This is a genomic window from Janibacter sp. DB-40 (genome assembly GCF_029510815.1).
Classification (GTDB): Bacteria; Actinomycetota; Actinomycetes; order Actinomycetales; family Dermatophilaceae; genus Janibacter.
This window is the reverse complement of record NZ_CP120360.1, coordinates 2778643-2836313: the sequence shown is the minus strand read 5'-3', so window position 1 is coordinate 2836313 and position 57671 is coordinate 2778643. Positions and strand designations below refer to the sequence as shown.

The following is a 57671-nucleotide window of genomic DNA, read 5'->3' as shown; positions in this document are numbered from 1 at the left end:
GAGCGAGCGGCCGCGGGCCTGGCGGGCAACACTGTCGCGCAACGCCTCGTGCGCGGTGCGCAACCACCCGGTGGCGGTGTCGGTGCCCCCGATGGAGCGCAGCTCGTCGGCGTGGTCGGTGGTCAGCTGGGCGACCCGGGCGACCTCGGCGCGGGCTGCGAGGACGTGCTCCTGGGCGCGTGACTCGAGGCGGTCGGCGAGGACGGCCACGCCGGCTGCGGCCAGGAGCATCGCCGCGAGCGTGAGCCCGACCCGGGCGTCGACGAGCGCGGTGAGCGCCGCCGCCCCGACCCCCGCGAGCAGGGCGGACAGCGCCGGGACCGTCACCCGCACGGACGCCTCGATGACGTCGGTCAGGTCGTCGACCACGCCGGTGAGGACGTCGGCGCGGCCGCGGGAGCCGAGCCGGGCAGGGGTGAGCGGGACGAGGTCGGCGTAGGTGCGGGTGCGTGCCTCGGCGAGATCGGCGAGGGCGGCGTCGTGGCTGCGTAGCCGCTCCCAGTACCGGAAGACCGGCCGCGCCAGGCCGAAGGTGCGCACCGCGACGATCGCCGTGAGCAGCAGCATGATCTGCGGGCCCTGGTCAGCGCGCACGATGAGCCACCCGGAGGTGGTCGTCAACGCGATGCCGGAGGCGGTCGCGACCCCGCCGAGGAGGCCGGCGACGAGCAGCCCGGGCGTGAGGCGAAGGGGGCGAGTCACCGGGACACCACCGCCTCGCCGGGCGCGTGGCTCGCCACCGCACCGAGGTCGATGCGCTGGTCCGCGCGGGCGACCAGCTCGGGCTGGTGGCTGACGGCGATGACCGTGCGGGTACGGGCCAGCTCGGTGATCACCTCGCCGATCACGGCGGTGGAGTCGGGGTCGACGTGGGCGGTGGGTTCGTCGAGCAGCACGACGGGCGCGGTCGACAGCAGCGCACGGGCGAGGACGAGCCGGGAGCGTTGCCCTGCCGACAGGCCGAAGCCGTCGTCGCCGATGGTGGTGTCGAGCCCCTCCGGCAGGGCGGCGACGGCGCCGTCCAGACCGACCGTGCGCAGGGCCTGCCAGAGGGCCTGGTCGGGCTGCGGGCCACCGATGCTGAGGTTCGCGCGGATCGACCCCGCGCCGAGGAAGGGTCGCTGGGTCACCAGGTGAACCCGTGACACGACGACGGTGCCGCGGTCCGGGGCGCGCGTGCCGGCGATGACCTCGAGCAGGGTGGTCTTGCCGCACCCGGACGGGCCGGTGACCACGGTCAGTCCGGGTCCGGTGGCGGCGAGGTCGACGTCGGCGAGGACCCGACGCTCCGCGCCGGGGTGGGCGTAGCCGACCCCGGCCAACCGCACCCCGCTGGCCTCGTGCGCACCGGGCCGCGCCTCACCATCCCGCATCTCCTTAGGGAGGTGCGACCTCCCTTCGCCCGTCCCGAGCTCGGCGAGGATCGTCGACAGCGCCGCCGACCCGTCGGCGGCGGAGTGGAACTCGGTGCCCACCCGCCGGATCGGCCAGTACGCCTCCGGCGCGAGGAGGATCGCGGTCAGCGCGACGAGCAGCTCCATCGAGCCGGTCGTCAGGCGCAGTCCGACGACGACGGCGACGATCGCGACCGAGATCGTCGCGAGCAGCTCCAGCGCGGCGGCGGAGAGGAAGGCCAGCCGCAGCGTGCGCATCGTCGCCCGCCGGTGGCGCTGGCTGACGGCGCTGATCGTCGTGACCTGACGCGTCGCCCGGCCGTAGCTGACGAGGGTGGGCAGGCCGCGCATCACGTCGAGGAAGTGCCCGGACAGGTCGCTCAGCGCGTGCCACCTGCGGTCGGTGTCCTCCTGCGTCGTCGTCCCGATGAGCGCGGCGAAGAGCGGCAGCAGCGGCACGGTGAGGACGACCACCACCGCGCTCGGCCAGTCGACGAGCAGCAGGCAGCCGATGGCGAGCACCGGCACGACGGCAGCCGCGACGAGTGCCGGCAGGTACTTCGCGATGTAGGGCTCGACGGCGCTCGTGCCCTGCGTCGCCAGGGTCAGCGCCCGATCACGCGGTGGACGCTCGTCGACCGTGCGACAAGACCACGCGTCCAGCAGCTGGGCGCGCAGCTGTGTGGCGACGAGTGCTCCTGCGGCGGCGGCGATCCGCTCCGACAACGCCCCGAGCAGCGCCCGGATAGCGAAGAGCGCCCCGGTCCACCCGGCCGGCCCCGCGAGCGGCTCGCCACGGACGACCGCCACGACCAGGTGCGCGAGGGCGAACGCCGTGGCGATCGTCGCCACGCCCTGGGCCACGCCGATGGCACCCAGCGCTGCGATCGGTGCGCGGGTCGCCGGCGCCACGCGGAGGACCCGGGGGTCGAAGGGCCTCACCCCACCATCTCCTCCGTGCGGGTGTCCGTGCGGGACATGTGGTCGACCGACAACCGCCGGCGGAAGATCCAGTAGCTCCAGACGGTGTACCCGAGCATGATCGGCGTGAAGACCACCGCCGCCCAGGTCATGATCGTCAGCGTCAACGACGAGCTCGCCGCCGCCTCGAGCGTGAGGGCCGGGCCGCCGTCGCGACCGTTGATGGCATTGGGCGAGAGCATGAGGAAGTAGCCGACGACGACCATCGCGATCGTCGTGGAGGTGCCGGCGAAGGCGAGGCGCTCGGCCCCCTTCGTGTTGGCCGCGATCGACACGACGAGCGCGACGACGGCGACGCCCGCGGCGACCCACGAGGCCACGGTGCCGCGGTCGGCGCCGAGGGCGAGGAGCAGCACGAGCGAGAGCGCGGCCGCCACGGCCCCCGCGACCCTGGCGAGGGTGCGCGACTCCTGCCGCAGCGGGCCGCGCGTCTTCAGCGCGACGAAGTGGGCGCCGTGGGTCAGGCAGAGCGCGGTCAGGGCGAGGCCCCCGAGCAGCGTGACCGGGGTGAAGAGGTCGAGGACCGACCCGGAGAACTCGGTGTACGCCGTCTCACCGGAGAAGTGCTCGCTCATCGGCATGCCGACGACGAGGTTGGTCAGGGCCACGCCGACGACGAAGGGGGCGATGACCGACCCACCGACGATTGCCACGTCCCACCGGCGCACCCACGTGGCATCGGTGCGCTTGTGCCGGTACTCCAGCCCCATGTTGCGCAGGATGAGCGTCACGAGCAGGAGCAGCAGCGGCAGGTACATCCCCGAGAACATCGTCGCGTACCAGTGCGGGAAGGCGGCGAAGGTCGCCCCGCCCGCGGTGAGCAGCCAGACCTCGTTGCCGTCCCAGTGGGGGCCGATCGTGGTCAGCAGGGTGCGGCGGCGGTCCTCGGTGCTCGTGGACCGCTGGCCGGGGACCGCGGGTGCGGACCCGGGGCCCCGGTCACGTCCGAGGAGGGGCAGGAGCATGCCGACACCGAAGTCGAAACCCTCGAGCACGAGGTAGCCGGTCCACAGGACGGCGATGAGGACGAACCAGATGAGGACGAGGTCCATGACGAGACTCCTGGATCAGTAGGTGAAGGCGAGCGGCTCGTCGTCCGTGACGAGGCGGGGTTCCTCGAAGGGCTCGGCGCCGCGGCGGATGTACTCGAGCAGGAGGCGGACCTCGACGACGGCCAGTGCCCCGTAGAGCAGGGTGAAGACCCCCATCGAGATCCACACGTCGGTGGACCCGACGGACGGGGAGACCGCGGTGTGGGTGGCCATCTCCCCGAAGACGACCCACGGCTGGCGCCCGATCTCGGTGAAGATCCAGCCGAAGCTGTGGCCGAGGATGGTCGCAATCGGCGCGAGGACCATGAGCGGCCCCACCCAGCGCTGCATCGGGACCCGGTCCTTGCGGGTGGCCCACAGCACCCACGCGCCGACGGCCATGGCGAAGAAGCCGGCGCCCATCATCAGGCGGAAGTTCCAGTAGGTCATCGCGATCGGGGGGATGTAGGTGTCGGCCCGGGTCAGCTCGCCGTCGCCGAAGGAGGCGCGGTACTCGTTCTCCAGCTCGACCATGCCCTGCACCTGGCCGTCCCAGCTGCCGGTGCCGAGGTAGGACAGCAGGCAGGGGATCTCGATGACGTGGGTCGGGTCCTCACCGCCGAGGCCGGCGACGGTCAGCACGGAGAAGGGGGCGCACTCACCCTCCGGAGGGGTCTCGTACAGGGCCTCGGCGGCCGCCATCTTCATCGGCTGCACCTCGGTCATGACCTTGCCCTGCACGTCACCGCTGATGACGACGCCGAGACCGGCGACGAGGGTGACGACCGCGCCGAGCCGGGCCGCGTGGCGGTACATCCTGCGATCGGCGAGTGCGCCGCCCTTCGCATCTGCTCCCACGGTACGGAGCTTGTGCACCCCGACGGCCATGACGAAGGCGCCGCCGACCATGTAGCAGGCGGTGATCACGTGGGGGAAGGCGGCGAGCTGCACGGGGCTGGTCAGCATCGCGAGGAAGTCGGCCATCTCGGCGCGGCCGGTCTCGGGGTTGATGCGGTAGCCGACGGGGTTCTGCATGAAGGAGTTCGCCGCGAGGATGAAGTAGGCCGACAGGACCGTGCCGATGTGCACGATCCACATCGTCGCCGCGTGCAGTCGCTCGGGGATGCGGCCCCAGCCGAAGATCCACAGGCCGAGGAAGGTCGACTCGAGGAAGAAGGCGAGCAGCGCCTCCAGGGCGAGCGGGGCGCCGAAGATGTCGCCGACGAACCGGCTGTAGGTCGACCAGTTCATGCCGAACTGGAACTCCTGGACGATGCCGGTGACCAGTCCCAGGGCGAAGTTGATCGTGAAGAGTTTGCCGAGGAACTTCGCCATCCGCAGGTGCTCCTCGTTGCGGGTGCGGATCCACCGTGAGTGGTACCAGGCGACGATCGCGGACAGTCCGATGGTGACCGGCACGAAGAAGAAGTGGTAGACGGTGGTGATCGCGAACTGCCACCGAGCAAGCTCGAGCACGTCCATCGGCATCTCCTACGGCTCTTAGTACGACAAGGCGTAAGAGATACTACGTGGGTGGTCGGGGGCCACGCCACGGTGGGGCCGCTCACCGCCCGCGAACCGCGCTCAACGACCACGAACCCCGCTGCGTGCGCAGCGGGGTTCGTGGTCGGTGGGGCCTCGTCGGTGCTGGTCAGCCGCCGAGGAAGTCGCTCAGGCCGGAGCCCCTGCTCCCCGAGGACTGCTGGTGCCCGCCGTCGGCCACCGACTCCGCCGGCTGGACGAGGACGTAGCCCTCGCCGCCGAAGGCCATCTGCAGCATCTCCCCGGTGCCGCCGCGGATCATCGACTTCAGGCCGCCCGTGTCGACCTTGATGTCCATCCGCACGTTGGCCGTCCACATCACGACCGCCTGCGCGTCGGCGAAGGTCGGGGCGCCGGAGACGTCGAGGGCGACCGGGTCCCCCTTCGTCGTGATCGCCACGTAGCCGGTGCCCCGCAGGGTGACGTTGTACAGACCGCCGGTCATCGCCGCACCGCGGGCCTGGATGCGGTGGATGTCCCAGTCGATCGACGCGGAGAAGGCCATGATGTTGTTGCCGTTGACCGAGATCATGTCGTTCTCGAGGTACATCACCTGGATCTCGCTGGCGGAGTCGGCGAGGAAGAGCTCGCCCTGCCCCGAGCAGGTCATCATGTCGACGCCCTCGCCGGTGACGGCCTTCTTGATGAACTTGTCCAGGCCGCCGGAGCCCTTGTTCGCAAAGCGGACGTCCCCCTGGTAGGCGACCATCGAGCCGGACTTGGCCATGACGGGGCCGTGCCCCATCTGGACCTTGAGCATCTTCTTGTTCTGCAGCGAGAACTGGTCGGAGGTCGACTCCTCCTTGAACTCCTGGAACAGCGTGCCGTGAATGGGCATGGTGGATCCTCTCTGGTCATGACATCCCCCCGTGGGTGCCTGCCGATCACTGTATGACCGGCGCCCCCGAACGGGCCATGGTCAGTTGTGCTCAGCGGTCACCCGGCCACGAGCACCGACAGCACCGGCGGGGTGGCCGGCGCGGCGACGCAGAAGAGGTAGAGAGCGAGGGTCTGCCACGGCGCCGGCTCGTCGCCCAAGAGCAGCCGGATCCTCGTCGCCGCCGCGCCGGCCCCGGCGGAGATGCCCGTGGGGACCTCCTCTCCCGCAGCCTCGGCGAGGGAGAGGATCGCGCGCGCGAGGGAGACCTCGCCGACCTCCCGCCATGCGGCCCGGTCGGCGATGATCTCGATGAGCAGGGCCACCTCCGTCAGCGCGGCGTCCGTGCGCAGGAACCGCGGCGTCGCGGTGTGCAGCACCGTGAAGAACTCGAGGACCAGATCGTGCCGCTCGCGCAGGTGCGCCTCCTCGTGGGCGACGACCGCGGCCAGCTGGTCAGCGGGCAGGGCGGTGAGCGCGTCGGTGATGACCAGCCGCGAGCGGGCTCCCGGGACGCAGTAGGCGGCCACCTGCTCGGACCGCAGGACGCGGGTGTGCTCCCCCTCGTGGCGCCCGACGAGGTCGACGAGCTGCCGGTGCTCCTCGCGCGCTCTCCGGATCCGGGAGTCGACGTCGTGGGCGCGCACGAGCAGGTGGATGAGCACGCCGAGCGAGGCGATGGTGGCCAGAGCGGTCACGACGCCGCCCGGGAGCGGGGGCAGTGGTCGCGGCCGCAGCCACGCGATCGGCCCCGCACCGAGCAGGCAGAGCACCGCGGACAACGAGAGCGCCTGCCACAGGATGAGCGCCGCGCGCGGGCTGCGGCGCAGCCGCTCGGTCCGCACGAGCACGTGCGGGACGGCGATGAGTGCCGCTGCGCAGAGCAGCAACAGGGTGGCGATCACCCCATCGAGTTTGCCGCATCCGCCTCAGCGACGGCGGCGCGGGCGATCCCCCTTCGCCTCCACCTCGGCCATCGCGACCCGCACGGCGTCCAGGTCGTCGGCGCTCGCCTCGGAGAGGAAGTGCAGGATCGCGGCCTGCCGGTCCTCGCCGCTCAGGTCGTCCAGCGGGCCGCGCATGGCCTGCGCGGTCATCGACTCGCGGGTGGCCGCCGCGCGGTAGCGCCAGGCGCGACCATCGCGCTCGCGGGTCGTCACGCCCTTGGTCTCGAGGCGGGAGAGGACGGTCATGACGGTCGTGTACGCGAGGTCGCGGGCCGTGAGGCGGTCGAGGACCTCCCGCACGGTCAGCGCCCCGCCGTCGGTCCACAGCACGTCCATGATCGCCTGCTCGAGGTCACCCAGTATCGCGTTCTTGGGCATGTCCGGCTCCTTCCCGATCGTCGGGTCGCATCCACGTGGTCTGTCCGCGGCAGGGTGTACGACACGATGTAGTTGATGATACGCGTGCTTCCTGAGTTTTCACCCGGCGGGTCCTCATCCCGCACGCGGGACCCGGTAGCGCACGAAGGCCGGCACCGCCGCCGACGCCGCCAGGGTGAGGACGATGACGAGCGCGCCGCCGAGGATCGTCGTCGCAGCCGCGCCGAGGCTGCTCGCGACGAGCCCGTGGAGGACGTCGGCCAGTCGCGGGCCGCCGGCCACGACCACGATGAAGACGCCCTGCAGCCGCCCGCGCATCGTATCCGTCGCCGATCTCTGCAGCATCGTCGAGCGGAAGGCCGCGGACGCGACGTCGGCCGCACCGCCGGCCGCGAAGAGCACGACGGCCAGGGCCAGCCAGCCGCCGGCGCGACCGTCAGCGAGGGCCACCGCCACGCCGAACCCGACCATCGCCCCACCCCAGACGAGGACGGCGACGACGACCGCCAGCCCGTGCCGTTCCACCCGCGAGACCCACCCCGAGAGGACTCCGCCGAGGAAGGCCCCGGCCGGCATCGCGGCGAAGAGGACCGCGAAGGCGAGCCCGCCCTCGGCCGGCCCACCGAAGTCGATGTCGGCCATCTCCGGGATGAGCGCACGCGGCATGCCGAAGACCATCGCGATGAGGTCGATGACGAAGGACATGAGCAGCACCGGCTGGGTCGCGAGGTAGCGGAAGCCGTCGATGACCGAGCGCAGGCCGGGGGAGGAGCCGGCCACCACCTCGACCGGGAGCGAAGGGAGGGAGATCACCGCCCAGAGGGTGGCGAAGAGGAAGAGGGTGTCGACGAGGTAGAGCCACGAGAAGCCGAGGACCGGGATGAGCGCTCCGCCCACGAGGGGTCCGGCGATGGCGCCGCCGGTGAAGACGGTCATGTTCAGGGCATTGGCCGCCGGGAGCATCTCGTGCGGGACGATCCGCGGCAGCACGGCCGAGCGCGTGGGTTGGTTGATGCCGAAGCAGGCCTGCTGGATCGAGAAGATCGTCAGCAGCAGCCAGACGTTGGTGTTGCCCAGGGCGGCCTGGAGGAAGAAGACGAACGAGGTGACGATCAGGCCCCACGTGGTGAAGGTGAGCAGCCGCCGCCGGTCGACGTGGTCGGCGAGCGAGCCGCCGTAGAGGCCGAAGATCACGAGGGGCACGAGGCCGAAGACGCCCGTCAGGCCGACGTAGGCGCTCGACCCGGTCATCGAGTAGATCTGCGCCGGCACTGTGACGACCGTCAGCTGGGCGCCGATCACGGTGACGATCTGCGCGGTGAAGAGCCTGCGGTACGCCGGGACCCGCAGGGGGCGGGTGTCGGCCAGCAGGGCCCTCAGGCGACGCACCGCGTCACCCTAGCCGCCCCCCTTCGCGTCCTGACCACACTGGTGGTTGAGGTGTGAGTTCGCGCAGCGAGCGAGCCTTGAACCCCCTTCGACCGCTCCCTCGCGCCCCCGGTGGTTGAGGTGTGAGTTCGCGCAGCGAGGGAGCCTCGAAACCACGGTGCGGTGGTCTCGTGTCCGTCGTCGCACCACGATCAGCGAGGGTCAGCCCGAGCCGCGGGCGAGCAGCGCCTCGACGAAGACCCGCTCGATGTCCTCCGGGGTCTCTGCGATGTAGGAGGTGCCGCCGGTCTCGTCCGCGATCTTCTGCAGCGCGGACGCGTCGGCCTCACCCATGCCGATCGTGATGACCCGGACCGGGCGCTGCGCGTCGTAGGAGTCGTCGAGCTTGGTCAGCAGCTGGGTCAGGGAGAGCCCACCGTTGGGGTCGTCGTTCTCCCCGTCGGTGAAGACGACGAGCGAGTTGACGAACTCGGGGTCGTAGTCCTCGACCATCCTCTGGTGGGCCGCCCAGATCGAGTCGTAGAGCCCGGTGTCGCCACCGAGGTACCTGTCGCCGTCCTCGACGATGGAGCGCAGGTGATCGCGGTGGGTGCCGCCCCCCTTCGCCTCGTTGAGGGCGACCACGTCGGCGACCGGCTCGTAGTCGTGGCCACCCTTGCGGTCGGAGCTGAAGACCCACGCCCCGACCTCGCTGCCGGCGGGAAGCATGTCGACACCCGTGAGCAGCGAGCCCTGGGTGACGTCCCAGCGGCTCATGCCCGGCGTCGTGCTGGACCACTCCATGGATCCGGAGGCATCGATGACGGCGAGCATCCGCATGTCCGTGCGCATGATGTCCCACTGCTCGACGAGCGCGACCCGCTCGTTGCGATCCGGTGCATCGAGCTCCTCGACCGGAGCGGCCTCCTGCCCTGCGATCGTCGGGCCGTCCTGGCCGTTGGCGTCACGGAACCCGGCCTTCGTCAGGGACTCGCGCACGTCGATGGTCCCGAGCTCGGTGCGTGCCTTGTCGGCGGCCTCGAGGGCCTCACCCGTCAGCTCCGGGTTGGTGATCCACGGGTAGTCGAGCGAGAGCGTGCCCTTCTCGGGCAGCACTGCGCGCAGGGGCGGGAGGTCGTCGTGCTCCTGGTTGAAGGTGGCGATCTCCTGCTCGGACGCGGGGAAGGGGGTGTTCTTCTCCGGGTCGTTCGCGTAGTCCTCGAAGAGCTTGTTGACCGAGGGAGCGGCGAAGCGCGACAGGAAGATCAGTCGCTCACCGGTCTCTAGGCCGATCCGCCCGGGCTGGCCGACGCGGCTGGCGTGGAAGGCGAGGCGGCTGGCCGTGTCGATGTCGGGGTTGGCCATCAGCAGGTCGCCCTCGTCGTCGATGACCCGCGTCCACGTCGCCGCCTCGCTCGGCGCGCCCTCGGCCTCGGACCCGGCGGCCAGCACGATCGGGGAGGAGGCGATGGACTGGCCCTCGAGCCACTGGCCGGGGGTGGCCTCCTGGTCGATCGCGTCGATCCACGTCGAGCTGTCCGGGACCCACACGTCGGGGGCCATGCCCTCGTTGATGTTCTCGGTGGCCGTGGAGGCGGAGACGGCGCTGACGCGGTAGTCGGTGCACTCACCCTCGACCTTGTCCAGGGCCTCCTCGAGGGGCTCGGCGATCTCGGGCGCCGCGGAGACGGCCAGCGGGGCGCCACACGAGGAGGAGGCGGACCCGTCGCCGCGCAGGAAGGACCACGCGCCGCCCAGGCACAGCAGCGCGACGAGGACGAGCACGAGCAGCACCACCCACCAGGGGAGGCGGCGACGCCGCCCGCGGTGGAGGCTGCGGCGGCTGGGGGCCGCGGGTGTGCTTCCGTCGTGCGACGGCCGCCCGGACGTGGTTGGCTCGGGGGCAGCCGGACTCGACGAGGTGAGGTCCTCGTCGTCGTCCCAGAGGTCGCGTCGCCGACCGGGTCGGTCCTCGGCACTCATGTGTGGCACTCCTTCGTCACCGGCGACGGGTCGTCACCAGCCGCGCGCAAGTATGGCGCACCGGACTGCTCGTGTGGGCCCGTAGTGACCTATGGGTAACGGACCTCACCCCCGACCGTCACCTGCCATGCTGTCCGTATGACCAATTTCCTCATCCGAACGGCTGTCAACGCGGTGGCCCTGTGGGTCGCGGCGTGGCTCATCGACGGCATCGTCCTCGCCGAGAGCGAGGCGACCTTCGCCTCGAAGTTCGCCACCATCGTCCTCGTGGCGCTGATCTTCGGCGTGGTCAATGCGGTCGTCAAGCCCATCGCCAAGCTGCTCGCGTTCCCGCTGATCGTCCTGACGCTCGGGCTGTTCACCTTCGTGGTCAACGCCTTCCTGCTGCAGCTGACGGAGTGGATCTCCGAGCCGCTGGGCCTGAGCTTCGTCATCGAGGAGTTCTGGTGGGACGCCGTCCTCGGTGCCCTCATCGTCACGATCGTCGCGATGGTGCTCAGCTGGATCCTGCCCGAGCCCGACGACGACTGACCGGAGCCCGAACCGACGACCCGACCCACCCCCGAACCTCCCCCTTCGCAGGAGCCTAAGCAGTTGCACCCGGGTGCGGCCCGGAACTCGCAGGAGCCTAAGCAGTTGCACCCGGGTGCGGCCCGGAACTCGCAGGAGCCTAAGCAGTTGCGTCGGGAGGGTCGCAGGAGCCTAAGCAGCTGCCGCCCACGAGTGGTTATGGTGCGCTCCATGGACTCCCCCCGGTTGCGCTCCGCCCTCGACCAGGTCCCGGCCTACGTCGCCGGCAAACCTCCGACGCCGCGTGAGGGGTTGACGGTCTACAAGGTCTCCTCGAACGAGAACCCGTACCCGCCGCTGCCCTCGGTGCTCGAGGTCGTGCGCGAGCGCGCCGCCGAGATCAACCGTTACCCCGACATGGGTGTCGGCGCCCTCACCGACGCCCTCGCCGCGCACCTCGACGTGCCCCGCGAGCAGGTCGCGACCGGCACCGGGTCGGTCGGCGTGCTCGGCCAGATCATCCAGGCGATGTGCGACGCCGGGGACGAGGTGGTCTTCGCGTGGCGTTCCTTCGAGGCGTACCCGATCGTCACGCGGATCGCCGGGGCGACCCCGGTCATGGTGCCGCTGACCGACGAGCACCGCCACGACCTCGACGCCATGGCCGCCGCGATCACCGACCGCACCAAGGTCGTGCTCGTGTGCACCCCCAACAACCCGACCGGCCCCTCGGTGACCCACACCGAGCTGGTCGACTTCATCGCGAAGGTGCCCTCGCACGTGCTCGTCGTCGTCGACGAGGCCTACCTGGAGTTCGTCGACGGTGAGGACGCCGTCGACGGGCTGGCGCTGCGGCGCGAGCACCGCAACGTCGTTCTCCTGCGCACCTTCTCCAAGGCGTACGGGTTGGCCGGCCTGCGCGTCGGGTACGCGGTGGCGGACGCGCCGGTGGCCGAGGCACTGCGCAAGACCGCGACCCCCTTCGGCGTCAACCACCTCGCGCAGGTGGCCGCCGTCGCGTCGTTGGAGGCGAAGGGGGAGTTGGACGAGCGCGTGCAGCGGCTCGTGGCCGAGCGGGCCCGGGTGGTCGACGGACTGCGCGCGGCCGGGTGGGACGTCCCGGTGACGCAGGCGAACTTCGTGTGGTTCCCGCTCGGGGAGCGCACCCCTGACTTCGTGGCGGCGTGCGACGAGGCCGGCCTGTCCGTGCGGCCCTACGGCACCGATGGGGTGCGTGTGACCATCGGCGAGCCCGAGGCGAACGACCGCCTCATCGAGGTCGCCGAGTCCTTCGCAGCTGCTTAGGCTCTTGCAAGGTCCGGGCCCGCCCCCTTCACAACTGCTTAGGCTCTTGCAAGGTCCGGGTCCGCCCCCTTCGCAACTGCTTAGGCTCCTGCAAGGTCCGGGCCCGCCCCCTTCGCAACTGCTTAGGCTCCTGCAAGGTTGCTTAGGCTCCTGCAAGGTCCGGGCCCGCCCCCTTCGCAACTGCTTAGGCTCCTGCAAGGTTGCTTAGGCTCCTGCAAGGTCCGGGCCCGCCCCCTTCGCAACTGCTTAGGCTCCTGCGAGCGGTGAGTCAGGCAGCCTGCGCCCTGGTGGCGGCGGCGACTGCCGCAGAGAGAAGGCCGTGGATCTTCGCCTCGTCCGTGAGGTCCCCCCAGGTGATTCGAACGACCACCCAACCTTCGGCGCGCAGGTCAGCTTCACGCGCGAGCTGCTCCTCCATGACGCCGGGGTCGGTGTACTTGATCGCGCCGTCGAACTCGATGGCGACCCTGTGCTCTCGCAGGGCGAAGTCAAGGCGGTACCGACGGCCTCGTGCCACCACATTGACCTGCGGGTCGAAGTCCCACGGTCGGCGACGCAGGACGTCGGCAGTCAGGGTCTCTCCCGGCGACTCGTGCCGCGGATCTATGTGTGCGAGGGCATCTCTCGCACGGGCCACCCCCTTGAAGCCGCGCATGCTCGAGAGGTCCTGCTCGATCTGCACGTGAGTGCACAAGCCGTGCCGCACCGCGTGGTCGGCGGCGACCAGGGCTCCGAGCGGATTGTTGTTCAGAGCAGTCCCCACGATGGCTCTCGCAGGACCCGCTACGCGGACGGGCCGGTTGGCGATGGGAGCGACGAGCTCGCGGACGTCATGCCCGTCCGCGGGCGTTCGACTCACTCGTACCCCCTGCCGCACTCGACCGTGGGATGCGTTGACCTTGCCGATCTCGACGACCGAGAGGTCCGTGCGCGCCAGGGGAAGCCCGTGGAGCAGGATCGCGGAGTGCCGGCACGCGACGGACTCCTCGCCGTGCAGCTGCAGAGCGGCGACGGTCCGCAGGACGTGTCTCTCCTCCTCCGCCGCATCCAACTGGGTCGAGTACCACCCGCGCTCCACTCGCCACAGCAATCCGCGGCGCACCAGGATCGCGAGATCGTGTGCGGAGATTCCCATGGATCTGGCCTCCGCGGCGTCGAACAGGGGCAGGTCGCCGAGGTCCGCCGGGTCGATCCGCAGTGTTGGTCGCACAGGGCAAGCCTGCCGGAATCGACGCCCCCCGCCGATGGGATTTCCACAGGGGCGCGACCGAGGGAGTGACTCTGCGGGGGAACCCTGCAACTGCTTAGGCTCCTGCGAGATCTGGGCCCGCCCCCTTCGCAACTGCTTAGGCTCTTGCGAGCCTTCGCAACTGCTTAGGCTCCTGCAAGGTCCGGGCCCAGCCCCCTTCGCAACTGCTTGGGCTCCTGCGAGATCCGGGGGCCGGGCGGGGTTTGGGCGTCCAGCCAGTGAGACGCTAGGTTGGGTCGACACCAAGAGATCTGTGGTCCCGGTCACAAGCCGGCCGCAGCCGAACGTTGCGCCGTTGGCGGCGCACCTCACTGCCGCGGCACGGGGCGATCCCCCGGGACGTGGAGCGAAGGGAGCATCAGTTGAGCGACAACGAGGTCGCCGGGCACGCCCGGTCCCGCATGGAGGGGGCCTTCCAGCCCTCACCCGAGTCGGGGCCGACGCCCCCGTCGCAGATCTACGGGCACTTCTCGGACGAGAACCCGGAGATGGTGCAGTTCGTCGACGCGGACGGCAACCGGCTGGACACCAACGAGACCAACGCTCCCTACGCGCAGATCGTCGAGGAGATGACGAGCGAGGACGCGCGGATCATCTACCGCGACCTCGTCCTCGTGCGCCGCATCGACGCCGAGGGCTTCGCGCTCCAGCGCCAGGGTGAGCTCGGCCTGTGGCCGAGCCTCCTCGGCCAGGAGGCCGCGCAGGTCGGCGCCGGTCGCGCGCTGCGCGACCACGACTACGCCTTCCCCGGCTACCGCGAGCACGGCGTCGCCTGGTGCCGCGGCGTGCCGCCGGAGAACCTCCTCGGGATGTTCCGCGGGGTCAACCACGGCGGGTGGGACTCCAACGAGAACAACTTCCATCTCTACACGATCGTCATCGGCAACCAGATGCTGCACGCGGTCGGCTACGCCATGGGCATCGCCGCTGACGGCGACATGGGCACCGGCGACCCGGACCGGGACGCGGCCGTGATGGCCTTCACCGGTGACGGTGGCACGAGCCAGGGCGACTTCAACGAGGCGCTCGTCTTCGCGGCCGTGACCAACGCGCCGACCGTGTTCTTCGTGCAGAACAACCAGTGGGCCATCTCCGAGCCCAACGAGAAGCAGTTCATCATCCCGCCGTACCAGCGCGCCCGCGGCTTCGGCTTCCCCGGCGTGCTCGTCGACGGCAACGACCCGCTGGCCACCTACGCGGTCGCCAAGGACGCGCTCGACAAGGCCCGCTCCGGTCAGGGCCCGACCCTCATCGAGGCCTACACCTATCGGATGGGTGCGCACACGACCTCCGACGACCCGAGCAAGTACCGCAGCAGCGCCGAGGTCGAGATCTGGAAGGAGAAGGACCCGATCAAGCGGATGCGCGGCTTCATGGCCGAGCGCAACCACGCGGACGAGGAGTTCTTCGCCGCCGTCGACGCGGAGGCCGACGAGATCGCCGCGCGCGTGCGCAAGGCCTGCCAGGAGATGCCCGACCCGGAGCTGCCGACGATGTTCGACCACCAGTACACCGAGTACCACCCGCTGGTGGAGGCCGAGCGCGAGGAGTTCCTCGCCTACCACGCCGGCTTCGCCGAGGAAGGGGGCCAGGCATGAGCGGCACCCGCCTCAGCCTCGCCAAGGGCCTGAACGCCGGACTGCGGCGCGCGATGGAGAAGGACCCCAAGGTCGTGCTCATGGGGGAGGACGTCGGCAAGCTCGGCGGCGTCTTCCGCATCACCGAGGGCCTGCAGAAGGACTTCGGCGACCACCGCGTCATGGACACCCCGCTCGCCGAGTCCGGCATCGTCGGGGCCGCGGTCGGTCTGGCCCTGCGCGGGTACCGGCCCGTCGTGGAGATCCAGTTCGACGGCTTCGTCTACCCGGCCTTCGACCAGATCGTCTCGCAGGTCGCCAAGATGCACGCCCGCTCGCTCGGGCACCTCAAGCTGCCGCTGGTCATCCGCATCCCCTGCGGTGGTGGCATCGGCGCGGTCGAGCACCACAGCGAGTCCAACGAGGCCTACTTCGCGCACACCGCCGGCCTGCGGGTGGTCACCTGCAGCAACGCGGCGGACGGCTACTGGATGATGCAGCAGGCGATCGAGTCCGACGACCCGGTGATCTTCTTCGAGCCCAAGCGCCGGTACCACGAGCGCGGCGAGACCGAGATCGACGAAGGGGGCACCCCCGAGCTCGGTCTGTACGACGCCCGCGTGGTCCGTGAGGGCAGCGACGCGACGCTGCTGTGCTACGGCCCGATGGTCAAGACCTGCCTGCAGGCGGCCGAGGCCGCGGCGGAGGAGGGGCGCAACCTCGAGGTCGTCGACCTGCGCACGCTCAGCCCGCTGGACCTGCCGACGATCATGGAGTCGGTGAAGAAGACCCGGCGTGCGGTCATCGTCCACGAGGCGCAGACCTTCGTCGGGATGGGGGCGGAGATCGCGGCCCGGATCCAGGAGGAGTGCTTCTACCACCTCGAGGCGCCGGTGCTGCGGGTCGGGGGCTACAACATCCCCTACCCGCCGAGCCGTTTCGAGGAGGAGTTCCTCCCGACCCTCGACCGCGTCCTCGACGCCGTCGACCGCTCGCTCGCCCACTGACCAGGAGGACCACCGTGGCCGTACAGCACTTCACCCTGCCCGACCCCGGCGAGGGCCTCACGGAGGCCGACGTCGTCTCCTGGAAGGTCCAGCCCGGTGACACCGTCACCGTCAACCAGATCATCATCGAGGTCGAGACCGCCAAGTCCCTCGTCGAGCTGCCGATCCCCTTCGCGGGCACGATCACCGAGCTGCTCGTGGCCGAGGGCGACACCGTCGACGTGGGCGCCCCGATCATCGCCGTCGAGGTCGAGGGCAGCGCGCCCGAGGCCGCCCCGGCGGGTGAGGCCCCGGCGGAGGGCGCGGGCGAGGCCGACGAGTCGGCCGGCCCCAACCTCGTCGGCTACGGCGCCAAGGCCGGCAGCACCCGCCGTCGCGCCCGCAAGGGTGCAGCGCCCGCAGCCGCCGACCCCGCAGCTGCCGCACCGGTGTCCCCCGAGCCCGCGCCGGCCCCGGAAGCCCCGGCCCCGGCTGCTCCGACCGAGCCGCTGAGCCCGCAGGCGACCCGGGCCCTGGCCAAGCCGCCGGTGCGCAAGCTCGCCAAGGACCTCGGCGTCGACCTGCAGTCGGTCACCCCCACGGGCGAAGGGGGCATCGTCACCCGCGCCGACGTGGAGTCGGCGGCCTCCGGGTCCACGGGTGCGGCCGGTGCGACCGGTGCGACCGGCGGCGCTGCCGCTGCTTCCGCCACTGGTGTCACCCCCTTCGCCGATGGCCCTGCGGAGACCCGGGTGCCGATCAAGGGCGTGCGCAGGGCGACGGCGCAGGCGATGGTCTCCTCGGCGTTCACCGCGCCGCACGTGACCGAGTTCGTCACCGTCGACGTCACGGCGATGATGGACATGGTCGAGCGGCTCAAGGGCGACCGGTCCTTCCGGGACGTGAAGGTCACGCCGCTGCTCGTCGTCGCCAAGGCCTTCACCCTGGCGCTGCGCCGGCACGCGGAGGCCAACGCCAGCTGGGACGACGCCACGCAGGAGATCGTCTACCACCGCGACGTCAACCTCGGCATCGCCGCGGCCACCCCCCGCGGGCTGCTCGTGCCCAACATCAAGGCCGCCGACCGGCTCTCCCTGCACGACCTCGCCGGTGCGCTGGGTGACCTCGTCGCCACGGCCCGTGAGGGCAAGACGCAGCCGGCCGACCTGTCCGGTGGGACCGCGACGATCACCAACGTCGGCGTCTTCGGCGTCGACACGGGCACCCCGATCCTCAACCCGGGTGAGGCCGCCATCCTCGCCTTCGGTGCGGTGCGGCGCACGCCGTGGGTGGTCACCGGTGCCGACGGCAGCGAGTCGATCGAGCCGCGCTGGGTCACCCAGCTCGCGCTCTCCTTCGACCACCGGCTCGTCGACGGTGAGCTGGGCAGCAAGCTGCTCGCCGACGTCGCCGCCCTGCTCCACGACCCGGGGACGGCCTTCCTCTGGGCCTGAGGGGTCAGGGGCCCGGCCCACGATTCGCAGGAGCCCAAGCAGTTGCGGGCCGGGTCTCGCAGGAGCCCAAGCAGTTGCGGCCTGGGTCTCGCAGGAGCCTAAGCAGTTGCGGGCACCCGAGCTCAGGGCTGGTGGCGCTGGTCCGCGGCGACGGTGTCGCAGAAGCGGTCGAGGTAGTGGATGAAGGTCTCCACGTCCTCGTCGGGCCAGTCCGCGAGCAACTCCTCGAACCACGCCTCGCGGCGGGCGACGAGCTCGTCGAGGACGGCCCTCCCCTCGTCGGACAGGGCCACGACCTGCGCGCGGCCGTCCTGCGGGTCCGGCACCTTCTCGACGAGGCCGAGCGCGGTCAGGTGGCTGACCTGACGGCTGACGGTGGAGGCGTCGGAGATGTTGCGCTCGGCGATGTCGCCGACCCGGGCCGGCCTGTCGCGCAGCGCGACGAGCACCGCGTGGTGGCTCGGCTCGAGGCCGGGGTGCACGCGAGGAGCCCGGGCGCGGGTGGCGTGCAGCATGCGCAGCATCCGGATGATGCTGACGCTGAGCTGGCCGGCAGACGCGGACACGCGGTGCCTCCTGACGGTTGGTGACGGACGCTGAGGAGCACCGGGGAGGGACTCTTCAGGTGCGTTGCCTAGATTAGACGTCATGCCCCCCTCCGCGAGTTCCCCCCGCACCACCTCGCGCCCCGTGGCCCTCTTCGGCGTCCTCACGGTCTTGGTCGTGGTGGCCGCCACCGCGTTCGGTGGGGGAGCGGCACCCCTGCAGCTCGGTGACCCCGGCCCCTTCGTGCGCTGGTCCCTGCCGACCCTGCGCGCCGTCCACGACGGCGCGGCCGCGGTGACCATCGGCGCGCTCGTCCTCGCGGCGTTCATCGTCCCGGAGACCACCCGCACCACCCGCCGGCGCACGCTCGCCCACCTCGCAGGGGGAGCGGCGATCGTCTGGTTCCTTGCGGGCATCGGAGGGCTGCTCACCAACTTCGCCTCGCTGGCCGGTATCCGGTTGACCGACCCGGGCTACCTGACGCAGCTGGCCGCCTTCATCTGGGAGCTCGACGCCACCCGCACCGCCACCATCTCCTCGATCATCGTCGCGGTCGTTGCGCTGAGCGCGCCGCTCGCGGAGTCGAAGGCCGCCCTCGGCTGGCTCTCCGCCGCCAGTCTGTTCGCACTCCTCCCGCTGGCCCTGTCCGGCCACTCCGCAGCGAGCCTGGACCACATGGGCGGGGTCAACGCCCTCGCGTTCCACCTCCTCACGGCGACGGTGTGGGTCGGCGGCCTCATCGCCCTGGTGGTCATCCGCCCGTCGCTGGGCTCGCACCTCCAGGTGACCGTGCGGCGCTACTCGGTGGTGGCGGGCTGGTGCTTCGTCCTGCTCGTGGGCTCGGGCCTGCTCGCCGCGTGGATCAACATGGGGGCGCTGTCCGGTCTGGCCTCCCGCTACGGCGTCCTGCTCATCCTCAAGACGATCGCCGCGGTCATCCTCGGTGTCGCGGGCTGGTGGCACCGGCAGCGCGCCATCACCGCCCTCGGCGACATGACGAAGGGGGCCACCCCCTTCACCCGTCTCGCCCTCGGAGAGGTCGCGGTCATGGCCGCGGCCTTCGGCCTGGGCGCCGCGGTCGGTCGGACCCCGACCCCGCCGACCGCCGAGGAGCGCCCCGAGACCTCGATCGTCTACGACCTCTCCGGCTACCTCGACCCTGGCCCGCCGGACTCCCTGAGCTGGATCACCGCGTGGCAGATCGACTGGTTGTGGGTGACCGTCGCCGCGATCGCGATCTTCGTCTACGTGCGCTGGGTGTTGCGCCTGCGCACCCGCGGTGACCACTGGCCGCTCCTGCGCACGATCAGCTGGGTGATCGGCTGGCTCGTCTTCGTCTACTTCACTTCCGGCGGTCCGGGGGTCTACGGCCGGGTCCTCTTCTCCTGGCACATGGTCGAGCACATGGGTGTGGCGATGATCGCGCCGCTGCTGATGGTCCCGGGGGCCCCGATCACCCTGGCGCTGCGCGCGCTGCCCGCCCGCAAGGACAAGACCCTGGGGCCGCGGGAGTTCATCCTCACGGTCGTGCACTCGACGTACCTGCGCGTGCTCGCCAACCCCGCCGTCGCCGCGGCGCTGTTCTTCTTCAGCCTGGCGATCTTCTACTACAGCCCGCTCTTCGAGCTCGCCATGCGCACCCACACCGGGCACGTGCTGATGATGCTGCACTTCGTCATGAGCGGGTACCTCTTCACCTGGGTGCTCATCGGCGTCGACCCCGGCCCGAAGCGCTGGTCGCCCATCGCGCTGCTCGTGGTCCTCTTCGTCACGATCAGCTTCCACGCGTTCTTCGGTGTGCTCATCACCCAGTCCACCGAGCTGCTGGCGGCCAACTACTTCGGTCGGTTGGACCTGTCATGGATGACCGACCCGCTCGCCGACCAGCGCACCGGCGGCGCCATCGCGTGGGGCGTCGGCGAGGTGCCGACGATCATCCTCGCGATCGCCGTGACCTGGCAGTGGATGAAGTCGGACGACAAGGAGAAGGCGCGCACCGACCGTCGCGCCGACCGCGACGGGGACGCCGAGCTGGCGGCCTACAACGCCCACCTGGCCAGCCTGGCCCGGCGCGACAGCGAGTGAGTGCGGGGCCGCCGCCCCGCGTGAAATCCCCGGATGCCGGGCGTTCGCCGATAGTCTGCACGTGACGGTCCAGTAGGGCCGAAACCTGTTCCGCGCGACCCCGCGGAGACCGACACCGGCCGCGCGGCCGGGGAACGGAGTGGAGCATGTACATCGGAGCCGGCATCTTCCTTCTGCTCATCGGCCTCATCATCGTCTTCGCCTACAACGGCGACATGATGATCGCGGGCCTGGACCTGGGGGCCATCGGCTGGATCGCCATCGTCCTGGGCGTGCTGGCGATCATCCTCAGCTTCGTCTTCGATCGCCGACGCAAGACGGTCGTCCACGAGGACCGCTTCTGAGCCCACGCATGACGAAGGGGGCTGCCACCGGCCGGCCGGTGGGCAGCCCCCTTCGTCATGGGCTCGGCCAGAAGCCCGACCCCTGAACGCCCTGCAGAGCCTCCGTCGCGAACGCCGGTCGTCGGCGAGGGTTGAAGTGGGTGACCCGACGGATCAGGATGGTCCTCATGGGGGACCTGCCACGAGTGTCGGTGATCATTCCGGTGCGCGATGACCCACGGCTCACGCAGTGTCTGGCCATGATCCGGCGCCAGACATACCCTGCCGACCTCATCGAGATCATCGTGGCCGACAACGGCAGCGCCGTGCCGTTCAGGGGCGTGCTCGCGGACGAGGGTGTGCGGGTGGTCACCGAGCCCGCAGGCGGGTCCTACGCCGCGCGCAATGCCGCTGTCCTGGCCAGCCACGGCACGGTCCTGGCCTTCACCGATGCAGACTGCCTCCCCGATGAGTCGTGGGTGGAAGAACTCGTCGCGGCACTGGGCGCCGGTGCGGATGTCGTCGCCGGGCACGTGGCGGTCGACGTCAGGGACGACCGCAGACCACACCCTGTCGAGGCCTATGAGCTGGTCCACGCGTTCCCTCAGCAGGTCTACGTCCAAAGGGGCGGAGGCTGCGTCACCGCCAACATGGCAACGACCCGGGCGGTGTTCGACGACACCGGACCCTTCCTCCACGAGCTGTTCTCCGGTGCGGACATCGAGTGGGGGCAACGAGCCCACGGCCGCGGGGCGCGGACGGTGTTCTGTCGCGATGCACAGGTGCGCCACCCAGCGCGAGACTCCTTCCACGCACTGAACTCGAAGTTGCGCAGGGTCATTCGCGGGGGGCATGAACGGGATCGGCTCGCCGGCGGGGCGACCGTGTCCCCGTGGCCCACGGCCCGGTCCCTCGTCCCACCCATCGGAGCCGTCCGTCGGGCTAGAGCCCCCGAGCTGCGGACGCCTCGGGCGCGTGTCGCCTTTGTCGTGGGCGAGACCTACCACCGGTATGCCGCCGCATGGCACGTGCTCGCTCTGGCCATTCGCACTCGCGTCGAGGTGGGCCGGCTTGGAGGGTCCGACCAGCCGGAGGCCCGCTAGGGTGTCGTGAGTCACTCGAGTTGGTTCATGTGTGCCGTCTCGAGAGACATGGGGAGGGTTGTCCATGCAGTGCGGGAGGTGCTCAGGACATGACGCTGACGAACAGGATTCGCCGAGATGCGCGCGAGCGGCTGGGGAGGGTCAAGCGCAAGATCCTGGACACGCCTCCGCGGAGGTTGGACGAGCGCCCCGATCTGGCGCGTTACGACATCGGCCGGTACTCGTGGGGGTACCTGAAGATCGCCAACCGCTCCCCGGGCAGCGCCCTCACCATCGGACACTTCTGCTCCATCGCCGCCGGCACCGAGGTGCTTCTCGGGGGCGAGCACCGCACGGACTTCGTGACCACCTACCGGTTCGGGGAGTACCCGCCCTTCGACGGCTGGTATCAGGCGGATGGCCCCACTGCCCGGGGGCTGGGCGACATCGTCATCGGGAACGACGTGTGGATCGGCCACGATGTGCTGATCCTGTCCGGCGTGACGGTGGGCGACGGCGCCGTGGTCGGGGCCGGCAGCGTCGTCCGGTCGAATGTGCCGCCGTATGCCATCGCGCTGGGGAACCCCGCACGGGTCGCCGGATTCCGATTCACGCCGGAACAGATCGCTGCGCTGCTGCGGATCAAGTGGTGGGACTGGAGTGACGAGCGCATCGTGGCCTCACTGGACCTCATGATGTCCGACGACATCCAGCGCTTCATCGACGCCCACGATGTCGACGCCTGAGGCGTCGGGCCGGTCGCCCGAGCTTGTCGGGAGGGCCAGGTGGCAGCACCGGGGGCCCATCCGGACAGTGCTGCGCAGCAGACACGCGTGGCGGCGACTGTCCCCCTTCTTTCGCTCGTCCCGTCTGCTTCTCGTGGCGATCGTCGTCGTGTCGATCATCGCCGGGCTCGTCGAGGCCGGGTTGCTGATGCTCATCGCAACCATGGCGGTCGGGCTCACGGATGCGCAGCAAGGGATCTCCCACCGGTTCGGGCCCGTCACCGTGGAGCTGTCCCAGTCCACGACATTCACCGTCGCCATCGCAGCGGCAGTGGCCCGGGCTGGTCTCCAGCTGTTGCTGGCGTACATCCCTGCCCGGATGAGTTCCCGAGTGCTGTCCGACCTGCGCATCGCGTTGTTCGAGTCCTTCACCTCGACGTCGTGGGCGGTGAAGTCCAAGGAACGTGATGGCTCCTTCCAGAACCTCATGACCCAGAACGCGACCTACACGGCCATGACCGCGATCCAGATGGGCCTCGGCATGACGGCGGTCGTGATGTTCCTCGCCATGGCCGTCGGAGCCTTCGTGCAGAACTTCGTGGCTGCCGCTGTGTTCATGACGGCATGCCTGCTGCTGTTCTTCGCGCTGCGGCCGCTGGCACGCAGGCTGCGCCGTCACGCAAAGGTGTTGAGCCGGGAGGCCATGTCCTTCACGAACACGGTCCAACAGGTCGTTCAAATGGCTGAGGAGACCGAGGTCTTCGGCGCGACGGGGGCCTTCCGCGCCAGCTTTCATCACCACGTCAACGCCGTGCGGCGACCCTACGCTCGCACGAGGTTCATGGCAGTCGGCCTGCCAGGCCTTTACCAGGGGGTGGCCCTCCTGCTGCTGGTGGTCGCGTTGATCACGGTCGCGGTCGTTGGTGCCGGCGACGTCGCCGGGCTGGCCGCGGTCATCCTGCTCCTGATCCGAGCCCTGACGTTTGCGCAGCAGATCCAGTCGGCCGTCACCATGATCGACGAGCGCGTCCCCTTCATGAACCAGATTGCCGATGCGCTCGAACGCTATCGGGCCAGCCCGCAGCAGGACGGTCCGCAGACCCTTGATGAGATCCGGACACTGGGGCTCTCGCACGTCTCCTTCGCCTATCGCGACGGCACGAACGTCCTCCACGACGTCACCTTCGATCTGCGACGGGGTGAGGCGATCGGGATCGTCGGGCCCTCCGGTGCAGGCAAGTCCTCGATCGTCCAGGTCCTGCTGAGATTGCGTGATCCGCACACGGGCGCCGTGCTCGTCAACGGCGAGGATGCACGCGCCTTTCGGCGCGCGGACTGGCAACGACAGGTGGCTTATGTCCCCCAGTCCTCGCAGGTCATCTGGGGCACGGTTCGGGAGAACATCGCCTTTCACCGTGACTGGATCTCCGATGAAGCACTGGTCCGGGCGGCGAAACAGGCGCAGATCCACGACGACGTCATGTCATGGCCGCAGGGGTACGACACGGTCATCGGGCAACGTGCCAGTGCGGTGTCCGGCGGTCAACGCCAACGCATCTGCCTCGCTCGGGCGCTGGCCGAGGAGCCCGCCGTCCTCGTCCTGGATGAACCAACCAGCGCCCTGGACGCACGGTCGGAGGAGCTGGTGCAGCAGTCGATCGAGCACATCAAGGGCCAGACGATCACGATCCTCATCGCCCACCGTCTGTCGACCCTGTCGGTGTGCGATCGCGTTCTGGTGATGGTCGACGGACGAGTCTCGGCGATCGGAACGCAGGCCGAGGTCATGGAGCAGAGCGACTTCTTCCGCGAGGTCAACGAAATCACGCAGCGTCAGGCCGGCGTCTGACCGCTCCGTAGAGCGATGACCGTGGCCATCGCGAGGTCGGGGGTGTGGGCCGTCGTCACATGGAAGGTGAGGCCTCCAGCGGACACGGCCCAGACGTACATCGATCCGTGAAGGCGCAGCCCGGTGGCGGGGTCATGGGTGACCTCGATCTGCTTCCATGGCACGGGCCCCTCGCCCGGTGCGCCGAGGGACTTCACCGCTGCTTCCTTGGCTGCGAGCAGTGCCGCGACGCGCACCGCACGGGCACCGCTGAGGCAGTAGTCGATCTCGGCGGTCCGGAACCAGCGCTCGAGGAACCGCCGGCCACCGCGCGATACGAGTCGCTCGATGCGGGCAACATCGACGACGTCCGTGCCCACCCCGACGAGGTCCGCCAACTCAGCTCCGAGTCTCCGTGACCGTGGCGGCCATGGCCTTCAACTCGGACTTGACGACCTTGCCGTTGCGGTTGAGCGGGAGCTGGGCGATGGGGCGGGCCTCATCCGGGACGAGGTGCCGGGCCATCGTGGCGCGGCAGTGGGCGAGGACCTGGGCCGGGGTGACGTCGGAGGACACGTAGAAGACGACGACGGCCTCGCCTGCTGCTTCGTCCGGGCGACCGACAGCCGCGGCGGCGGTCACCCCGGGCATGGAGACCACGGCGTCCTCGATCTCGTGGCTGGAGATACGTATCCCCCAGGACTTGATGAAGTCCGCCTTGCGATCGACGATGTAGACGAAGCCGTCAGCGTCGGCGTAGCCCAAGTCCCCGGTGAGCAACCCGCCGTCGACGAAGCGTTCGGCCGTTCCCTCGGGATCGTTCCAGTACCCGCGGGTGATGTTGTCCCCGCGAGCGAACAGCTCGCCGACGGAACCGGGCGGGAGGTCCTCCCCGTTCTCGTCGACGACGATCAAGGACACGCCGGGAATCCCCCGACCGACCGAACCGGAGCGCTCGTCGTGGAGCTCCGGAGGAAGATAGGACATGCGTGATGTGGCCTCCGTCGCCCCGTACATGACGAACAATCGGGCCTGGGGTTGGGCCGCCACCACCGCGTCGACCTGTGACTGGGGGAGTCGTCCGCCGGCCTGCTGGAGGAGCCTGAGCGAGGGCAGCCGGGCCGTGGCGAAAGAGCTCGCCCGGAGCAGCAGCTGGTAGGTCGACGGCACGCCGGCCAAGCCGGTGCACGCGTCGCGGCGGATCGTCTCGATCACCGTCTCCGGGAAGGTGAAGGTGTCGCAGACGGAGAGGCTGGCGCCGACACTCAGGTGGGTGTGCAGCAGCGAAGCGCCATAGCAGTAGGTGAACGGCAGCACCACGAGAACCCGGTCATCCGCCGTGAGACCGAGGTACTCCACGATGGAGTCGGTGTTCGCACGGATGTTGCGGTGGCTGACCCGGACGGCGCGCGGGGCGGAGGTGGTTCCGGAGGTGAACATCAGCACGGCATCCTCATCGGGGTCGACCGGCCTCGTGGTGTCCCCCCGGTGGTGTGGTGCCGACAGCACGCTCTCGTCGACCACGTGGCGTGCTTCCATCGCCACTCCTTCGGCAAGGCGCTTCAGCCCGGTGTCCAGCACGAAGGCATCGCAGTCGACGAAGCGTGCCCGCGCCCGGATGTCCGAGACCGTGAGATTGGTGGCGAAGGGGACTGCCACGTGCCCGGAACGGAGGATGGCGAGATAGGCCGCGGCCCAGAAGAGTGAGTTCCGACTGAGCAGCCCGATGCGGGCACCTGCGTCAAGGTTCCACTCACTGATGGAATGACCCACGGCGTCAGCGGCTTCCCGAAGTTGTGCGTAGGTGTGGGGACCATCGCGGTCGATGATGGCGATGGAGTCCGCACGACCGACGCGGAGCAGCTCGTCACCGATGTTGATGAGATGCTCAGCCACGTGCCACTCCTCGCCGAATGGTCTGCGCCCGAACGACTGGCGGATTTCGTCGCCCAAGAGGCCCTGCCTAGGGTAGCGTGATCACTCAACAGCCGGGGGAGCGGTTGTCGCACCGGGTCTTGGGGTGAGGGTGGGATGAGTGAAGAAGTGGCGAGTGAGGTTCGGGGTTTCATCCTGAACAACTTTCTTTTCGGTGATGTCAGCAAGATGCCCGGTGACACGGAGTCACTGCTGGAGAGCGGGATCCTTGACTCGACGGGGGTCCTCGAGCTGGTGGAGTTCCTCGAGGGTGATCTGGGGGTCGAGATCGCCGACCACGAGACGGTTCCCGCCAACTTGGACAGCGTCGCGAACATCACTGGTTTCGTGGCGCGCAAGTTGTGAGTCGTGCGGTCCCCGGGAGTTCCGATGTCACGAGTGAACCACCACCGTCGGATGCGTCTGCTTCTGGCCGGAGTTGCCGCCGCCGCCATCACGGCCGGTTGCAGCGCGTCCCCCTCCGACGACGAGCCGAGGGGAGGGGCGGTACCTGACCACAGCAACTCGGACGAAGGTGGTTCGAGGCCCTCGGGTGCTGTGGAGGACGTCTCCGTGGGCGAGACGATCACCAGCGGCCTCGAGACGCCTTGGGATGTGGACTTCCTCGCGGACGGGACCGCCGTGGTGACGTTGCGGGACTCCGGCGAGGTGCTTCGCCTCGACGAGGATGGCGACACCACCGTGCTGGACGCGGGAGGTGAGGAGGGGGCCGTTCCCGATGTGCAGCACGCCAGCGAGGACGGTCTGCTGGGGCTGGCCGTGGGACCCGATGACGGCATCTACCTGTACTTCACGACCGAGTCGGACAACAGGGTGGTGCGCTACGACATCGACGGAGACGAGCTGGTCAACCAGGAGGTCATCCTCGAGGGGATCCCCACGAACGAGAACCACTCCGGGGGGCGCTTGGCATTCGGCCCGGACGGCTACCTGTACGTCACGACCGGGGACACCAGAAACCTCGACCTCCCGCAGGACACGTCGAGCCTGGCCGGGAAGATCCTTCGCATCACCACGTCGGGTGAGCCTGCGCCGGGTAATCCGTTCGACAACGAGGTCTGGAGCTACGGGCACCGCAACGTCCAGGGCCTGGGGTGGACGAGCGACGGGACCATGTACGCCTCGGAGTTCGGCAGCAGCATGTACGACGAGCTGAACCTCATCGAGTCCGGCGCCAACTACGGGTGGCCGGAGATCGAAGGGTGGGCCGACGACTCCGACTACACCAACCCCCTGGTCACCTGGGGAACGTCCGAGGCCTCACCCTCGGGGATCGCGGTGACCGATGAGGGCGTCTGGATGTCGGCGCTCATGGGGGAGCGTCTCTGGTACATCCCGCTGGGCGAGGACGGGTCCGTGGGCGAGCCCAAGGACTTCGACATGGGTCTGGGGCGGTTGCGGACGGTCGTCACCACCCCCGATGACGACCTCTGGGTGGTGACATCGAACACCGACGGCCGCGGCGACCCGTCCGATTCGGACGACCGGATCGTTCGTCTGCAGGTGGACTGATGGCCGCTGCTGGCAGCGCGGCCTATCGGACGGGTTCGCCGCTCTCGTGGTCGACATTGGAGTCTTCCCAGATGCTGCCTTGCTGGAGGTTGGCGACGATGCCGTAGCGGTAGTCGGTGCCGAACTGGTTGTTGGTGTATCGGGCGCTGTCGGTGTCGCCACTGCGGCCACCGTTGATGGTGTAGTTGCCACCGTTCATGAGGTTGTTGCTCACGACGAGGTTGGAGATCGGGTCGTCGCCGACGAGTGAGCCGATTTGGAGGGCGGCGTTCTGCGGGTCGTAGGTGGATGCCTTGTAGGACTGGAGGTTGTTGCCGGTGAGCGTGATGTCATCGCCCTTGCGGATCTGGATGGAGTCGTGATGGCCGCCGGAGAAGCGCTGCATGTCGTGGATGTAGCAGCCCTCGACGAGAACATTGCTCGCCTCGATCCTCATGCCGTCCTCAGCGGAGTGGATGTCGGCTGCGCGCACCGTGGTGTCGTCACCGCGGATGAGGATGCCGAGGCCGGGTTCCCCGCTGTTGTCGACCTCGACGTTCTCGATGAGGGTGCCCTCGGCGTTCTCGTCGATCTGGAGCGGGGAGACGTCGGTGCTCGAGGTGACCTTGGTGTTGCGGATGGTCACGTTATTCGCCTGCACGATGATTCGGCCGTTGACCTCCTGCCCGTCGACGACAGTGTCGTCCTCGGTGATGGTCAGGCCATCGGAGTGGGTCAGGGGGACCCCGTCGGGGACACCGGCACTGCGTACGTCCGGGAAGTCTTGTTCGGTCGTCGACGGTGAGGGGGAGCTGCTCGAGGACCGCACGGTCTCCGCTGAGGTGGTGGCCTCGCTGCCCTGGTCTGCAGGCGTCCCACCGTCGCAGCCACTCAGCGCCGTGGCCGCCGCGACGGCGACGCCCACGGCGACGGATCGAGCTCGGGTCCCGAGGCTCTGCCCGTGCGTCCCGGTTGCCATCGGGTCACCGCTTCCGTGCCGAGGTCAGATCCGCGAAGACCTTCACATAGGACGTCGCCTGCAGTCGCCAGGCCAGTGCGTTCTCGATGCGCTCTCGGCCCCGCGCCCCCATGCGCTGTCGGCGCCCGGGATCATCGAGGAGCTCGGAGATCGCGCGGGCGGTCTCGCGCCCGTCGGTCCCCGAGACGTAGCATGCGGCATCCTGGGCGCAGCGGCGCGTCTCCCGAAGGTCGACCGCGACCACCGGCACCTCGTGCGCCATGTACTCGAGGGTCTTGTTCATCGTCGAGCGCTGGTTGAACTCGCACGGGGGGTCCGGGGTGACCCCGAGGTCTGCGGTGGACAGCCACCGGCCGATCTCCTCATGATCGACTCGTCCGGTGAAAGTCACCCACGGATCAAGACCACGTGAGGTGCACTCTGCGTGAAGGGACTCGGCACTGTCCCCGAAGCCCAGCAGCGCGAAGTGGGTGTCCTTCCGGCCGAGCTGGTGGACGTAGGCGTCGATGGCGGCGAGGAGATGATCCACGCCGTCCTGCGGCCCCATGATCCCGACGTAGCACACCAGGTACCTGCGGCCGTGCCGCAGCCCCGGATGTTCATCGCCTCGGCGCATGCGGTCCGAGTCGGGGGTGCTCATGACGACCGTGGTTCGGTCCGCGGAAACGCCACCCCGGTCGTGGGCGATCTCGCGATACTCGGGATTGGGGGAGATGACCCGGTCGGCCACGCGGTAGGTCTGACGTTCGTGCCACAGCACGGCTGAATGCAGGCGGCCGTCGTCGCCGAAGCGGGCCTGGTACACCTCCGGGCACAGGTCGTGCTGGTCGTAGACGAAGGGGCGACCCCACAGCTTCCAGAAGGCGCCGAGCGGCCAGTAGATGTCCGGCGGGTTGCAGGCCTGTAGCACGTGAAAAGGTCGTTCCCGATGAATTCGGAGGCTCAGTCCGACGGTGTGGAGGAAGCAGGTTGCGAACTCCCAGAAGTAGGACGCGACGCCACCGGTGCTCTCGTACTCGCGGTAGGAGTGGACGACGACGCCGTCGAGCTCGTGCCGGTCGGCCTCCTCGGACGATTCCTTGGGACAGATCACACTCACGGCGAAACCGGCGGCGATCAGTGCTTGGCACTCGTGGCGCACGCGTCGGTCGAGACGCAGGGGCAGGTTCTGGATGATGATGACGACGTGGGGCATGGCCGTGCCGGCAGTGCTCCGCAGCGGTCCCATCCTTGTCCCCCGGTCCCATCCTTGCCCCCACTGAGTCACTCTACCGGGGGTTAGACTCGCGCATGGCGGTTTCTCCATCGGATTCGGCAGCCGTGGGACCCGATCCAGCTCTTCCGGACGTGCTCGCACACTTCGGGATCTCGCTCGGGTCCTGGGAGGTCCTCGGTCCCCTGGTCGCGGGTACGGGAAGACACCGAGGATTCCGGGTCCGGGCCGAAGGCCGTGAGTGGGCCGTGAAGAGTCACACGTCAGCGGCCACCGTCGAGGGCCTGGCTGCCACCCACGCGCTCGAGCTGCGGTTGACCGACAACGGGTTCCCTGCCGCGCCGTTGCGCCGGACCCAGTACGGCGAGACCCTCGTCCGAGAAGGGTCCACGTGGTACTCGCTCCACGGCTGGGTCGAGGGTCAGCAGATCTCGATCGCGGACCGCGACGCCACGATCGGTGACCACCCGGACCTCGTGGGCGATCTGGCCCGCCTCATCGCGGCCCTGCACCAGACCAGTGGCACCTTGGCGGGCGACACAGATGCTGTCGATCCTGATCTCCTGCTGGAACTGCCGCGCGACCTGCTGCGCGAGATCCGCCGGCCCCGGCGGCGCCTTCTGTCGAGATGGCAGGCCCTACGGCTGAAGCCGGGCAAGACCGAGTTCGATCGATGGATCCTTCACGTCGTTCCGGAGCTCGCCGAACGTGCGGCTCGACTGTCCCGCCAGTCGGTCACGCCCGGCGTCGGTGGGTCGGACATCGTCCTGATTCACAACGACGTCAACTGGGAGAACCTGATTTTCGACGAGCGATTCCGGGTACGCGCGCTGCTGGACTTCGACAACGCCGTGCCAGCGCCGCGCGCTCTCGAGGTGGGGGCGTGCGCCGTGGTGCTCGTGGGGGCGGACCCTGCCCGGGTCGAGTCTTTCGTCTCCGCGTACGAGGCGGCCTTCGGTGCGCCGCTCGATCGGGAGCTGGTCAGGCTGGCCATGGAGCTCAAGTGCGTCCGATCGGTGCTCGCCTCCGTGATGACTCATCTGGGACACGGCACCGACAGCGCCCGGCTCAGGACGTGGAGTCATCACCTGTACGAGTCGCTCGGAGCACTTCCCCCACGGTGATGTCGTGGGTCAGACCTCCGGGACATCCTCGACGAGCTCGGGTGCCAGGTGCAGGTATTCGGTCGTGCGCCGCTTCTGGTCGATGTCGCGGTAGACGCGTTCGAGCTGCTCGAGGGTCAACCCGGCCGCGCTCGCGACCTGCTCCAGCGGGATGTCGTGGTTCTTGCCGTACAGACAGAGGTCCATGCGGTCGTGGGGGAGGGAGAAGTAGAACTCTTCCTGCGACTGGGGCAGGGAGTAGGTGTCCGTCGTCGAGGGGCGGGAGCGGATCTCCTCCGGGACGCCCAGGTGCTCGGCCAGCGCGTAGACCTGGCACTTGTACAGGTGGGCGATGGGTTTGATGTCCGCGGCACCGTCACCGAGCTTGACGAAGAAGCCCTGGTCGAACTCCAGCCGGTTGGGCGTTCCGGCGACGATGTGGTTCAGGCGGTCGGCGTGGTAGTACTCGAGGGCCTTGCGGGTGCGCTGCTTGAAGTTCGTCGCCGCCACGACGCCCAGGTAGGCCTCCTGGGTCAACCGGTATTGCTGCTGCGCACCATCCGGGTCCACGACCACCACGGAGTAGAGCCGGTAGCTGTCGGAGTCGACGACCGAGGGGAGCACGATCTTGGAGCGGTACCCCGGCCCGTAGTCGGGGCAGACGAGCCGGATGGCCTCGTCCCTGCGGCGGTACGCGCCGAAGGCCTCCAGCGCGTCGGTGATGTCTTCCGTCGCGGAGTCGATCCCGAAGGCATCGGACAGGCTGGTGCTGATCCGCAGCGTCTCGGACGACGACTCCCGCTCGGGCATGTGGATCCCGAAGACGCGTTCGGCGCCGAGGGCCTCCACGGCCAAGGCCGCCACGACGCTGGAGTCGATCCCCCCGGACAGCGCGACGACGACCCCCTTCCTCCGGGATCGACGGAGGTAGTCGCGGAGGCGCTCAGCGATACGGGCCGTCGTCGCTGACAGGTCGAGCTGAAGCGTGTGCGGGCCGAATGCGTCTGACATGTCCATCCCCTAGCTGTGAGCTGCTCGATCGATGATCATCGTCGGTTCGGCCAGCGGGCGGTCAGCCGCCGATGAGCCGTCTCCGACGATGAACTGACGGTGCAGGAGCTGAGTCGAGAGTATGGCAAGGACCCTCATGTTGTCCGTGTTGCTCATGCCCACTCCTCCCTTCCGTCGACACTTGGTCGTGAGGGCAGCGACGGCGCGGGGCTCGAATATGCCGGCCGCGTCCACCTCCTCAGGCGACGTCACCGCCTCCACCCACGTGGTCGGGTCGCGCCCGAAGAACGCAGCCGCATCCGGGGACCGGTAGGGCTGCTTCGGACGGTGGACGATCTCCTCGGGGAGGAGGTCGGCGAAGGCCTTCTTCAGCACGTGCTTCTCGTCCAGGCCGAGCAGCTTGTGCCGGGCGGGCAGTCGGCCGGCCAGCTCGACGACGTTCTTGTCCAGGAAGGGGAAACGACCCTCGACCGAGTTGGCCATGAGCATCCGGTCACCCTGCGAGGAGAGGATGTAACCGGGAAGGAGGGTGGACATCTCCAGCCACTGGGCGCGACTCAGCGGATCCCACGCCCGGTGCTCGACGGGCATGCGGGCCACCAGACCGGTGGTGACGTCGGTCGGCCACTCGGGGTGGGGAACGGTCAGGGCCAGCAGGGACGCCGAGCTGTCCCACCGTGGCCGGTGCGACATCGCTGGGTCGTCGACGGAGAGGTTGCGGCTGAAGAACTCCCGGGCGAAGGCCGGTGCTGAGCCCGGCGCCCGAGCCATCCACGGGTACAGCAGGTCCAGCGCCTGAGGTCGCAGCAGTGACTCGGGGTCGCGCGCGACGAACTCGCGAAGGCGCGCCTCTCGGAAGATGTCGTACCCGGCGAGGACTTCGTCGGCGCCCTCCCCGGTGACCACGACCGGGTAACCGTGCTCTCGGGCGAACGCCGACAGCAGGAACATGGGGGTCGGCGCCGCACGCAGGACCGGGGTCTCCGCGTGCCGGACCACGTCGGGGAAGGCGGCACCGATGTCATGTGCGTCGATGGTGATCTCGTGGTGCTCGGTTCCGAGCCGCTGAGCCATCACCTGCTGGAACGATCCCTCGTCGAAGTCCCCGTCGGAGAACCGCAGGGAGAACGTCTCGAGGCGAACATCGGTGTGCCGGGCGATGACGGCAGCGATGACGGCGGAATCGATACCTCCGGAGAGGTAGGTGCCGACCGGGACGTCGCTGCGCAGGAACCTCAGCTGCACCGCCTCGACCAGACGGTCCCTCAGCTCTGACGCGTTGCGTTCCAGGTCGTGGGCCGGCTCCTGCCGGCGCTCAGGGAACTCTGGACGCCAGTAGGGGCGCACGTCGTGCGACCGCTCGGTGATGACCGCCAGGTGCCCGGGGGGCAGTTGCTCGACTCCCGCGAAGACCGTGCGGGGCGCGACCGTGCTCCAGAAGGTCATGGTCTCGGCGAGGCCGGTCCGGTCGAGGGAGCGCGGTACGTCCGGGTCGGCGAAGATCGCCTTGATCTCGGAGGCGAAGGTGACCCTGCCGCGGTGACGAGTGAGGTAGAGCGGTCGGACCCCCAGCCGGTCCCGGGACAGGATGAGCCGGTGACCTCGTGGCTCCCAGATGGCCAGGGCCCACTGGCCATTGAACCGCGAGAAGCATTCCTCCTGCCACTGCTGCCATGCGTGGAGGATGACCTCGGTGTCGCTGCGGGTCCGGAAGCGGTGACCGAGGCCGATCAGTTCCTGCCGCAGCTCGACGTGGTTGAAGATCTCTCCGTTGAAGGTGACCCAGACGGACTCGTCCTCGGTGCCCATCGGTTGGGCGCCGCCGGCCACGTCGACGATGGCCAGTCGGGTGTGGCCGAGGGCGACGTGCTCGTCCCGGTAGATCCCGCTGCCGTCCGGACCCCGGTGCGGCAGCCGGCACAACATCCGTCGCACCATCTCGATCTCGGGTGGCCGGTCGAAGGACAGCGTGCCGGCGATGCCGCACATTAGGTGCTCCCGGAGAGGCCATCGAGGACGACCTCGATCGAGGCGAGATCGCCGAGATGGTCCACCGTGATGACGTGGTCCGGCAGGGTCACGCCGCAGCCGTCCTCGATGGCCACCGCCAGACCGAGTGCGTCGAGCGGCCCCGCGCCGGGACCGAGAGGGAGCGGGAGCTCGGTCAGGATGCGCCGGCGATCGCCCGTCCGCCCTTCCATCACGTGTCCCGTGCGAGGGGCTCTGAGTGGGCGAGCAGCGTCATGGCGGGCCACCTGCCGGTGCACCGGGACGCGTTCGCGCCGAGCTCGCGGAGGGTGCGCCTGGAGAAGAGCCAGTAGTTCGACCGGGTGTAGCCGGAGAAGCCCAGCGCCGCGAACCCACGCTGCCGAGCTTTTTCGGGGAGCCAGTGGACGAGGGGCACCATGAGGTGCGGTTCGATGGGAAACCACCGGTTGGGCGTGGTGTGCAGGTAGCCGAGCCGACCCACCCGACGGGACTCCGTGATCATCTGCCGCGCGCCGTCCGGGCCGCCCACGTGCTCGATGACGGCATTGCTGACCACGTAGTCGAACGAGCCATCGGCGAAGGGCAGCGCGCGAGCATCGCCGCGGAGGGTGGGTCGACCCCACAGCCTGCTCGGGCAGGCCCCGTAGACGAGACACGTCACCTGGGCGTGGTCGAGCAGACCGCGCTCGACCGCGGACTCGGTGCCGATGCCCTCCTCCGGTGACACCCCGACGAGGAGGACGCGGGACCCGGGCCGGATGTTGGTGCGCAGCAGGTCGATCTTGCGCGCGCGAGAGCGGGCACTCACTCGCCGGGCAAGCTGTCGCGCGGGCCCCTTCTTCAGCAGCTCGGGAACCGACAGCATGTCACCCCTCCATCTCCCTCGCCATGCTGAAGCATGGCACACCGGTTCGCGCGGTGTCACCGGTCAAAACCGGCCCGGGAGCTGTCGTCGCGCTCCCACCGGGTGCTCGATCCGAGTCGAGCGCGCAGCCGTGCCAGGACGACCACGAAGGCGTACACGGCCACGTCCGGTGCCCGTCGTGGGTCCTGGTGCACCAAGAGCCGGAGGTCCCGCAGCTGTTGACCTCGTGCGCCGCGCCCGGTTCCAACGCCAGGGCAGACCTGGCCATGCGTGCGGTAGGTCCGCCGCAGGATGAGAAGGAGGCCGCGCAGCCGCAGAGGAGTGTGGACGACCACCGGGTCCGTGTCGATGATCGTCACCTCGTGGCCACTGAACAGCGAGTCGATGAAGAGGTCGTCGCCGATGACCTCGGGGAACTCGTCGAAGCGTGCTCGAGCGCTCTCGGACAGCGCGTAGCAGCCAGCACCCCACAGGGCACCGGCCACCGAGGGGAGCCGGGCTCGGATGCCGTACCAGCGGTGCACCACCCAGCTGGCACCGGTGCTGTCGTAGCGGTGGGGTGGCCGCCCGACGAGTACGTCCCGCTCCAGTGCATGCAGCGTCTCCACCGCTGCCCGGCCGGTCATCTCGATGTCGGCATCGAGGTAGATGCGCGGGCCCGGGACGGCGAGGCGATCACCTTCGCGCAGGGCCGCCGTCTTCGAAGGGCGGTCCAGCTCACGGACCCGCACGTGGGTGAACGTGCGAGCGACCTCGGCGGTCCGGTCGCTGCACCCGTTGCACACGACGACGACGTCGACCAGTCCCTGCTCGACGACGTCGTTCAGGTGCGCCAGTGTGCGGGCGATGACAGCTTCCTCGTCGTGGGCTGCGATGACGATGGTCCCCAGGGGTGCGCTCATCGGAGACCGCCGGGCAGCGTGGCGCGCGCGGTGGGCGAGAGCAGGGCCCGAAGCGCCGCTCGACTGCGGGGCTGGTTTGCACGCAGCACGCCCTTGAGGATCACGACGCCGGCGAATCCCGTGCTCGTGAGGGGGCCGTGCCACTTGCGGAAATAGCGCACGCGGTTGACTTCCTGGAGGGCGTGCAGGGCGTCCGACGTCCCCGAGCCGGCACCGCGATGGCGCACGACGGCATCCGGCTGAAATCGGATGGATGCCCCGGACGCGCGCAACCGTCGACAGTAGTCGGTCTCCTCCGAGTACAGGAAGAATCTGCGCTCGTCCCAGAGGCCGACGGCACGGACCAACGGCGTGGGCACCAGGAGCGCGGCGCCGGTGGCCCAGTCAGTCGTCCCGGATGAGGCATACGCACGAGGGTCCCGCACCCTCTCGCCGAGTCGGGCCGGTCGGCCCGGCCAGCGGTCCCCGAAGAGTGCGTCGCCGAGTGAACCGAGGATGGTCGGCTCCCGTCGCAGGGAAGACTGCGGGTGCCCCCGGTCATCGACGATCGCCGGAGTCACAGCATCGGCGTCACCCGCAGCGGCGGCCATGCCGGCAAGGGCTCCCGGCTCGAGGCGCAGGTCGGGATTGAGGAAGACAGTCCACCGACTCGCGGTCGCCCCCACCAGGGCGCGGTTGATTCCACCGGCGTATCCCACGTTCGCCCCCGACTCCACGAGCTCGACCTTCGGATGGCCGGCGAGGACCGGGGCGAGGTCATCAGTGGGTTCGTTGTTGACGACGACCGCCCGCCACACGAGATCCCCCGCCGCCGCCGGGACCGTGTCCAGCAGCTGGGCGATGTCGGGTGCGCTCCGGTAGGAGACGATGATCAGCAGACAGTCGATCACAGCGACTCCTCGCGACACCCGGGGCGCGTCACACGCGCCGCATCCACAGCGAGCCTGTGGGTCGGCCTCTGAGGGGCTCGGGCACCAGGTCCGGGCGGGTGGTCCAGACCCAGGACGTCATCAGCTGGATCTGCCAGGCGTCGTTGTGGGTGAGGAAGGCTCGCAGGAGGTACGCCTCGGTCCAGTCGCGACCCTCACGAATCCACTGCTCCGGATATTCGAAGGGCCAGTGGATGTCGTGGACGTGGACGATGATGCCGGCGGGAAGCGTGGGCAGGACGTGCAGGTACAACCAGGCGACGTCGGAGCCGGACTTCAGGACATGCGTGGAATCGATGAGCAGCACATCGCCGGTCTCGAGCTGGGAGAAGATCTCAATCGGTGCATCCTGCACCGGGGCCTCGATGATGTCGATGTCGTCGGTGGGGCGAAGTCGTGACCGCAGCCGCTCAGGGTTCGGCTCCACACAGGTGATCTCGAGCTCGGGCAGGTGACGGTCGACGACATCGAGCGCGGCGGCGGTCGAGTACCCCGACCCGACCTCGAGCAACCGTCGGGGTCGGTGGTGGCGCAGCATGGCATGGAGCACTGCGGCGTCGGCCCGACCGTACATCCCATTGCCCTCCCACCGGTCTTCCGGCAGCTCCGTCAGCATCGGTGCCAGCTCGGCCATGACCCGAGTCTGGCCGGCCTCGTTCAGGTCCACTCCCACGGGTGTGGCCGTGCGCCAAGAGGCAGCACGTTCACGGTCGGCGACGGCCGTCGTCGGCGAGTAGTAGTGCCCCGGTGGGGCGTATGGCGGGTTGATGACGGACGCGGCGATGCTGCGGACGGTCCGGATGGCGCGCGCACGGATGTCCTCCATGAAGGGAGTCTCGCGCAAAGCCGTCCGGCTGACCAGCATCGGGACTCACCCCCTTCCACGGGGGCCAGCGGGTGGGGCGGTCGCTCGCCACGCCCGGAGCAGACGCGCACGCACATCCGCGAAGAGGGGAGTGGCGACCAACCTGTCGCCGGGATCGGAGACGACCAGCGGACGGGTCCAGGCCGTGCCGTCGAGCCGCCACAGGGCCCCCATTGCACCGATCAGGACGTACATGACGCCGACGAAGGTGGTGAAGTAGAACGAGTCGAATGTCCCGCTGGCGACGATCGCCGCCGGCATCGTCACGGCCAGGGCGTGCCCCAGGTGCCGAGTTTCTTGATCCCGGCCGCGAAGGCGGACGCTGCGACCGAGGAGGTAGGGCACGAAGAAGAGCAGGACGAAGGCGAGTACCGCGATGACGCCGCCGGCCAGAAGGAACACGTAGAACTGGTTGTCCAGCAGGAGAAACTCTTCGGGTGTGACCATCCCGGCGCCCCACCCGAAGATGGGGCGCCTGTCCCACATGTCCATCACGATGGCCGTGCGCTCGATTCGGTCCTGAACGCTCGGGTCATTCTCGACATTCGTGAAGAGGGCCTTGATGGTGCCCAGGACTCCGCGATTGAGGACGTGGAAGACGGCGGTGGCCAGCACTGCGAGCACCAACGCGTTGTAGCGCTGGCGCCAGGGCCAGACGATGGCCATCATGCCCATCGCCACGATCGTGGTCACGACGGCCGATCGCGAGATGGACATGGGGATGCCCAAGGCGATGATGACGACAGCGCACCAGTTCCACACCAGTATCCGGCCGGGTGGGGAGAAGAGGGCGTAGTGCAGGGCGACCGGCAGGACGAGGGCCAGCACGACTCCGAACTCGATGTAGTGGGCAGCTGTCCCTGCGACCCGGGCGAACTCCAGATCACCCCGAGCCCCGATCCCGACCAGCTCCTGGTTCATGTTGAGCCCCGGGACCCGGATGTACGTCGTCAGGTCGACGACCCCGAAGAATTGCAGCACCCCCACCACGGACATGACAGCGGTTGACGCCACGAGGAGGCGCAGCAGACGGTCGAGCTCGTCGCGTGTTCGGATGCCGTCCGTGACGGCCAGGGCCACACCCGACATGGCGACGACCAGGATGAGCCAGCGGTAGGCCGAGCTGACTTGGGCTGCGGAGGGAAGGCGGTCCAGGCCGACGACCAGCCCGACCAGCTGCACGAGCAGGAAGACGCCCAGGATCCACCGGATCGGCTGCCTGCCCGGGGGCAGCTGGTGCGGACGGACGGCGGAGACTGCCCAGATGAAGGCCAGCAGGAGTCCGATGGCGACGGGCGGCCGTCCGACCGCCCCCATCCCCCCGATGACGAGACGCGCCGGGATGAGGAACTGCAGAACCATGAAGCCAGCGAGGAGGCCGAAGGAGGTGATGAGCTGGCCGCGGACGAGGGTGGGTTTCCAGTCACGTCGAGCTCGTCGGATCGAGGTGGGGGTGTGGAGCAGGACCGGCTTCCAGAGCTCGACTTCGCGCTGCTCATCGGCCACGGTGGATCACCGGATCTGCGCTCATGTCTTGCTGCGGCTCGGTGCCGGTGCATAATCCGGCACAGGCGCATCCGAGGCCGAGGTCTCCGAAGGGTCGACCCCCGCCGCTTCCGGCATCTCTGAGGCCGAGGTTGCAGGTTGGGGTCGGCGTTCCCGCCGACGGCTCAACCGTCGCCGCAGGAGCCCCATGATGTCGTCGAAGAGCAGCGTGATCAGCAACGAGAACGCAGCGCCGATGACCCCGACGATGGCCATGTTGCGCATCTTTCCCGTCTCCACCACTTCGTCTACTGCAGGCTGCTGCAGGACCTGGAGCGAGATCTGGGCGTTCGGTCGGATGCCCGCCTTGTCCTGTCGCGCTGCCAGCTCCTGCTCGCTCATCTGGAGCACCGTCGCAAGGGTCTGCGTACCCACGCTCTCCGAGTCGCTCAGGACGTCCAGCCGGATGATGCTGCTGCGTTCTTGGGTCTCGATCTCGTAGTCCCGCTCCAGTCCCTGCTTCTCCACGAGGTCCCGGGACGCTGCGCTGTCCAGCACGATGGCCAGCACCTCGCTGGTGCTCTCCCTCCCCCCGTAGGGGCCGTCGACGTCGCTTGCCCCGGGACCTGCGACGAGGACCGCGGTGGCCTCGACCGCATACTCCGGCCGCACTCCCTGACCGACCATCACTGCGCCCCACCCGCTCAGGGCCAGCAGCGGGATGAACACGTACCAACGCCGCAGCAGGGCCACGGTGATTCGCCAAACATCCATGCACTCTCCCCCTTCTCGACCGCCTCGTGATGCCATCCCCATGCCGTCCCCGGGGCGTCACGGACTCGAGACATCCGCCGTGTTCCATCTTAGGCGGGTGAAGGACGGAGCGGGGGTTCCACTGTGCGGCGGCCTGCACGCCGCCCTTCGGTCCTCGTCATGCCCCGAGGAGCCCGCTGCGCGGCCTATGGTGGATCGGTGTCGACCGTTGATGTCCTGATGATCTCCTACAACGACGCGAGTTATCTGAGGAAGTCCCTCCCGCACCTCCTCGACACCTGCGACGAAGCCACCCGTGTGTGGTTGTGGCACAACGGTATGGATGAGGAGACGCTCGAGGTGGCCCGTTCCTACGCCGGGGATCCCCGAGTCCACCGCTTCCATCACAGCCGGGAGAATGTTCGGCTGACGGCTCCCACGAACTGGTTGTGGGCCGAGGGAGATGGCGCGTTCGTGTCCAAGGTGGATGACGACTGCCTCCCCGAGCCCGGGTGGATCGAGCGGTTGCGGGCAGCGCACGGTGCCAACCCCGAGTTCGGTGCGGTGGGGTGCTGGCGTTTCCGTGACGAGGACTTCGTCCCGGAACTTGCTGAGCGCAAGGTCCAGCATTTCGCCGGCGGCGTCAGCCTCCTGCGCAATCACTGGGTTCAGGGCAGTGGCTACCTTCTGCCGCGGACCCTCGTCCACCGCCAAGGACTGCTCCGAGAAGGTCAATCCTTCACGCGGTACTGCATCGAGCTGGCCTGTCGTGGAGCAGTCAACGGTTGGCTGTACCCGTTCCTGCGCGAAGAGAACATGGACGATCCTCGCTCTCCCCACACACGCCTGGTCGACGACGAGGCCTTCCGTCGTCGGATGCCGTTGACCGCCCGAAACCTGGGCATCACCACCGTGGCGGACTGGGCGCAACAGGAGCACGAGTCCGCGATCGCCGTCCAGAAGGCGTCCTTGGATCTTCGGGAGTACTTCGGGTGGCGATTCCGGCGACGCAACCTGGTCAAGGGGGTGCGTCGAGCCTTCCACGGCAAAGGAGGCTGGTGACGCACCTCCATCGACGGGCGCTGTGAGAGGGAGCCGCAGAGCACGACGAAGGGGGCTGACCACCGGCCGGTGGTCAGCCCCCTTCGCTCGGGGTGTGTCGAATCAGAAGGCCGACTCGGGCACCTCCATGAGGGAGTTGTCGGTCGCCTCGGCGATGGCCTTCTCGGAGGCCAGGCGGGGCAGGACGTTCTTGGCGAAGAAGCTCGCCGCGGCGATCTTGCCGGTGTAGAAGTCCTTGTCCGCCGCGGAGACCTCGCCCTGCAGGGCCTCGGTCGCGACGGCGGCCTGGCGCAGGAGCAGCCAGCCGACGACGAGGTCGCCGGCGCCGAGCAGCAGGCGGGAGGTGTTCTGCCCGACCTTGTAGATGTTGGTGATGTCCGAGCCCTCCTGCTTGGGGTCGGAGGCCATCAGCGCCTGGAACATCGCGCCGAGGATGCCCTGGACGTCCTCCAGGCCCTTGGCCAGCAGCTCGCGCTCGACCTTCAGGGCGCCACCCTGCGCATCGACGTCCTGGGCGAACTCCTGGATCTGCATCGCGAGGTGACCCAGCGCCTGGCCGTTGTCGCGCACGATCTTGCGGAAGAAGAAGTCCATGCCCTGGATCGCGGTCGTGCCCTCGTAGAGGGTGTCGATCTTCGCGTCGCGGACGTACTGCTCGATCGGGTACTCCTGCAGGAAGCCGGAACCACCGAAGGTCTGCAGCGACTCGGTGCCCAGCAGCGTCCAGGCGCGCTCGGAGCCCAGGCCCTTGACGATCGGCAGCAGCAGGTCGTTGACGCGGTTGGCCATCGCGGCGGGGGTCTCGTCCGCGATCTCCTCCGAGCCGGTCTCGCGCTGCTGGACGTCGACGGTGTCCTGCTGGCTGGAGGTGAAGGCGATGAGCGCGCGCAGGCCCTCGGCGTAGGACTTCTGCAGCATCAGGGACCGCCGCACGTCCGGGTGGTGGGTGATGGTCACGCGCGGGGCGTCCTTGGCGGGCGTGGTCAGGTCGGCTCCCTGGACACGCTCCTTGGCGTACTCGAGCGCGTTGAGGTACCCCGTCGAGAGGGTGGCGATGGCCTTCGTGCCGACGAGCATGCGGGCGTTCTCGATGACGCGGAACATCTGCGCGATGCCGTCGTGGACCCCGCCGAAGAGGGTGCCGACGGCGGCGTGCTTCTCGCCGAAGGTCACCTCGCAGGTCGTGGAGACCTTCAGCCCCATCTTGTGCTCGACGTTGGTGACGTAGGCGCCGTTGCGCTCGCCGAGCTCACCGGTCTCGAGGTCGACGTCGTACTTGGAGACGATGTAGAGGCTCAGGCCCTTGGTGCCGGGGCCGGCACCCTCGGGGCGGGCGAGGACGAAGTGGATGATGTTGTCGCTCATGTCGGACTCGGCCGAGGTGATGAAGCGCTTGACGCCCTCGATGTTCCAGGTGCCGTCGCCGTTGTCGGTGGCCTTCGTGCGGCCGGCGCCCACGTCGGAGCCGGCGTCGGGCTCGGTGAGGACCATGGTGCAGTGCCAGTGGTTGTCGACGATCCACTTGGCCAACTTCTTCTGGTCGGGGGTGCCGAGCAGGTAGAGCAGGTTGGCGAAGGAGTAGCTGGCGCCGAACATCCCGATGGCCGGGTTGGCGCCGAGGACGAGCTCGTTCATCGCCCAGCGCAGCGACGGGGGAGCGACGGTGCCGTCGAGCTCCTCCGGGACGTCCAGGGACCAGAAGCCGGAGTCCTTGTAGGCCTGGAAGGACTTCTTGAAGGACTCGGGCATGGCGACCGAGTGGGTCTGCGGGTCGAAGACCGGCGGGTTGCGGTCGGCGTCGGCGAAGGACTCGGCGAGCTCGTTCTCGGCCAGGCGCGAGTACTCCTTGAGCATCTCGCGCGCGGTGTCGGCGTCCACGGCCTCGTACGGACCCTGGCCCAGGACCTCACCGCGACCGAAGACCTCGAAGAGGTTGAACTCCAGGTCGCGGAGGTTGCTCTTGTAGTGACCCATGATGGCTCCTGGTCATGTCGATCGAGTGCCGGTGTGGCCGGCGTTGGAGGCGTCGCTAAGCGTTCGCTTACCGACGGTCCTTCTCATCTTCACCTGTAGACGCTTGCGCGAGCAAGCAAAGGGGCGGTGACGTGACGCACATGCCGTGCGTGCGCGTTCCCTGAGGTGCGGAGGCCGCCCACGGCCGGAGCCTCGAAGGGAGTGGATGCGCCCGCCCACGTCGGTCGAGGTGTGAGTTCGCTCAGCGAGCTCGGTCACACGCGCCGCGTGGGCGCCTCGAGACCCGGGTGCCGGATCGGCCGGCGACGTGGGTTAGCATGGCGCCTGCGCAACCGCGCCGGTGTAGCTCAATGGTAGAGCGCCAGCTTCCCAAGCTGGACACGCGGGTTCGATTCCCGTCACCGGCTCCATCTTCTTCTCACGGGGACTCGATCGACCCGGCGGTCTCACCCGTTTGTTCCCCCTCCTGCCCAGTGCTCATCGCGAGGCCGGCCACGGCCACGGCGGCGCCCAGCACGGCTGCCGGGGCAGTGGCCGCAGCCGCCGGAGGCGCCGGGGGTTGCGGCGGGTTGGCGAGCAGCTGCTTGGTGACTTCGCGGCCCAGGACCCGGTAGGCCTCGAGGTCGAACTCGTCGTAGAGCTGGTCGCCGGTGCTCGTGCGCGGGAACTGCGGATGCTGCCCGGAGTAGGCCTCGACGTCCCAGGGCAGCCCGTTGACCATGATCACCTTGGCCAAACGGATGACCCCCGTGGCGCCGTCGTCGAAACGGTAGGACCCGTTGCCCCATGCTGCGGCTGAACGTGCCTCGGCCACCCGGCACATCGACGTGGGGTCGAAGTCGATCTCGCAGCCGAGGTCCATGCGTGCCGTCGCGATGGCGTGCCCGAGGGCCCGGAAGGTGTCCTCCGGGTCGGAGGAGGCATCGAGCACGATGACCTCCCGGGGCCGTCGTCGCAGTGCCTCGACGAGGCCGAGGTTGTCGTAGTGGCCGCCATCGGTGATGTAGAGCCGCCGGTCGTAGACCGAGGTGCGGCCGAAGGCCTCCGCGAGCAGTCGTCCCGGCCCCGGCTTTGCGAGCGTGCTGATGCAGGCGTAACCCACTCTGTAGCCGCGTACGCGCAGCCGAGCCTCTCCGGCCTCCGGGGGTTGCCAGCCCTCGGGCCGTGCGTACTCCCGCTCATCCGCTTCGGGTGAGGAGGGGTCCGGCAAGAGGTCCCACAGCCACCTCTGGTCTGCCTGGTTGAGGTAGGTGGTGACCAGACGCTTGCGCTCGGGCAGCCCCAGGCAGGACCAGGCCCGCAGGGTCTCCTCGGTGTTGCGTGTCTTGACCAGGCGTCGCACGGCCGCGAGCTCGTCGATCCACAGCGGGTTGGGCAACCACACCCCGAGCCGGGCATTGCCCAGCGCCAGCACCAGACGGTACGGGCGGACGCGGGCGTTCTCCCTGCCGACCAGTGGTGAGAAGGCCGCACCGCTCATCGCCATCGCCGCGGGGATCGTGGCGTCCTCGAACCGACGATCCGCGGTGAACTCGAAGAGCTGGCTGGGGACCAGTGCCGCCCCGGAGGGCAGTTGCTGATCCGTCAGCCCGATGTGTGAGTCATCGAAGACGAAGGGAGTGCAGCCGCGGCCGACCGGCACGACACCGGGGTCGTTGATGTTCGCCACCGCGCACGCCACGAGACGCGGTCCCTTGCGACGGCTGGGCGGTCTCGACTGGGAGAACCGCAGTGGCTTCCGGTACTGCAGCGGCCCGGCGCTGCCGGGGGTGCGCTCGATGATGAAGGCCCAGGAGAGCCGCTCCTTGTAGAACCGGTGCAGGGAGGTCAGGTTCGCGTCGGTGAGCAGGCAGACGGCGAGCACGGCGATGACGAGGCCCAGCGCGAGGTCCCACGAGGCGAGGTTCTCCGGCGATGCGACCAGGGCCGCGCTCCAGCGCAGCAGGAGGACGAGCACCACGACGGCCACCAGCGCCACTGCCGCCCACGGGAGCACGACGCCCTTGATCCTCGACCAGAACCTGTTGATGACGCCGCGAAGCATGGAGCCGGAGGTGCCCTCACCGCCGAGGGCGCTGCGAGCCGTCCTGGCCACCGCCAACACGGCCGCGACCACGGCGGCCACCCCTCCGGCGGTCAGCTCGGTCACCGACGCGGTGCCCCTGTCCTCGAGCTGGTTGACCGCCTCGGTCGTGGCCAGGCCGGCGGACGAGACACCGCAGGCGGAGTTGTTCGCCGCGAGCTGCGCGAGGCATGCGTCGTCCGGGACGAAACCGAGGACGTGCACCAGGCCGGCCAGCGCCGATCCACTGCTCGCGGCGAAGTTGTGCAGCGCGGCCAGGGCGGCGGGCACTCCCAGCAGCAGTGCCATGAGCAGCGTCCCGACGACGATGAGCGCACCACTGAGCCGCCGCAGCCCGGTCTGCGCCCGGTACGGGAGGATGGCGAACTTGCTCACCACCTTCCCGAGCAGGAAGGCCAGCACCCCGAGGGCCGGGACCAGCCACACGGATCGAACCGCATCCCACGGGCCGTCCGTGAAGCCCAGGGCCTGGGCGGCGGTGTTGTGCCAGCCGGTCAGCGCACCGGAAGCGACCAGGTACCACCCGAGCAACCACGCGGTTGCCCCGAGAACGGCGGTCAGCAGCACGAGGTTGACCGCGACGCCGAAGAGGACCGAGAGCAGTCCTTGGAGCGCGCTGCTGCCGGAGTCGAGCAGGTACCTGCTGTTGCGGCGCAGCCACTGCAGCTCAGGGGACTCCTGAGCGAACTGGTAGGGGTCCAGCTCGGCCCACCCCCGATCCGCGTCGACTTCCCCCGTCTCCGCATCGCTGGGATGCGAGTGCCAGCGCACCGCGTGGAAGGCCGCGGCGATGTACCCGCCTCCGCTGACGCCCACGACGTAGTCGGCGCTGTCGTACACGCGTGGACTGGACGGGTCGTCGTCGACGCGCTGATCGCTCAGCTCCTGCAGGCCTCCGAGGCAGAAGGCCGCGGAGCGCACACCCCCGCCCGAGCAGGAGATGATGCGCTCCGGCTGCCGGACCACCTCGGGCTCGGTCTCGGGGTCGGGTGGCCGCCGGTGCCACCGCCACCACGCATAGCGTCCGAGGGCCATCAGTACGCCGAGCCCGCTCACCACGAGCACGAGCTTCGGAGCTGACCACGCGACAGCCAGGTCGCCCTGCCACCCCTGGGCCCCGGTCTCGCGCCACAGGGCGAGGTTCTCGGCCAGGTCGAGGCACGCGCCGATCGCGACGGCACCGGCTGCGGCCTGGGCCGGCCTTCGCCACGCGGAGCGTCGATTCCAGGCCAGCAGCAACTCGAGCGCCCGCCAGGCCACGGCGAGGTAGGCGCCGACCAGCGCGACGTCGACGAGCAGGCTCAGCCGGGCCGAGGTCCCCCGGGCGACGGCATCGGTGGCGTCCCAGTCACCGACGGCGACCTGGCGCAGGGGGTACTGCAGCAGGAGCAGGGCCGCGGCAACGACGAGGGTGTGGACGAGGGAGCGCCAGCGACCGTGGCGCTCCATCTCCATCCGGCTCATCCGGTAGACCCGCCGCCGCCCCTCGGCAGGCTTGCTCGCTGCGATGTACTCGTGCACGGCTCCCCCTCAGGATCCCCCCACCTCTGAGGATCCTCCGATCGCGGGCGCACGACAAGGGGACGCAGGAGCCTAAGCAGCTGCGAAGGGGGCGGCGCAGGAGCCTAAGCAGTCGCGAAGGGGGCGACGCAGGAGCCTAAGCAGTTGCGGGTCACCGGGTGAGCGCGGACGCGACCTGCGCCGCGGCAGGCGCGATGGCGTGGCCCAGCCGGATGACTCCGGGCGCGTCGAGGTCGTCCTGGCGGCCGCCACCGACGAAGACGGTCGCGTCGTCGTGGGAGGAGCGCAGCGTCTCGACGAGCTCACGAGCGGCCGGGACGTCCTTCGGCCCGGGCACGCTGATCACCGCGTGCCGCGCGGCGTGGGCGTCCAGGGCCGTGCTCCACGCCGGCGCCGGCAGGTCGGGCCCGAGGTGGACGGTGTTGACCCCGAGACGACGCAGGGCAACGGCGAAGGCGAAGACGCCCAGCTCGTGGTGGACCCCGGCGGGCAGGCCGATGATGACCGAGGGGCCGCCGGTGTGGCTCGCTGCCGCGTCGTAGGCGGCCGCCAGGCGACGCAGCACCGCGTGCGAGACCAGGTGCTCGCCGGCGACCGAGATGTGCCCCTGCACCCACGCCCGCCCCACTTCCTCGAGCGCCGGCATGAGCCAGTCGTCGACCACGCGCTCGAAGGAGGCGCGGGAGAAGCGCTCGTCCAGCACCCGGGCGACCGCTTCCGGGTCGAGCGACGTCGCCGCCTCGATCAGGCGGGCGGTCGCGGCCGCTCCCTCGGCCGGCGAGAGGGGCGGTGCGTCCGCGCCGGAGAGGGGCGGACCGAGGGGCGAAGGGGGAGTGCTCGGCGTCGCCGAGCCGGCGGACAGACGTCGCCGGGCCACCTCTGCCGCGGCGTTGCTCGCGCTCCACCCGTCGTCGAGGAGGGCGGCCATCTCGCGGATGCGGTCGAGGGACTCCTCGTCGTAGATCCGGTACCCGGCGTCGGTGCGCCGGGGCTCGACGATGTCGTATCGCCGCTCCCAGGCGCGCAGCGTGGCCGCCGGCACGCCGGTGAGCTCGGCTGCGCGCTTGATCGTGTACATCCGGGTGGTCCTCGGGCCTCTCAGAGCTGTGGCAGCTCTCGGTTGAGAGCCTCCTCGGCGTCATCACCGAGCGTCGTCAGCGGGCCGCGCATGAAGGGGGTGGCCAGCTTGGCGAGGCCCTTGAACGTGAAGTCCGCCTCGTAGACCAGCACGGTACCCGCCCCGTCGCGACCGGGGCGGATGGACATGGTGTCCACGGCGGTGACCGTCCGGTTCTCGCCGCGCATGACGACGAGGCGATCCGGCTGGAGGTCGACGGTCTCGTACGTCAGCTCGGTCTCCCGGCCGCGGAAGACCGAACGGTTGTGGTACTTGCTGCCCACCCCGCCGTCGCCCTCGACCAGGGTCGTCTCCACGGTGCCGGGGTCCCACTGCTCGCTGTTCGTGAAGTCCTTGAGGTAGGCGTACACGGCCGCCGGGGCCGTGCCGTCGACGGTGATCGTTCGGGTGATCCTCATGCTGAGCCATCCTTAGACAAACATTTGACAGAGGTGCAGGAACGACTCTAACGTTTGGACAAAGGTTAAACAATCCTTTGACGGGATGGGCGCCGAACCACTGGTGAACCCCCTTCCGCCCCCAGCAGAAACCCAGTGCAGGAGCACCCGACGTGACCGACCTCGACGACACCCCCATCCGCCCGAGCGGAGCGCGGCGGCCGACCGTGGCCGTCATCGGCGCCGGGGTCTCCGGGCTCACCGCGGCGTACGTGCTCTCCCGGACCCACGACGTCACCCTCTACGAGTCGGACGCGCGTCTGGGAGGCCACGCGCACACCCACACCGTGCCCACGAGTGCGGGAACGGACGTGCGTGTCGACAGCGGCTTCATCGTCCACAACGAGCGGACGTACCCCCACCTGCTGCGCCTCTTCCGCGAGCTCGACATCCCGACGCAGCCCACCGAGATGAGCATGTCCATCACGTGCGACGGGTGCGGCCTGTCCTGGGCTGGAGGGCGTGGGGTCGGTGCAGTCCTCGCCCAGCCGCGGCGGTTGCTCGACCCGAAGTTCCTGCGGATGCTCCTCGAGATCCCGCGCTTCCACCGGGCGGCCAAGGCGGTCCTGACCGACCCGGGGGAGGGGACGTCCCCGGACGCCGCCGGGCCCGCCGACGACCCGACGTGGGGCGAGTTCCTGCAGCGGGGCGGCTTCTCGGACCACTTCATCGCCCACTTCGCGCTCCCGCTCGTCTCGTGCGTGTGGTCGTCCGGGGACGACGACTCCCTGGACTACCCGGCCCGGCACCTCTTCGCCTTCCTCGAGCACCACGGCATGCTCAGCGTCACGGGGTCGCCGACGTGGCGCACCGTCACCGGCGGGTCGGCCACCTACGTCGACGCGCTCGCTGCCCAACTGGGCGACGTGCGCACAAACGCCACCGTGACCTCCGTGACCCGGCACGCCGACGGGGTCGACGTGCGCACCGCCGCCGGGGCCACCCCCTTCGACAAGGTCGTCCTGGCCAACCACGCCGACCAGGCGCTCGCCCTCCTCGCCGACGCGACGCCCCAGGAGAAGGAGGACCTCGCCGCCATCCGCTACACCCGCAATGCCACCGTGCTGCACCGCGACACCCGCCACCTGCCGACCGCCCGACGGGCACGCGCCTCGTGGAACTACCGCAGCGCCACCTGCGGCGGCGCCACCGAACCGCGGGTCAGCTACTGGATGAACCGCCTCCACGGCCACGACGAGGAGGGGGACCAGTTCATCGTCACGCTCAACTCCCCGACCCCCATCGACGAAGGGGACGTGGTCGCCCGGATGGAGTACGCCCACCCCGTCTTCACCCGGGAGGCAGTCGCGGCGGCCACCCGACTGCGCGGCGCCGGCGGTGACCGGCTTGCCTTCGCCGGCGCGCACCTCGGGTGGGGCTTTCACGAGGACGGCTGCCGCTCCGGGGTCGAGGCGGCGCAGCGGCTCGGGGTGACGTGGTGATGTCGCAGGAGCCTAAGCAGTTGCGAAGGGAGCCCGGCCAGATGTCGCAGGAGCCCAAGCACGTGCGAAGGGGGCTGCCGACCCTGCCGAGCCTCGTCGTCGGGACGGTGAGTCACACGCGCCGCATCCCGCTGAGGCACGCCTTCACCCACCGGCAGTACCAGTGGCTCGTCGACGTCGACGACCTGCCGCGGCACGGGTGGCCGTTGCGTGCGCTGACCCGGATCGAGGCGCGCGACCACCTCGACGAGGGCCGCCTGGGTGGCGGGATCCGGGGTGATGTCGAGCGCTTCCTGGCCCGCCGGGGCGTGCCGCTCGGGGCCGAGGATCGGGTCGTCATGCTCGCCAACGCCCGCGTGCTCGGGCACGTCTTCGACCCGCTCACCGTCTTCTGGTGTCTCGCGCCGGACGACAGTCTGCGGGCCTGCATCTTCGAGGTGCACAACACCTACGGCGAGCGGCACGCGTACCTGCTCGACGTCGACGCGGCCGGCCGGGCGCGCACGGACAAGGCCTTCTACGTCTCACCCTTCAACGACACCAGCGGGGAGTACGCGGTGGGTCTGCGGCTCGGTCCCGACCGCGTGTCCGTCACCGTGGGCCTGGACCGGGACGGTGAGCGGGTCCTCACCGCCACCACCACGGGTGTCCCGCTCCCGGCCACCGACGCTGCCGTCGCGCGGACGGCTGCGCGTCACCTGCTCATGACCTGGCGCGTCAGCGCCCTGATCCGCGCCCACGGCATCCGGCTGTGGGCCCGCCGCCTCCCCATCCGGCCCCGCCGCCCCCACACCCAGGAGTACGTCCGATGACTGCAGTCGTGCCCACCGTCAACCAACCGATCTGCCTGCGCCGCCCCGCCCTGCGCCCCTGGTGCGTGCGCGCCCACATCGCCCGGCCGGTGGTCACCGCCGTGCTCGACCGTGCGCCCGTCCGGGTCACCATGCCCGACGGCACCAGCCTCGGCGGAGGGCGCGACGCCGATGCCCCGACCCTGCGCATCCTGCAGCCGACGGCCCTCTTCGAGCGGATGGCCCACCACCCGAAGATCGGTCTCGGGGAGGGGTACATGGCCGGGGACTGGGACGCGGCCCCGGGCACCGACCTGGCCGACGCCCTCCTTCCCTTCGCGCAGCGGCTGACGACGCTCGTGCCGCCGGTGCTGCACCGGATGCGCCGCGTCGTCGACCGCCGCATCCCGGCGGGCACGCGCAACACCCTCGTCGGCTCGCGGAAGAACATCGAGGCGCACTACGACCTCAGCAACGACCTCTTCGAGGCCTTCCTCGACGAGACCCTCAGCTACAGCTCGGCCCTCTTCGACCGGAGCCGCCCGCTGGCCGAGCAGACCCTGGCGGAGGCGCAGCGGGCGAAGATCGAGGCCGTGCTCGACGCGGCCGACATCACCGCCGGCGCGCGCGTACTGGAGATCGGTACCGGCTGGGGGTCCCTCGCGATCGCCGCGGCCCGCCGCGGGGCCACCGTCACCTCGATCACCCTCTCCCACGAGCAGGCCGCCCTCGCCCGCGAGCGCGTCGCCGCCGCCGACCGCGACGAGCCGGGGCTGGCCGAGCGCATCGAGGTGCGTCTGCAGGACTACCGCGAGGTCACCGGCGAGTTCGACGCGATCGTCAGCGTCGAGATGATCGAGGCGGTCGGGGAGGAGTACTGGCCGACGTACTTCCGCGCCATCGACGGACTCCTGGCCCCCGGCGGGGTCGCGGCGATCCAGTCGATCCTCATGTCGCACGAGCGCTACCGGGCGACGCGCCACTCCTACGGCTGGATCCAGAAGCACATCTTCCCCGGAGGGCTCATCCCCTCCGAGCGGGCGATCGAGGAGACGACGAGGGTGCACACCTCGCTGAGGATCACGGACACCCGCCGTTTCGGTCGCGACTACGCGGAGACCCTGCGCCGCTGGCGGGCCACCTTCCTGCAGGAGTGGCCGACGATCGCAGCAGGCGGCTTCGACGAGACCTTCCGGCGCAAGTGGGAGTTCTACCTCGCGTACTGCGAGGCCGGCTTCGCCGCCGACTACATCGACGTCGCCCAGATCCGACTCGAACGACAGGAGACCCGATGAGCAGCCTCGTGGGACAACGCGTCTGGGTGGTGGGTGCCTCCAGCGGCATCGGGGCCGCCCTGGCCGAGGAGCTCCACCAGCGCGGTGCGCTGGTCGCCATCAGTGCCCGACGCCCCGAGCAGCTCGACGAGGTCGCCCGGGGCCGCTTCCCCACGGTGCCGCTCGACGCGACCGACCGCGAGTCGACCCACGCGGCGGCGACGGAGGTGCGCCACGCCCTGGGGCGGATCGACACGGTCATCTGGAGCGTGGGGCACTGGCAGACCTTCACGGCGACCGACTGGCAGGCCGACGAGTTCGCCAAGCACGTCGAGATCAATCTGCTTGGGCTGAACAACGTCATCGACGCGACCGTGCCGGAGATGGTCGCGGAGCGCAGCGGGCACCTCGTGGGCATCGCCTCGGTCGCCGGCTACCGGGGACTGTCAGGGGCAGAGGCCTACGCGTCCACCAAGGCGGCCCAGATCAACCTGCTCGAGTCGATGCGCGCCTCGCTGTCGACGAAGGGGGTGCGGGTCACCACCGTGTGCCCGGGCTTCGTGCGCACCGACATGACCGCGACCAACTCCTTCCCGATGCCCTTCATCATCGAGGCCGAGGAGGCCGCCACGGAGATCGCCGACGGGCTGGAGGCGGACAAGCCCGAGATCGTCTTCCCCCGGCGGATGGCCGTGACGATGAAGGTCGCCCGGGTCCTGCCGGTCCGGGTGTGGGCGGCGATCACGACCCGCATGGCCCGCTCGTCGTGATCGCGCATCCCCCCTGAGGCGCGGGCCGGTGAGAGGGTGGGGTCATGATCCGTCCCATCCGTGAGCTGCGGGCGTTCGCGGCGGCGGCGCTCGTCGCGCCCGTGCCCCGGGACCACCACGAGCCACTGGCACTCGTGCGGCGGCGACGGGTCGTGACCGCGGTGACCCTCGTGGTCGGATCCGTCATCCTCGCCCTGACGCTGCGCATCCCGCCCGGAGACGACTCCTTCTACATCGCAGCCCTGGCCCTGGCCCTCGTCTGGATCATCGGGGGTCTCTCGGCCGGCCGGCTGCATGTGGGGTGGGCACGCACCCGCGAGGGCGGCTTCGCGCGGCCCCTGGTGCAGCCGGTCTCGCTGGCCCTGCTGGCCGTCGCGATCTTCCTCGCGGGAGCCGTCCTCGTCGGTCGGGTCCCCTGGCTGGCCGAGCGGGTCGACGCCGTGCTGGCCCACGCCCGCTACGGGTCGGTGGGGCTCGTCTGGGCGATAACGGTCATCAACGGTGTCGGCGAGGAGCTGTTCTTCCGCGGCGCGCTCTTCGCCTCCGTCGGACGTCGCCACCCGATCGCCATCACGACGGTGGTCTACGGGTTGGCCACGGCGGCCACCGGCAACCTCATGCTGGCCGTCGCCGCGGTCGTGCTCGGGGTGATCACCGCCGCCCAGCGCCGGGTGACCGGTGGGGTGCTCGCCCCGATCATCACGCACGTCATCTGGTCCAGCTCCATGCTCCTGCTCCTCCCACCCGCCCTCGACCTCCTGAGGTGAACCCATGAACCAGTCCGATCCCACCCCCTTCGCCCGGGGCACGGTGCTCGTCACCGGAGCCACCGGCTACATCGGCGGCCTGCTCGTGCCCCGGCTGCTCGACGACGGCTGGACGGTGCGCGTGCTCACCCGGTCCGCGGAGCGGCTGCGCGCCAAGGAATGGGCCGACCGGGTCGAGGTCGCCGAGGGTGATGTCACCTCCGGGGACGACCTGCGCGCGGCGCTGTCCGGGGTCGACGTCGCCTACTACCTCGTGCACTCCATGGACGGCGGGGGCGATCTGGCCCGGCGCGACCGCGAGATGGCGGCCGGCTTCGCCTCGGCGGCGGCCGACGAGCAGGTCGGTCGCATCGTCTACCTCGGTGGCCTGCACCCCGAGGGGGCCGACCTCTCGCTGCACCTCGCCTCCCGGGTGGAGGTCGGTGAGGTGCTGTTGCGCGGCCCGGTCCCGACCGCGGTGCTGCAGGCCGCGGTCGTGCTCGGCGACGGGTCGGTCTCCTTCGACATGCTGCGGTACCTCACCGAGCGGCTGCCGGCGATGGTCGCCCCGCGGTGGTTGCGCAACCGGATCCAGCCGATCGCCGTCGACGATGCCCTGCACTACCTCGTCGGGGCCGCTCGGCTGCCGAGCGAGGTCAACCGCACCTTCGACATCGGCGGACCGGAGGTGCTCACCTACGAGGAGATGATCCAGCGGTTCGCCGTGGTCAACGGTCTGCGGCGGCGTCTCATCGTCGGGGTCCCGGTGCTGACGCCGTGGCTGGCCAGCCACTGGGTCGGGGTGATCACCCCCGTCGAGGCCGACGTCGCCAAGCCGCTCGTCGGCAGCCTGGTCCACGAGGTCGTGCGCCGGGAGTGGGATCTCGACGAGTACGTGGGTGTGCCGACCGGGGGGCTGCTCGGCTTCGACGAGGCGGTGCGTCGGGCGATGCGCGGGACGCGGCCCGACCACGCGTTGCGCACCGCGGTCACGGTGGGAGCGGCAGCCGTCGCCGCCGCAGCCGTGGTCGCGACGGCCATCGCGCGACGCCACCGGTCGTAGCCCCCGCCCCGTCACCCGGGCCCTCGTCGCCCGGGCCGTGAGGGGGCGAGGCCGTGAGGGGGCGGGGCAAGCGGCTCGGGCAATCATGTGACCATTGACGGATGAGTTCTTCCCCCGAAGCAGAGGTCAGAGTCGAGGACCGCTCGTTCATGGGCCAGCCGCGGATGCTGGCCAACCTGTTCAGCGTGGAGCTGTGGGAGCGATTCTCCTTCTACGGCATGCAGGCGATCCTGCTGTACTACATGTACTTCTCCGTGGCCGACGGGGGACTGGGCATCGACCAGGGCGTGGCCACCGGGCTCGTGGGTGCCTACGGCGGTGCCGTGTACCTGTCGACCATCCTCGGCGCCTGGCTGGCCGACCGGGTCCTCGGCTCGGAGCGGGTCCTCTTCTCCTCCGCGATCATGATCATGGGCGGCCACATCTCGCTGGCCGTGCTGCCCGGCGCCGTCGGCCTCGCGGTCGGTCTCGTGCTCGTCGCCGTGGGCTCCGGCGGGTTGAAGGCCACGGCGACCTCACTCGTCGGCACGCTCTACGCCGAGGGGGACGAGCGGCGCGACGCGGGCTTCTCAATCTTCTACATGGGCATCAACATCGGTGGCCTCATCGGCCCGCTGATCACCGGGTGGCTCCAGACCTCCTGGGGCTTCCACGTCGGCTTCGGCGCCGCCGCCGTCGGCATGACCATCGGACTGCTCCAGTACGGCCTGACCCGCAAGAACCTGCCCGCCGAGTCACACGACGTCCCCAACCCCCTGCCGAGCAGCGAACGCGGCAAGTGGTTCGGCATCGGTGCGGTCGCGCTCCTCGTCATCACGGCACTCCTCGTCACGGGACTGGTCAACGCCGCCAACCTCGCCACGGTCGTCGCCGGCGCTGCCATCGTCGCCGCCATCGGCTACTTCGCGCTGCTCCTGACCCACTCGCGCGTGAGTGCCCTCGAGCGTCGCCGGGTCACGGCCTTCATCCCGCTCTTCATCGCCTCGGCCGCGTTCTGGGCGCTCTTCCAGCAGCAGTTCACCGTCGTCGCGATCTACTCCGAGCAGCGACTGGACCGCACGATCCTGGGCTGGACCATGCCCCCGAGCTTCGTGCAGTCGATCAACCCGATCTTCATCATCGTCTTCGCGGCCGTCTTCGCGGCGATGTGGACGAAGCTGGGGCCGCGTCAGCCGAGCTCGCCGCTGAAGTTCGCGGGCGGCCTGGTGCTGATGGGCGTCGCCTTCCTGCTCTTCATCCCCTTCTCGACCGAGGCGCCGAACAGCGCCCCGCTGTACGGCATCGTCATCGTGCTGCTCTTCTTCACCTGGGCCGAGCTGTCCCTCTCGCCCGTCGGCCTGTCCGTCGCGACGAAGCTCGCGCCCGCTGCCTTCCGGGCGCAGATGGTGGCGTTGTTCTTCCTGTCCGTCTCGCTGGGCACGACCCTGGCCGGTGTGCTCGCGGGGTACTACGACCCGAACGACGAGATCGGCTACTTCGCCTTCAGCGGAGTCACCGCCATCGTGCTCGGCCTGGCGCTCGCCGCGGGGACCCCCTCGATCAAGAAGCTGATGAGCGGGGTGCACTGACGGCAACCGCGTCCCGGGCGCTCCGGACGCAGAAATCGAGGGAGGACGCAGTAATTTCTGCGTCCTCCCTCGATGTCGTGGTCATGGTGAGGGGCTGGTGAGGGTCACGGCCGGGTGGGGCGCAGGCCGATCCAACTGACGCCGCCACCGAGCAGCAGCAGCCCCGCGATGACGAAGGTGGCCAGCCGGTACCCCTGCGTCAGCGCGGCCGGGTCGGTGTAGTCGTCCCCGGTCAGCCCGACAAGCGGCGGGATCGCCGCGACCGCCAGCAGGGTGCCGGTGCGGGCGACGGCGTTGTTGATCCCGCTGGCCGCGCCCGCCAGACGGTCCGGTGCGGCCGCGAGCACCGCCGCGGTCAGGGGTGAGACTAGGGTGGCCAGGCCGAGGGCGAAGATCGTCGTCCCCGACAGCACGAGTCCCCAGCCCGTCCCCGGGCCGACGCCCGCGAGGAAGAGCACCCCGACGGCGCACGTCACGGGGCCGACGCTCATCGGCAGCCGCGGCCCGGTGCGGGCGGCCAGCTCGGCCATCCGCGGGGAGAGCAGCAGGAGCAGCACGGTGACCGGCAGGGTCGCCAGCCCCGAGGCCAGTGGCGACCACCCCGACGACGTCTGCAACTGGATGACGAGGACGAAGATGATCGCCCCGAGCGCCCCGTAGACGAGGAAGGTCATCAGGTTGGCCGCGGCGAACACCCGCGAGGTGAACAGGGAGAAGGGCACGAGGGGACGGCTGGCGCGGGTCTCGGCGACGACGAACCCGACCACCGCGAGGACGAGGGCCGCGCCCGCGACGGCGAGGGCGGCCCCCTTCGCCCCTGAGCCGCTGGTGAGCAGCCAGGTGAGCGCCCCCAGCGCGACCACCGTGGTCCCCGCCCCGGCGAGGTCGAAGGGGCCGGCCGACTCGACGTCACGCGACTCCGGCACCACGACGAGCGAGAGGCCGATGACGAGCGCGCACAGGGGCACGTTGACCGCGAAGATCCAGTGCCACGTGAGGTGGTCGAGGATCCAACCGCCGAGGAAGGGCCCGATGGCCGTGGCGATCCCCGACACCCCGGCCCACGTGCCGATGGCCCAGGGCCGGTCCTTCGGCTGGAAGGAGCTCTGGATGATCGCCAGCCCGCCGGGGGTCAGCAGGGCCGCGCCGACCCCCTGCAGCATCCGCGCGGCGACCAACCACTCCGTGCTCGGGGCCAGGGCGCACCCCAGCGAGGCGAGGGCGAACCAGACCATCCCGACGAGGTACATCCGGCGCCGCCCCCACCGGTCGCCGAGGCCGCCGCCGACGAGGATCAGCGAGGCGAGGGTGAGCACGTAGCCGTTGTTGATCCACTGCAGCCCGCTGAGGCTCGCGTCCAGGTCACGCCCGATCGTCGGCAGGGCGATCCCGACGATCGTGCCGTCGAGCAGGGCGATCCCGGAGCCGAGCGTCACGGCGGTCAGGGTGAGCAGCCCGCGGCGGGACGTGCGCTCGAGCAGCGCGAGGGAGTCGGTCATGGCCCCATCGTCCACCCGGTGGGGTGACCGCGGCACTCAGTCGGCGGCGCTACTCGCGCCGACACACGTCAGGGCTGGCGCTAGGGTCGCCACATGCTGCTCTCCGACCGGGACATCCGCGCCGAGATCGATGGTGGACGGGTCGTGCTCGACCCCTGGGACCCGAGCATGGTCCAGCCGAGCAGCGTCGACGTGCGCATGGACAAGTGGTTCCGCCTCTTCGACAACCACAAGTACCCGGTCATCGACCCGGCGCAGGAGCAGCCGGACCTGACCCGCCTGCTCGAGGTCGACTCGGCGGAGGGCTTCGTGCTGCACCCCGGGGAGTTCGTCCTCGGCTCGACCCTGGAGACGGTCACCCTGCCCGACGACCTCGCCGCGCGCGTCGAGGGCAAGTCCTCGCTCGGTCGGCTCGGGCTGCTCACCCACGCGACGGCCGGCTTCGTCGACCCCGGCTTCTCCGGCCACGTCACCCTCGAGCTGAGCAATGTCGCGACCCTGCCGATCCGGCTGTGGCCGGGGATGAAGATCGGCCAGCTGTGCTTCTTCCGCCTGTCGAGTCCGGCCGAGAACCCTTACGGCTCCGCGGCCTACGGCTCCCACTACCAGGGC

The 57671-nt window shown here is 69.7% G+C and carries 51 protein-coding genes and 1 tRNA gene (2 of these 52 only partly in view); 23 read left to right on the top strand and 29 right to left on the bottom strand.

Annotated elements, in window-relative coordinates; all coding sequences use genetic code 11:
• From PVE36_RS13585 to PVE36_RS13545, 9 genes are all read right to left on the bottom strand, one after another.
• A protein-coding gene (locus PVE36_RS13585) for a hypothetical protein (protein WP_277453078.1) crosses the window boundary here: on the bottom strand, positions 1–702 show its 5' portion. Its footprint begins 279 nt before the window's first position; the window shows 702 of its 981 coding nt (coding positions 1–702); the start codon lies at positions 700–702; its stop codon lies beyond the left edge, outside the window.
• Positions 699–2336 (bottom strand): thiol reductant ABC exporter subunit CydD, encoded by a 1638-nt coding sequence (cydD, locus tag PVE36_RS13580; protein WP_277453077.1) that lies wholly within the window; start codon positions 2334–2336, stop codon positions 699–701. The genes PVE36_RS13585 and cydD overlap by 4 nt, the downstream gene beginning before the upstream one ends.
• Positions 2333–3427 (bottom strand): cytochrome d ubiquinol oxidase subunit II, encoded by a 1095-nt coding sequence (cydB, locus tag PVE36_RS13575; RefSeq protein ID WP_277453076.1) that lies wholly within the window; start codon positions 3425–3427, stop codon positions 2333–2335. The genes cydD and cydB overlap by 4 nt, the downstream gene beginning before the upstream one ends.
• Before the next feature lie 15 nt (positions 3428–3442).
• Complete coding sequence (locus PVE36_RS13570; RefSeq protein ID WP_277453074.1) at positions 3443–4888, bottom strand: cytochrome ubiquinol oxidase subunit I; 1446 nt, start codon at positions 4886–4888, stop codon at positions 3443–3445.
• A 169-nt stretch (positions 4889–5057) separates the two neighbouring features.
• Positions 5058–5786 carry an AIM24 family protein gene (locus PVE36_RS13565; RefSeq protein WP_277453073.1) on the bottom strand — a complete coding sequence of 243 codons (729 nt, stop codon included), beginning with the start codon at positions 5784–5786 and terminating at the stop codon, positions 5058–5060.
• Between the two features lie 98 nt (positions 5787–5884).
• On the bottom strand, positions 5885–6730 hold the full coding sequence (locus PVE36_RS13560; RefSeq protein WP_277453072.1) for a M56 family metallopeptidase: 846 nt from the start codon (positions 6728–6730) through the stop codon (positions 5885–5887).
• A 24-nt stretch (positions 6731–6754) separates the two neighbouring features.
• The gene (locus PVE36_RS13555; RefSeq protein WP_277453070.1) at positions 6755–7150 is read right to left on the bottom strand and encodes a BlaI/MecI/CopY family transcriptional regulator; all 396 of its coding nucleotides are present in this window, start codon (positions 7148–7150) and stop codon (positions 6755–6757) included.
• A 114-nt stretch (positions 7151–7264) separates the two neighbouring features.
• Positions 7265–8539, bottom strand: coding sequence for an MFS transporter (locus tag PVE36_RS13550; RefSeq protein WP_277453069.1), 1275 nt, complete (start codon positions 8537–8539; stop codon positions 7265–7267).
• Between the two features lie 201 nt (positions 8540–8740).
• On the bottom strand, positions 8741–10501 hold the full coding sequence (locus PVE36_RS13545) for a substrate-binding domain-containing protein (RefSeq protein WP_277453068.1): 1761 nt from the start codon (positions 10499–10501) through the stop codon (positions 8741–8743).
• A gap of 138 nt (positions 10502–10639) precedes the next feature.
• Here PVE36_RS13545 and PVE36_RS13540 point away from each other — a divergent pair, with 138 nt between their 5' ends.
• Together PVE36_RS13540 and hisC are read left to right on the top strand one after the other, a co-directional pair.
• Positions 10640–11032, top strand: coding sequence for a phage holin family protein (locus PVE36_RS13540; protein ID WP_277453066.1), 393 nt, complete (start codon positions 10640–10642; stop codon positions 11030–11032).
• 210 nt (positions 11033–11242) lie between these two features.
• Entirely contained in the window at positions 11243–12316 is a 1074-nt protein-coding gene (gene hisC, locus PVE36_RS13535; protein WP_277453065.1) for a histidinol-phosphate transaminase, read from the top strand.
• Between the two features lie 268 nt (positions 12317–12584).
• Here hisC and PVE36_RS13530 read toward each other — a convergent pair whose 3' ends face one another.
• Positions 12585–13526 carry a hypothetical protein gene (locus PVE36_RS13530; RefSeq protein WP_277453063.1) on the bottom strand — a complete coding sequence of 314 codons (942 nt, stop codon included), beginning with the start codon at positions 13524–13526 and terminating at the stop codon, positions 12585–12587.
• Between the two features lie 401 nt (positions 13527–13927).
• On the opposite strand from PVE36_RS13530, the gene pdhA reads away from it, so the two are divergent.
• From pdhA to PVE36_RS13515, 3 genes are read left to right on the top strand one after another with little or no spacing between them, the layout of a single operon-like run.
• Positions 13928–15163 (top strand): pyruvate dehydrogenase (acetyl-transferring) E1 component subunit alpha, encoded by a 1236-nt coding sequence (gene pdhA, locus PVE36_RS13525; protein WP_277453061.1) that lies wholly within the window; start codon positions 13928–13930, stop codon positions 15161–15163.
• Positions 15160–16149 (top strand): alpha-ketoacid dehydrogenase subunit beta, encoded by a 990-nt coding sequence (locus tag PVE36_RS13520; RefSeq protein WP_277453060.1) that lies wholly within the window; start codon positions 15160–15162, stop codon positions 16147–16149. Before pdhA ends, PVE36_RS13520 begins: the two co-directional genes overlap by 4 nt.
• Positions 16150–16163: 14 nt before the next feature.
• Positions 16164–17582, top strand: coding sequence for a dihydrolipoamide acetyltransferase family protein (locus tag PVE36_RS13515; RefSeq protein ID WP_277453059.1), 1419 nt, complete (start codon positions 16164–16166; stop codon positions 17580–17582).
• 122 nt (positions 17583–17704) lie between these two features.
• Here PVE36_RS13515 and PVE36_RS13510 read toward each other — a convergent pair whose 3' ends face one another.
• The gene (locus PVE36_RS13510; RefSeq protein ID WP_277453058.1) at positions 17705–18148 is read right to left on the bottom strand and encodes a MarR family transcriptional regulator; all 444 of its coding nucleotides are present in this window, start codon (positions 18146–18148) and stop codon (positions 17705–17707) included.
• 82 nt (positions 18149–18230) lie between these two features.
• Here PVE36_RS13510 and PVE36_RS13505 point away from each other — a divergent pair, with 82 nt between their 5' ends.
• The 5 genes from PVE36_RS13505 to PVE36_RS13485 all read left to right on the top strand — a co-directional run bounded on the left by PVE36_RS13505 (position 18231) and on the right by PVE36_RS13485 (position 24192).
• Positions 18231–20213 carry a cytochrome c oxidase assembly protein gene (locus PVE36_RS13505; protein WP_277453056.1) on the top strand — a complete coding sequence of 661 codons (1983 nt, stop codon included), beginning with the start codon at positions 18231–18233 and terminating at the stop codon, positions 20211–20213.
• Between the two features lie 146 nt (positions 20214–20359).
• Positions 20360–20557, top strand: coding sequence for a DUF6458 family protein (locus PVE36_RS13500; protein WP_277453054.1), 198 nt, complete (start codon positions 20360–20362; stop codon positions 20555–20557).
• A gap of 140 nt (positions 20558–20697) precedes the next feature.
• Positions 20698–21639: a glycosyltransferase gene (locus PVE36_RS13495; RefSeq protein ID WP_277453053.1), complete on the top strand. Its 942-nt coding sequence runs from the start codon at positions 20698–20700 to the stop codon at positions 21637–21639.
• 89 nt (positions 21640–21728) lie between these two features.
• Positions 21729–22364 carry a CatB-related O-acetyltransferase gene (locus PVE36_RS13490; RefSeq protein WP_277453052.1) on the top strand — a complete coding sequence of 212 codons (636 nt, stop codon included), beginning with the start codon at positions 21729–21731 and terminating at the stop codon, positions 22362–22364.
• 133 nt (positions 22365–22497) lie between these two features.
• Complete coding sequence (locus PVE36_RS13485) at positions 22498–24192, top strand: ABC transporter ATP-binding protein (RefSeq protein WP_277453050.1); 1695 nt, start codon at positions 22498–22500, stop codon at positions 24190–24192.
• On the opposite strand, the gene acpS is transcribed toward PVE36_RS13485, so the two are convergent.
• Both acpS and PVE36_RS13475 read right to left on the bottom strand, forming a co-directional pair.
• Positions 24177–24569 (bottom strand): holo-ACP synthase, encoded by a 393-nt coding sequence (acpS, locus tag PVE36_RS13480; protein WP_277453048.1) that lies wholly within the window; start codon positions 24567–24569, stop codon positions 24177–24179. The genes PVE36_RS13485 and acpS overlap by 16 nt on opposite strands.
• Position 24570: 1 nt before the next feature.
• On the bottom strand, positions 24571–26067 hold the full coding sequence (locus tag PVE36_RS13475; RefSeq protein ID WP_277453046.1) for an AMP-binding protein: 1497 nt from the start codon (positions 26065–26067) through the stop codon (positions 24571–24573).
• A 135-nt stretch (positions 26068–26202) separates the two neighbouring features.
• Between PVE36_RS13475 and PVE36_RS13470 the strand changes: the two genes are divergently transcribed.
• Complete coding sequence (locus tag PVE36_RS13470; protein WP_277453043.1) at positions 26203–26451, top strand: hypothetical protein; 249 nt, start codon at positions 26203–26205, stop codon at positions 26449–26451.
• A gap of 207 nt (positions 26452–26658) precedes the next feature.
• The gene (locus PVE36_RS13465) at positions 26659–27618 is read left to right on the top strand and encodes a PQQ-dependent sugar dehydrogenase (protein ID WP_277453042.1); all 960 of its coding nucleotides are present in this window, start codon (positions 26659–26661) and stop codon (positions 27616–27618) included.
• A 22-nt stretch (positions 27619–27640) separates the two neighbouring features.
• Here PVE36_RS13465 and PVE36_RS13460 read toward each other — a convergent pair whose 3' ends face one another.
• Entirely contained in the window at positions 27641–28576 is a 936-nt protein-coding gene (locus PVE36_RS13460; protein WP_277453041.1) for a hypothetical protein, read from the bottom strand.
• Positions 28577–28580: 4 nt separating this feature from the next.
• Positions 28581–29804 carry a glycosyltransferase family 4 protein gene (locus PVE36_RS13455; protein WP_277453040.1) on the bottom strand — a complete coding sequence of 408 codons (1224 nt, stop codon included), beginning with the start codon at positions 29802–29804 and terminating at the stop codon, positions 28581–28583.
• Positions 29805–29866: 62 nt separating this feature from the next.
• Here PVE36_RS13455 and PVE36_RS13450 point away from each other — a divergent pair, with 62 nt between their 5' ends.
• A complete protein-coding gene (locus tag PVE36_RS13450; protein WP_277455850.1) occupies positions 29867–30913 on the top strand; it encodes an aminoglycoside phosphotransferase family protein in 1047 nt (348 codons plus the stop codon).
• Positions 30914–30922: 9 nt separating this feature from the next.
• On the opposite strand, the gene nadE is transcribed toward PVE36_RS13450, so the two are convergent.
• The 9 genes from nadE to PVE36_RS13405 are packed head-to-tail and all read right to left on the bottom strand — an operon-like array spanning position 30923 to position 39691.
• On the bottom strand, positions 30923–31903 hold the full coding sequence (nadE, locus tag PVE36_RS13445) for an NAD(+) synthase (protein ID WP_277453039.1): 981 nt from the start codon (positions 31901–31903) through the stop codon (positions 30923–30925).
• Between the two features lie 9 nt (positions 31904–31912).
• Complete coding sequence (gene asnB, locus PVE36_RS13440) at positions 31913–33892, bottom strand: asparagine synthase (glutamine-hydrolyzing) (protein ID WP_277453038.1); 1980 nt, start codon at positions 33890–33892, stop codon at positions 31913–31915.
• Positions 33892–34104, bottom strand: coding sequence for a hypothetical protein (locus PVE36_RS13435; RefSeq protein WP_277453036.1), 213 nt, complete (start codon positions 34102–34104; stop codon positions 33892–33894). The genes asnB and PVE36_RS13435 overlap by 1 nt, the downstream gene beginning before the upstream one ends.
• Positions 34104–34757, bottom strand: a complete 654-nt coding sequence (locus tag PVE36_RS13430; RefSeq protein WP_277453034.1) for a class I SAM-dependent methyltransferase — start codon at positions 34755–34757, stop codon at positions 34104–34106. The genes PVE36_RS13435 and PVE36_RS13430 overlap by 1 nt, the downstream gene beginning before the upstream one ends.
• A gap of 56 nt (positions 34758–34813) precedes the next feature.
• On the bottom strand, positions 34814–35659 hold the full coding sequence (locus tag PVE36_RS13425) for a glycosyltransferase (RefSeq protein WP_277453033.1): 846 nt from the start codon (positions 35657–35659) through the stop codon (positions 34814–34816).
• Positions 35656–36549, bottom strand: coding sequence for a glycosyltransferase family 2 protein (locus tag PVE36_RS13420; protein WP_277453032.1), 894 nt, complete (start codon positions 36547–36549; stop codon positions 35656–35658). Before PVE36_RS13420 ends, PVE36_RS13425 begins: the two co-directional genes overlap by 4 nt.
• A 28-nt stretch (positions 36550–36577) precedes the next feature.
• Positions 36578–37414, bottom strand: a complete 837-nt coding sequence (locus PVE36_RS13415; protein WP_277453030.1) for a class I SAM-dependent methyltransferase — start codon at positions 37412–37414, stop codon at positions 36578–36580.
• A gap of 45 nt (positions 37415–37459) precedes the next feature.
• Entirely contained in the window at positions 37460–38959 is a 1500-nt protein-coding gene (locus PVE36_RS13410; protein ID WP_277453029.1) for an O-antigen ligase family protein, read from the bottom strand.
• Between the two features lie 21 nt (positions 38960–38980).
• Positions 38981–39691: a hypothetical protein gene (locus PVE36_RS13405; protein WP_277453028.1), complete on the bottom strand. Its 711-nt coding sequence runs from the start codon at positions 39689–39691 to the stop codon at positions 38981–38983.
• Between the two features lie 219 nt (positions 39692–39910).
• On the opposite strand from PVE36_RS13405, the gene PVE36_RS13400 reads away from it, so the two are divergent.
• Entirely contained in the window at positions 39911–40753 is an 843-nt protein-coding gene (locus PVE36_RS13400; RefSeq protein WP_277453026.1) for a glycosyltransferase, read from the top strand.
• 102 nt (positions 40754–40855) lie between these two features.
• Here the strand turns inward: PVE36_RS13400 and PVE36_RS13395 are convergent, their stop codons facing one another.
• Positions 40856–42727, bottom strand: a complete 1872-nt coding sequence (locus PVE36_RS13395) for an acyl-CoA dehydrogenase (RefSeq protein WP_277453024.1) — start codon at positions 42725–42727, stop codon at positions 40856–40858.
• Positions 42728–43063: 336 nt separating this feature from the next.
• On the opposite strand from PVE36_RS13395, the gene PVE36_RS13390 reads away from it, so the two are divergent.
• Positions 43064–43137: transfer RNA gene (locus PVE36_RS13390), tRNA-Gly, on the top strand.
• A gap of 8 nt (positions 43138–43145) precedes the next feature.
• Here PVE36_RS13390 and PVE36_RS13385 read toward each other — a convergent pair.
• The 3 genes from PVE36_RS13385 to PVE36_RS13375 form a co-directional block, all read right to left on the bottom strand.
• Positions 43146–46331, bottom strand: a complete 3186-nt coding sequence (locus tag PVE36_RS13385) for a hypothetical protein (RefSeq protein ID WP_277453023.1) — start codon at positions 46329–46331, stop codon at positions 43146–43148.
• 151 nt (positions 46332–46482) lie between these two features.
• Positions 46483–47409: a MerR family transcriptional regulator gene (locus PVE36_RS13380; protein WP_277453021.1), complete on the bottom strand. Its 927-nt coding sequence runs from the start codon at positions 47407–47409 to the stop codon at positions 46483–46485.
• Between the two features lie 20 nt (positions 47410–47429).
• Entirely contained in the window at positions 47430–47867 is a 438-nt protein-coding gene (locus tag PVE36_RS13375; protein ID WP_277453019.1) for an SRPBCC family protein, read from the bottom strand.
• Positions 47868–48019: 152 nt separating this feature from the next.
• Between PVE36_RS13375 and PVE36_RS13370 the strand changes: the two genes are divergently transcribed.
• The 7 genes from PVE36_RS13370 to PVE36_RS13340 all read left to right on the top strand — a co-directional run bounded on the left by PVE36_RS13370 (position 48020) and on the right by PVE36_RS13340 (position 55560).
• On the top strand, positions 48020–49348 hold the full coding sequence (locus PVE36_RS13370; RefSeq protein WP_277453017.1) for an FAD-dependent oxidoreductase: 1329 nt from the start codon (positions 48020–48022) through the stop codon (positions 49346–49348).
• Complete coding sequence (locus PVE36_RS13365; RefSeq protein WP_346780591.1) at positions 49348–50160, top strand: DUF1365 domain-containing protein; 813 nt, start codon at positions 49348–49350, stop codon at positions 50158–50160. Before PVE36_RS13370 ends, PVE36_RS13365 begins: the two co-directional genes overlap by 1 nt.
• Positions 50157–51434: a cyclopropane-fatty-acyl-phospholipid synthase family protein gene (locus PVE36_RS13360; RefSeq protein ID WP_277453016.1), complete on the top strand. Its 1278-nt coding sequence runs from the start codon at positions 50157–50159 to the stop codon at positions 51432–51434. Before PVE36_RS13365 ends, PVE36_RS13360 begins: the two co-directional genes overlap by 4 nt.
• On the top strand, positions 51431–52183 hold the full coding sequence (locus tag PVE36_RS13355) for an SDR family NAD(P)-dependent oxidoreductase (protein ID WP_277453014.1): 753 nt from the start codon (positions 51431–51433) through the stop codon (positions 52181–52183). The genes PVE36_RS13360 and PVE36_RS13355 overlap by 4 nt, the downstream gene beginning before the upstream one ends.
• 44 nt (positions 52184–52227) lie before the next feature.
• On the top strand, positions 52228–52950 hold the full coding sequence (locus PVE36_RS13350) for a CPBP family intramembrane glutamic endopeptidase (RefSeq protein WP_277453013.1): 723 nt from the start codon (positions 52228–52230) through the stop codon (positions 52948–52950).
• Between the two features lie 4 nt (positions 52951–52954).
• Positions 52955–53992, top strand: a complete 1038-nt coding sequence (locus PVE36_RS13345) for an NAD(P)H-binding protein (RefSeq protein ID WP_277453012.1) — start codon at positions 52955–52957, stop codon at positions 53990–53992.
• Between the two features lie 101 nt (positions 53993–54093).
• Positions 54094–55560, top strand: coding sequence for a peptide MFS transporter (locus tag PVE36_RS13340; RefSeq protein ID WP_277453011.1), 1467 nt, complete (start codon positions 54094–54096; stop codon positions 55558–55560).
• A gap of 104 nt (positions 55561–55664) precedes the next feature.
• Here the strand turns inward: PVE36_RS13340 and PVE36_RS13335 are convergent, their stop codons facing one another.
• A complete protein-coding gene (locus PVE36_RS13335) occupies positions 55665–57059 on the bottom strand; it encodes an MFS transporter (RefSeq protein ID WP_277453009.1) in 1395 nt (464 codons plus the stop codon).
• A gap of 93 nt (positions 57060–57152) precedes the next feature.
• Here PVE36_RS13335 and dcd point away from each other — a divergent pair, with 93 nt between their 5' ends.
• On the top strand, positions 57153–57671 hold the 5' portion of the coding sequence (gene dcd / locus PVE36_RS13330) for a dCTP deaminase (RefSeq protein WP_277453008.1). The gene runs 57 nt beyond the window's last position; only the first 519 of its 576 coding nucleotides appear in the window; the start codon lies at positions 57153–57155; the stop codon falls past the right edge of the window.

Bases quoted from the DNA above. Each gene is read 5' to 3' on its own strand.
- PVE36_RS13500 (WP_277453054.1), top strand. From the start codon at position 20,360: ATGTACATCGGAGCCGGCATCTTCCTTCTGCTCATCGGCCTCATCATC.
- PVE36_RS13470 (WP_277453043.1), top strand. From the start codon at position 26,203: ATGAGTGAAGAAGTGGCGAGTGAGGTTCGGGGTTTCATCCTGAACAAC.
- asnB (WP_277453038.1), bottom strand. From the start codon at position 33,892: ATGTGCGGCATCGCCGGCACGCTGTCCTTCGACCGGCCACCCGAGATC.
- PVE36_RS13425 (WP_277453033.1), bottom strand. From the start codon at position 35,659: ATGAGCGCACCCCTGGGGACCATCGTCATCGCAGCCCACGACGAGGAA.
- PVE36_RS13490 (WP_277453052.1), top strand. From the start codon at position 21,729: ATGACGCTGACGAACAGGATTCGCCGAGATGCGCGCGAGCGGCTGGGG.
- PVE36_RS13365 (WP_346780591.1), top strand. From the start codon at position 49,348: ATGTCGCAGGAGCCTAAGCAGTTGCGAAGGGAGCCCGGCCAGATGTCG.
- PVE36_RS13570 (WP_277453074.1), bottom strand. From the start codon at position 4,888: ATGGACGTGCTCGAGCTTGCTCGGTGGCAGTTCGCGATCACCACCGTC.
- PVE36_RS13435 (WP_277453036.1), bottom strand. From the start codon at position 34,104: ATGGAAGGGCGGACGGGCGATCGCCGGCGCATCCTGACCGAGCTCCCG.
- PVE36_RS13415 (WP_277453030.1), bottom strand. From the start codon at position 37,414: ATGGAGGACATCCGTGCGCGCGCCATCCGGACCGTCCGCAGCATCGCC.
- PVE36_RS13545 (WP_277453068.1), bottom strand. From the start codon at position 10,501: ATGAGTGCCGAGGACCGACCCGGTCGGCGACGCGACCTCTGGGACGAC.
- PVE36_RS13350 (WP_277453013.1), top strand. From the start codon at position 52,228: ATGATCCGTCCCATCCGTGAGCTGCGGGCGTTCGCGGCGGCGGCGCTC.
- PVE36_RS13555 (WP_277453070.1), bottom strand. From the start codon at position 7,150: ATGCCCAAGAACGCGATACTGGGTGACCTCGAGCAGGCGATCATGGAC.
- PVE36_RS13335 (WP_277453009.1), bottom strand. From the start codon at position 57,059: ATGACCGACTCCCTCGCGCTGCTCGAGCGCACGTCCCGCCGCGGGCTG.
- PVE36_RS13455 (WP_277453040.1), bottom strand. From the start codon at position 29,804: ATGGGACCGCTGCGGAGCACTGCCGGCACGGCCATGCCCCACGTCGTC.
- PVE36_RS13375 (WP_277453019.1), bottom strand. From the start codon at position 47,867: ATGAGGATCACCCGAACGATCACCGTCGACGGCACGGCCCCGGCGGCC.
- hisC (WP_277453065.1), top strand. From the start codon at position 11,243: ATGGACTCCCCCCGGTTGCGCTCCGCCCTCGACCAGGTCCCGGCCTAC.
- PVE36_RS13520 (WP_277453060.1), top strand. From the start codon at position 15,160: ATGAGCGGCACCCGCCTCAGCCTCGCCAAGGGCCTGAACGCCGGACTG.
- PVE36_RS13450 (WP_277455850.1), top strand. From the start codon at position 29,867: ATGGCGGTTTCTCCATCGGATTCGGCAGCCGTGGGACCCGATCCAGCT.
- PVE36_RS13345 (WP_277453012.1), top strand. From the start codon at position 52,955: ATGAACCAGTCCGATCCCACCCCCTTCGCCCGGGGCACGGTGCTCGTC.
- PVE36_RS13565 (WP_277453073.1), bottom strand. From the start codon at position 5,786: ATGCCCATTCACGGCACGCTGTTCCAGGAGTTCAAGGAGGAGTCGACC.
- PVE36_RS13540 (WP_277453066.1), top strand. From the start codon at position 10,640: ATGACCAATTTCCTCATCCGAACGGCTGTCAACGCGGTGGCCCTGTGG.
- PVE36_RS13380 (WP_277453021.1), bottom strand. From the start codon at position 47,409: ATGTACACGATCAAGCGCGCAGCCGAGCTCACCGGCGTGCCGGCGGCC.
- PVE36_RS13460 (WP_277453041.1), bottom strand. From the start codon at position 28,576: ATGGCAACCGGGACGCACGGGCAGAGCCTCGGGACCCGAGCTCGATCC.
- cydB (WP_277453076.1), bottom strand. From the start codon at position 3,427: ATGGACCTCGTCCTCATCTGGTTCGTCCTCATCGCCGTCCTGTGGACC.
- PVE36_RS13355 (WP_277453014.1), top strand. From the start codon at position 51,431: ATGAGCAGCCTCGTGGGACAACGCGTCTGGGTGGTGGGTGCCTCCAGC.
- nadE (WP_277453039.1), bottom strand. From the start codon at position 31,903: ATGTCAGACGCATTCGGCCCGCACACGCTTCAGCTCGACCTGTCAGCG.
- PVE36_RS13395 (WP_277453024.1), bottom strand. From the start codon at position 42,727: ATGGGTCACTACAAGAGCAACCTCCGCGACCTGGAGTTCAACCTCTTC.
- PVE36_RS13360 (WP_277453016.1), top strand. From the start codon at position 50,157: ATGACTGCAGTCGTGCCCACCGTCAACCAACCGATCTGCCTGCGCCGC.
- PVE36_RS13340 (WP_277453011.1), top strand. From the start codon at position 54,094: ATGAGTTCTTCCCCCGAAGCAGAGGTCAGAGTCGAGGACCGCTCGTTC.
- PVE36_RS13430 (WP_277453034.1), bottom strand. From the start codon at position 34,757: ATGCTGTCGGTTCCCGAGCTGCTGAAGAAGGGGCCCGCGCGACAGCTT.
- PVE36_RS13505 (WP_277453056.1), top strand. From the start codon at position 18,231: ATGCCCCCCTCCGCGAGTTCCCCCCGCACCACCTCGCGCCCCGTGGCC.